Raw genomic sequence first — 57,671 nt, 5'->3', positions numbered from 1 at the left:
TTAGATGAACAAGATAAAGAGGGGATTCATAAGTTAGTACAGTTTTTAAAAGAGACAAGTGATAATCCGAATACGTGGTTATATACGGTTAAGCATTTAGATGTTGAAGTAGATAAAGAATTTATTTTATATTGTATAGAAAATTTAATGGAGAAGTTTCCAAACTCGGACTTTGTTAAATTACATGGTGCGCAGTGCTTTATTCGCCTTGAAGAGTTAGAAAAAGCTGGGCACATGCTTGTAAGTGTTGAGAAGAAAAATAATCGTGCCTTATATCATTTAATAAACGGAAGGTATGCTTTTGAGCAGGAAAGTTATATAGAAGCAATTTCAAGTTTTCGTTCCTCGTTACAATTAGACGCGGATCAGCCGATTGCTTGGAGTTTTCTCGCTTTATCGTATATGTATATCGACCAGTCTGAAAAGGCGTTGCAGTTTTCTCAAGTAGCTTTAGAGCGTAGTCCTGAAAGATTCACTTTAACGAATCACGGGTTAATATTGATAGATTTAGAAAGATATGAAGAAGCGTATGAAATCTTTAACGATCTGTTAAGAGAGTATAAAAATGAAGCACATGTATGGTATGAGCGAGCGAGATGTGCACATCATTTAGGGAAATTATATTTAGCAATAAAAGGGCTTAAAATAGCAATTCATTTGGATAGTAATGCACCTTACATTTATACAAAACTTTCGGAAATATACGAATCTGATTTGAAGGATGAAGAAAGTACGAAAGAAGTTTTATTAAAGGGTATTGAGAATTGTGATGATAAGGCACCTCTATACGTAAAACTTGGGGATTACCATTTCCAAAATGATAGTCTGGAAGAAGCGGAAACATTGTATACTCGTGCTTTAGAAGAAAATCATGATGATGTATATTCTCACTTCGGACTTACGCAAGTTTATATGGCAAGAGAACAATATAAGGAAGCAAAAGAATATATTCTCAGTATCGAAAAACAAATTGAAAAGAGCCAAGATTTCCTTATGAACGCTGGAATGGTTTTATGGGATGCTGAAGTTGAACTTGGTGGAAGTGAAGAAGGATTTAAAGTAGCATTGTCTAAGTTAGAGAGTGGTATAAAGCAGAGCGAATATAATGTAGCAAGTGCGTTAGATGAATATGTGAATCGAATGAAAGGAACGGTATTTGTACAACGAGGAATAGCATTCTTAAGAACGTTACAAAAAGAAAGAAATGACGTAAGTGAATATGGCTGTTATACAGGTATTTTATATGAGTCGATTGGACAGTACGGCCAGGCGATGAAAAGATATAATAAGGCGATAGAACAAAAAGAAACGGCATTACCGTATTACCGAATTGGTGAAACACTTATGGCATTAGGACAATTAACGGAAGCAAAACAAGCGTATGAAAGATGTTTAGAGCTTGATGGGAATTTCATTGGTGTACATTTACAGCTTGCGGAAATATATGAAAAAGAAGAAAATCGTTCTAAAGAACAAAGTCATATGGTTCAGGCGATGAAAGAAGAGCCGTTGCATATTAATATGGAATATTTGGCACAGCTTTCAGTAGAAATGAATCTTCAGGAAGAATTGCTGGCTGAACTAGAACAATTAGCGGACGAAGTACCTGAAATATGGCGATTAGATGCGATTGCATATGTGTATGGAGCAATGAATGAAATAGATAAAGAACAAGTACAGATTGAAGAGGCACTACGATTAGATGGCGAGCATACAGAAGTTTTATATCATTATGCAAAAGTATTAGTGAAAAATAGAAATGCAAAGGCAATTGAAATTGCGATGAAAGTGATACAAAAAGATGTGAATAATGAACGTATATTTGATGTATATGTAAAAGCGATAGAACAACATAAGAAATGGTCTAACATACGAGATTTTCTTCATATATTAAAAGTAAAAAAGGCAGACAGAAGTATGGCGTTTATGTATGCTGCATCTGCGGTTACAGAAAGATGGATTGAACGTCAACAAAATGAACAGCCGAAGAAATCTATAATTACAAGAGCTTTTTATCGCATGAAAAACCGTGCGAAAGAAATTTCTATTATTACTACGATCATTGATTTATATGAAATTTCGTTACAGTTAAATCCGAAAAATAGTATGGCAGCGCAGCGATTTGCGCTATTTTACGAGAATGTGACGATGAATAAAGAGGCAATAGGTGTATTGCAAACATCGTTAGAAAATAAATGGGATTATGATGTAGCGAAGCAACTTGTATATCTTTTCATAGAGTACGAGGAAGAGGATATGATAAGGGATGCTTCGGAATTAACGAAGCAAATGGTTCGAGAGTTACCAGATGATTATGATACTCTTCTTCTGCAAGCACAAGTATTGTTTAAAGCGGGGGAAGAAAGAAGGGCAGAAAAGATTACCTTACAATTAACGGAGCAAACACCATTTGTAAGTAGAGCATTTCTTGCTTTAGGAGAAATATATCAAAGTCAAGAGAGGTTTGAAGAGGCAATTCATGTATTAGAAAATGCCGCTATACATCATCCGAATGAAACAGCAATTCTTCTTTCTTTAGCATCTTCATATCATGGTGCTGGCCAAACGATAAAGGCAGAAAAAATAACAAATGAAGTATTAACAATGGATGCGAGTGATTTGTTAGCAAGATATGATCGTGCTTGTTATTTAGCACAGTTAAACAGGAATGAAGAGGCGAAGGAAGAGCTTGAAATTGTACTTCGTGAGGATGAGTCGGGATTTTTCGCTGAACTTATCGAGGATGATGAAAATTTAGCAGCATTGCGAGAATTTGAAAAGTAATTGTATAACAATCACGAAAAAGGGTATAAATAAAAATATATTTTGAATTAGTTGACAATTTATTATCCAATGGCATAAAATAGCTTTTAACAAAGTATACAAATCTGAAGACGAGAAAGAGTAAAATAGTGTACTGTTCCCCAGAGAGCCGGTATGTTGCTGAAAGCCGGTGTGCAGACCTTATTTGAAAATCATCTCCGAGGAGCCGAGGCTGAAAGTAAGTAAGCCCGGACGGATGTCTACCGTTACAAAGAACACGTATGATAGTACGTTGCTAAGTGCTATTAGCGAAGAGCTAATAGAATTAGGGTGGTAACGCGGTTAAACCCGTCCCTACTTCATAGGGACGGGTTTTTTGTGTGCTTTAAAACATAAAAAGGAGTGATTGTAGATGAAGAAAGTAGATGTAAAAGAGTCAGCTGTAGGGAGAGAAACACGTATTCGTAAGCAGTGGAACGAGCAAAGTATTTTCGAGCAATCAATTCAGAATCGAGAAGGCGCACAATCTTTTGTGTTTTATGAAGGACCACCGACGGCGAACGGACTACCGCATGTAGGTCATGCACTTGGACGAACAATTAAAGATGTAGTAGCAAGATATAAAACGATGGCTGGTTATAAAGTGTTAAGAAAAGCGGGATGGGATACACACGGTTTACCTGTAGAATTAGGTGTTGAGAAGCAACTCGGTATTTCTGGTAAACATGAAATCGAAGAGTATGGAATTGAGCCTTTTATTCAGAAGTGTAAAGAGAGTGTATTCACATATGAGAAGCAGTGGCGTGAATTCACTGAAAGCATCGGTTATTGGGTCGATATGGATGATCCATACGTTACGTTAGAGAATCCATATATCGAAAGTGTATGGCATATTTTAGGGACGATTCATGAAAAAGGCTTATTGTATAAGGGACATAGAGTTTCACCATATTGCCCAAGCTGTCAAACTTCACTAAGTTCACATGAGGTTGCGCAAGGGTATAAAACAGTAAAAGATTTAAGTGCAACAGTTAAGTTTAAAGTGACAAATAGTGAAAATGAGTATTTCCTAGGGTGGACAACGACACCTTGGACACTTCCAGCAAATGTTGCGCTCGCTGTACATCCAAATATGGAATACGTGAAAGCGAAACAAGAAGGTCATGTATACATTGTTGCGAAAGAACGTGTACAAGATGTATTAAAAGAAGACTATGAAGTACTATCTGTCCATAAAGGTGAAGAATTAGTAAGCACATCTTATATGCCGCCATTTCCAATGAACGAAGTTACAAATGGCTACCACGTTATCGCAGCAGATTTTGTTACGGCAGATAGTGGTACAGGACTCGTTCATATCGCTCCAGCATATGGGGAGGACGATTATAGAGTCGTTCAAAGTGCAGGATTGTCATTCTTGCATGTTGTAGATGAGAAAGGTGAGTATACAGAAGCAGTACCATTTTTGAAAGGGAAATTTGTAAAAGATTGTGACGTGGATATCGTTCGTTATTTAGCGAAGGAAGGCTTACTATACCATAAAGAAAAGTATGAACATAGCTACCCACATTGCTGGCGCTGTGATTCACCACTTCTTTATTATGCAGGAGAGAGTTGGTTAATCCGAACGACTGCAATTAAAGATACATTTTTACAAAATAACGATTCTGTTACTTGGTATCCAGGCCATATGAAACATGGACGCTTTGGTAAGTTTTTAGAAAACATGGTGGACTGGAATATTAGCCGAAATAGATATTGGGGAACACCATTAAACGTATGGGAATGTGAAAGTTGCGATCATCAATTCGCACCGAAAAGCATTGCTGATTTAAGAAAGCATAGTACGAAAGAAACACCTGAAGATTTAGAATTGCACAAGCCGTATGTAGATGAAGTGCAAGTTAACTGCGAAAAATGCGGAAGTGCGATGAATCGTACACCAGAAGTAATTGATGTTTGGTTTGATAGTGGTTCCATGCCATTTGCGCAATATCATTATCCATTTGAAAATAAAGAGTTATTTGAAGAACAGTTTCCAGCAGATGTAATTGCAGAAGGCATTGATCAAACACGCGGCTGGTTTTATAGTTTATTAGCAGTATCGGCACTATATACAGGAAAAGTGCCTTATAAACGAGTGTTATCACTAGGGCATGTATTAGATGAAGAAGGACAGAAAATGTCTAAAAGTAAAGGGAATGCACTAGATCCAGTTGATTTAGTAAATCAGTTTGGTGCAGATGCTTTAAGATGGGCACTTCTCGTTGACAGTGCTCCGTGGAATGCGAAGCGTTTTTCTGAAAGAACAGTATTGGAAGCGAAATCTAAGTTTGTAGATACATTAGTCAATGTGTATAGTTTCTACGTTTTATATGCAAATTTAGATGAGTATAATCCAGATGAAACATATGACGTAAAGCGAACGAAATTGGATGAATGGGTATTATCAAGATTGCATAGTACAACGAAAAAAGTGAGAACTGCACTTGATGATTATCAATTTACGAATGCAGCTCGTGAAATCGCGGCGCTTGTAGATGAAGTAAGTAACTGGTACGTAAGACGTTCACGTAATCGTTTCTGGGAGTCTGGTATGAATGCTGAAAAAGCAGCTGCGTATGAGACACTTCATGAAGTGCTTGTGACAATTAGTAAATTAATTGCACCATTTACACCGTTTGTCGCTGAAGATATTCATTTGAATTTAACTGGAAGTAGCGTTCATTTAAAGGATTATCCAGTTGTAAATGAATCGCTACTTCAGCCGAAATTAGAAGCGGAAATGGATGCAGTTTTACAAGTTGTTGAACTTGGAAGAAGTAATCGTAATCAACATTCTTTAAAAGTAAAACAGCCGTTAGCGGAACTTGTATTACTTGAGCATAATGAAAATGATATGGATTGGGAATCTTATCGTGATATCGTTATGGATGAGTTAAATGTGAAGGCGTTCCATGTTGAACTTGATGAAACGAAATACACGTCCTATCAATTAAAGCTGAATTTTAAAACGGCTGGGCCGAAGTTCGGTAAAAATGTGAATGCAGTAAATGGCTGGCTAAAACAATTATCACAAGACGAGGTACAAAACTTTGTCTCTACAGAAAGAGCAGTTTACGAAGCAGCATCAGGAGAAGAAGTAGTTGTAACGACTGAAGATGTATTAGTAGAGAAAGTTGCAAAATCTGGATTCTCTAATACAACTAACGGACAATATACAGTAATGTTAGATACGAATGTGACGGAAGAATTGCTACAAGAAGGGGTAGCACGTGAATTCATTCGCGCCGTTCAAGAATATCGTAAGCAGTTGAATTTACCTGTTAATTTACGAGTAGATGTAATTCTTGATATAGAGGAAGAACTACAGCAAACGTTAACGAATCATAAAGAGTTGTTGGAAGAAAACTTACTCGTTAAACAATTTACATTTGGTCACTTAACGAATGAAGACGATGAACTATCTTTAGGTGAGACGAAAGTTCGTATTAAATTAAGCGCGACTAAGTAAAGAAAAGGAAGTTGGAATCATTCCAACTTCCTTTTTTGTATGATAGATATTTATCCGGCTAATTTTTTCATAATCGATTCGATAGGATCTCAAGAAAATTTCTTTCTAAAGTATTGTTTTCGCTTTACACATAAATATTGAGAAAATTTCACGCCCCCTTAATGGAAAGGTAATAGAATTGCTCATAGAGAATTACTCGTAGATTCAATTTTTATTCCCCCCATTTTATGGGGAATGATTGCCTAGTGGTAATGGGATAAGGTTGAGCTACTTTATTAGGGGGAGTGGTTCTATGTTTAATAAAAAAATGGTGGCAATGGCAATGACTGTGCCGTTAGTAATGGGGACGATTACTACAGTTTCGGCATTAGAAAAACAACAGCAAGTAAAGCTAGAAGCTTATTCACCGCAGAAAAAAGCAACGGAATATTTAAAAGAAAATGCTGCGCAGTATGGATTAAAAGCAGACCTTTCAGACTTGCAATATATTTCTACAACAGAAACGTCAGTAGCTTCATATGTTAGGTTCCAACAAGTTGTGAATGGTGCGCCTGTATTTTCAAAACAAATTACAGTTACTCTTAACGGTGAGGGAAAAGGAGTACTTGCTGTTTCTGATTATCAATCTGTTAAAGGTGTGAAGGAAGCTACGACAAAAATTAGTGAAAAAGATGCAATACAAAAATCAATGGCGTATGTTGGAGAAGCAAGTGAACAAAACTTATGGGCTCCTACAGAGAAAGAATTTGGATATATTATTGAAGAGGGAATTGCTCGTCCAGTATATAAAGTTGTAGTCCATTCTAATAATCCATTTGGTGCATGGGAAACATTTGTTGATGCAGAAAATGGAAAGTTAATTAAAAAGGTTGATATAAACCGTAAAGCAGAAGGATCAGGAAAAGTATTTTTACCTAACCCAGTCGTATCTAGCGGTAGTAAAGTAGGTTTAAAAGATAATAATGATGCAGATTCAACAGAGTTAACAAACCAATTAAAGACTGTTACGTTAAAAGGTTTAGATGGGACAGGATTTTTAATTGGAGAGTATGTAACGATTTCTTCAAAAGCAAAAACGAAATCTACAAACTTACAATTTAACTATACACGTGCAAATGATAGCTTTGAAGATGTGATGTCGTATTATCATATCGATACTTTACAACGTTACATTCAAAGTCTAGGTTTTAAAAATATTAATAATCGCTCTATTAAAGTGAATGTAAATGGAACGACGGCGGACAACTCATTTTATTCTCCGACAACGAAAGCTTTAACATTTGGTACTGGCGGAGTAGATGATGCAGAAGATGCGGGTATTATCGCACATGAATATGGACATTCGATTCAAGATAATCAAGTTCCTGGTTTTGGTAGTTCGGCAGAAGGCGGAGCGATGGGAGAAGGATTTGGAGACTTCTTAGGTGCTACGTATGAAGATGCAGTATCAACTACAGGGTACGGAAAAGCATGTGTTGGAGAATGGGATGCGACTGCTTATTCTAGTTCAGATCCAACGTGCTTACGCCGATTAGATAATAATAAAGTGTATCCGAAAGATATTACGAATGAAGTACATGATGATGGAGAAATTTGGGCACAAGGCCAATATGAAATGGCACAAGCATTTGGTCGTGATGTAGCAACGAAAATTATTTTACAATCGCACTGGTCGTTAACACCAAACTCTAAATTCAGTGATGGAGCGAAAGCGATTAAGCAAGCGGATGCTCTTTTATATGGCGGACAACATGCTGCGGATATTGATCGTATTTGGGCAGCGAGAGGAATTAGTACGAATTAATGTAAAAAGTCGTGGCATGTATAAGCCACGACTTTTTAATTTGCTTAAGAACTGGTGCTAGTAAAGTAAGCTATATGAATGATAATGTGAATTTATTCGCATTTCATTTGTTTTTTTCGTCTTTAAAAACAAAATGCTCTTTAAATTTTCTAGACTCTACTTTTTGACCATTTCTCATGGAGCGGAAAGGGTGTTCTTGCCAAGTAATAATTACATCAACTTCATCCGCTTTTGTAGCAACTGGAAAATTAACATGTTCAAATCCAGTTTTTCCACTTGCTAAACGACTTTCCTTTAGAGAAAAGAGTTCATATTTCGTTTTTGTTTTTGGTTCGTTGCGGAATACTTCGACTTGTACGTTATATACTTCACTGTTTCCAACATTTTTTACTGAAAATTGATAAGTTTGGAATTCATCTTTTTTAGCTTGAAGCTTTTTTTTGTTTACTTTTTTCGGTTCAGCAATATTCACTTGCCATTGATCAGAGTTTTGAGAGATAGGTAAAGATTTTGGTGAGTATGCGTACGTTTCATTCACTACAATTAGGCATAACAAAAGAAGAAAGAAACTAATCGCTTTTTTCATATAAACACCTCACTATAAAATTTTTATTAATATGCGTAAATAAAACGGAAAATATGTAATTAAATGGAAAAAGGTGATACTTTGATTCAAATGAATTTAAAAAAACTTGAAAAGGTAGTAAATGGAGAAGGATTACAAAACTCGTTTCATCTTATCGAGATGCATGGTGTCTGCATAGATTCCAAAAATATGAAAGAAGGAAATGTATTCGTTCCAATCATTAGGGTGAAAGATGGGGATGAGTATGTGAAAGAGGCAATGGATAATGGAGCTGTTGCTTCCTTATGGAAAAAGTCTTACGGTACTCCGCCAAAAGGGATTCCAATTATATTTGTAGATGACACTTTTTTTGCTTTGCAACAATTGGCACAGCATTATCGAAGAGAGCTAAATGTAAAAGTAATAGGAATTACAGGTAGTAATGGCAAGACTACGGTAAAAGATATAATAGGAGGTATTTTAAGTTCAACTTATAGAGTGCATAAAACAAAAGGTAATTTTAATAGTCAAATCGGTTTGCCGTTAACAATTTTAGAAATGAAACGAAATACTGAGTTTTTAATACTTGAAATGGGAATGAGTGAAAAAGGACAAATTCGAAATTTATCACGAATCGCACAGCCAGATGTAGCGATCATTACAATGATTGGACAGTCACACTTAGAAACGCTTGGATCAAGAGAAGAGATTGCGAAGGCTAAATTTGAAATTGTAGACGGATTACATGACGGTGGACTGTTCTTATATAATGGTGATGAGCCATTACTTTCTCAAAATATTAATATGCTAGGTATAGAAAGTAAGTCGTTTGGTGGAAAGTATACAAATGATTTGTTTCCAACAAACGTACAATTAGATGAATATGGTGTTCACTTTAAATTAAATGATTCAACAAAAGTGAAGTATGATGTTCCTTTACATGGAAAGCATAATATTTTAAATGCGATCGTTGGAATTGCTGTAGGGCAATTTTACAATGTTCCTACAGAAAAGATACAAGAAGCATTGCAGCAAATAAATATTACACAAATGCGCTTTCAGTTTTTAACTGCTAAAACAGGTTTTACAATTATTAACGATGCATGGAATGCAAGTCCCTCCTCAATGAAGGCTGCAATTGAAACGTTACAGAAATTAAATGCCTATGAGAAAAAAATGATAGTGATTGGGGATATGTTGGAGTTAGGGAAGAAAGGTGAAACATATCATAGAGAAATTGGTAAAATGTTAAATGAGGAGAGCATTCAATATGTATTTACGTATGGAGCGTTATCTGAAATCGTAGCGGAAGAAGCAAGAAAGAACTATCATGCAGGAAAAGTACAATCATTTGATAATAAAGCCGAGATAGCAGAGGAAATATTGAAAGTTATAACGAAAAATGATGTTGTATTATTAAAAGGCTCACGTGGAATGGCTTTAGAGGAGATTGTACAAAAGTGGATTTGAAAAATCAAAATATATTTAAAAAGACTTGCGTTTTATAAAACAAAGAGATAGAATACTCTGTAAATATAAAAAGTGATGATCAGGAAAAGTACATGATGCAAAGGTCTACAGAGAGCAATCGGTTGCTGAGAAGATTGTGATACCGCATGATGGAAAGACACCTGTGAGTGTTGCTTTGAACGTGATAATTAGTAAAAGCAAACGGTACCTACCGTTATCAGGACTAAGATGGTCATTATGACAATTTGGGTGGTACCGCGGAAAAATCCGTCCCTATTTATAGGGGCGGATTTTTGTATTCTTTGAAAGGAGGTGAGTGACCGTGGATGATGACGATGACAACAACAATAACGTAAATAAATATAAAATTACTGGAGGGAAATGTAATGGATCCAATAATGAAGCGTTCACTCACAAAAGAATGTACAAAGCAAAGCGGGAAAGTTGTATTACTTCAAGGATGGGTAAAAAAGATTCGTCATCTAGGTAATGTTAGTTTTTTATTAATAAGGGATCGATCAGGGGTTATGCAATGCGTATTAGAAAACAAGCTAGCTGGATTTAAAGTAGATGTAGAAAGCGTTGTTCAAGTCGTAGGCCAAATAGTAGAGACTTCGAAAACAGAATTAGGGATTGAAGTGCTTGCTCACGAAGTGAAAATATTAAATGGGGCAGAACCACTTCCATTTGAAATAAATAAAAAGAAGTTACAAGTTGGCTTAGATCAACTACTGAATGAACGGGTATTATCATTAAGACATGAGCGAATCGCGGCTATATTTAAAGTGAAATCTACGCTCGTCCAGAGTTTTAGTGAATTCCTTATAGAGAACGATTTCACACGTATATTTACTCCAAAAATTGTTTCGCAAGGGGCAGAAGGAGGAGCAAATGTTTTTAAGTTGCCATACTTCCAAAAAGAAGCGTATTTAGCTCAATCACCACAGTTTTATAAACAGATGATGGTAGCTGGCGGGCTAGAACGTGTTTTTGAAATTGCACCTGTTTACAGAGCAGAGCATCATAATTCTTCCCGTCATTTGAATGAATATATATCGTTAGACGTAGAACTTGGATTTATTCATGATTTTCATGAAGTGATGCAATTAGAAACGGATGTTTTACGATATATGCTTCAACAAGTAGCAAGAAATTGTGAAAAAGAACTACAACTATTACAAATAGAAGTACCTGTTATTACTGAAATACCGAAAATTACATTGTTACAAGCACAAGAAATCTTGAAAAGTAAGTATCGGAAAGAATCGCCAATTGGGGATTTAGATACAGAAGGTGAAAAGCTACTAGGGAAATATGTGAAGGAAACATATAAGAGTGAGTTTGTTTTCATTACACATTACCCGAAAGAAGCGAGACCGATGTATACGATGCCGAATAACGAGAATCCAACTATTACTGATTCGTTTGACTTACTATATAAAGGTTTAGAGATAACATCAGGGGCACAGAGAATTCATAATTATGAAATGTTACTAGCTTCTTTTAAAGAAAAAGGATTACATCCCGATAAATTTCATTCGTATTTAAATACATTTCGATACGGTTGTCCCCCGCACGGTGGTTTTGGAATTGGATTAGAGAGAGTTGTATATAAATTTTTAGAATTATCGAATGTGAGAGAAGCGAGTGCTTTTCCAAGAGATTGTACGCGTCTTATACCATAACATGAGTACCCTTCTATAGTATAGAAGGGTACTTTGCATTTTAATAAAAGTGGAAGAGAATAATAATATTTTTTGTGTGAAAATATGTAAATTATATTAAGAACATTTTATAATGAATTGAGAAAAAGAAAATTCATAAGTTATAATGAAATATGAATATAAAAAAAGTTCATATAATAATGTATGGAAGGGTATGAAACATGTTATATCAAACTCAAGCAACACAACAAACACCAGCTTATATAATTTATCTTCTTGATGTAAGCGCATCAATGAACCAAATGATGGATGCAGGCGGAGAAGAAAAAAGAAGAATTGATATTGTAACGGATGCTCTTTCTTTAGCGATTCGCCAAATGGTATTTCGTTCAACAAAAGGTAGTCGTCTGCTTCCAAGGTATAAGTTATCTATTTTAGCCTATAGCGATCATGTTTTTGATTTATTGGGTGGTGTGAAAACAATAGATGAGGTAGCAAGACTGCGCCCATTAGAAAAAATTCAAACGCATCGTTTAACTGATACAGCAAAAGCTTTCTCTGTAGTGGAGAAGTTATTGCAAAAGGAATTACCAAATTTACAAGATGGACCAGCCCCTGTTGTTTGTCATATGACAGATGGGGCTTCAACTGGTGAAGATCCAGAATTAATTGTACGAAGAATTATGAATATGTCTGTACCTGATGGAAACGTACTAATTGAAAATATTTTTATTTCAGATGAAATTATGCAAGAGCAAATTTCTAATATAAAGAAGTGGGAAGGGATTATGCCAAATACAGAGATTACAGATGAATATGGTGCAAAGTTGCAAAGACTTTCATCACCTATCCCTCAAAGCTATCGTGAGATGATGACGGAACATGGGTTTCATATTGCAGATGGTGCTGTGATGATGTTTCCTGGGACAAATGCTGACTTAGTATCACTTGGATTTCAAATGTCTGCCGCAACGCCGGTTCGATAGGAGGGGGGAGTATGGTGAAATATATCCTCTCGCAAAAGAAAGAAACGGTATTGCAAGAAAAGAAAATGAAACATTTTACATATCGATATAGCTATGTAAGAGCAAAGGAAACGCAGGATTTAAATGAGGGTGGACAAGACTTCCTAGCATTTCAAGATAATGGAACTAGTTTCATATTTGCGTTATGTGATGGTGTAGGGCTGTCTTTTCATGGTGAAATTGCTGCAGAATTTCTTGGTATGAAGTTAGTAAACTTGTTTGATACATGTCAAGGAAGTGGACTGGATATTGCTACATTATTAAATGAACAGTTAAATAATTGGATAGAAGAAGCTTCAGAGGAAGTGAATGCATTTCGATTGCCAGAACAAACACCGTGGTTACTTCGCGATGTCTTGGAGGAAAAGCGAAAACAAGGTAGTGAAGCTATGTTTATTGGTGGGAAAATAGAACTTATTCCAAATCAAGATAAAGTACAAATAACGATAGTTACACATGGCGATTCCTTTGTACAATTGTTTCAAGATAAAGAGAATTGTTCGAATGTAGTGAAGTTTGAGAGAAATATAGAGAAAAGATGGTCTACACGGCGAGGCATTATTGGTGGGGAATTGGCGGTTTTTTCAAAGACATTATCTAGACAAGAAGCGAATCGGATAGTTATTCACTCAGACGGACTTACGCTGCTTAAGCAGTATAACGTTGAGGAAGTGTTAAAAGAAATTGAGAGGGCACAGAACTCTCCGACAAGCGATGATATTTCATTTTTAGATGTTTCTTGGTAATAAACACGATGGAAAAAAGGTGAATAAACGTGGAAGAGATTATTGTGACATACATAAAACAGTCAAATGAAGAAATTGATATTGCAATTCCAAATGACGTAAAAGTGGTACAAATTATTGAAGCGATTTTACATCATGAAAAAATAGATGAAGCATTGAGCGGGATCTATGAAATTAGAGTGGCAAAAGATAAAGAAGAGTGGCATTCTATTCGAAATGATGAAACGTTGCGCGATAATGATGTGTGGGATGGACAATATGTAATGCTACATAAAAAAGGAGCAATTATCCCTTCTTTTGAAATGATGCCAGCAGAAGAAGTTTATAATGAACCTGTTAAACAAGATATGTCTTCTAGTGAAGAAGATTATGTATGGAAAATCATTGAGTAATAGTTTTTGGATGGGGAAGGAGAAATGTTTTGTGCAAAAATCACCGTATTTTCAACGCTCTCCGCGTGTGAAAGTAGATATACCAACAGGGGATGTTATTATTCATGATCCACCGAATATACCGGAGGAGCCGAAGTTTTCAATTGAAACAATGTTACTACCAGCAATGATGACGGTTTTAACATTGGTATTATATTTTGTAATGATGAAATTTATGAAGATGAATTCAAGTTATATGCCATTAATGATGGTTTCAAGTATTCCAATGTTGGGATCATATGTAATTACAACAATGGGGCATTTCCGTAAAAAGAAAGAACATCGTCAAATGGTTGAACAATTACAAACAAGATACTTAGAGCAAATTCAAAAGCATCGAGTGGAATTAGATACGTTAAAGGTTGAACAAGCAAAATATTTAATTACACAAAATCCAAGCCCATTAAAAAGTGTACAAAGAATTGAAAACAGGGAAAGTAATTTGTGGGAGAGAACACCTGAAAGTCCAGACTTTTTAGATATTCGTATTGGTACAGGAGAAAGACCATTCCTTGTAGAATTGAAGGTGCCTGAACAGAAAGGTTACGAAGAAAATCCATTAGTTACAGAAGCACAAAATGTGAAAAGGGATTTCAATACGATACCGAATGGCCATATTTCAATTTCTTTGAAAAAAAATGATGTAATTGGTGTAGTCGGAAATAAAGAAGATAGACTAAACTTTATTCGAATTGTAACGACACAAATTATGACGCATCATGCACCGAATGAAGTGAAAATAGCAGCCTTTTATCATGAGAAGGAGAAAAAGCAGTGGGATTGGATGAGGTGGCTTCCTCACGTATGGGATGAACAGAGAAGTATGCGCTTTTTATCTGAAAATCAACAAGATGCACAGAAACTAGCTGAAGTACTATTTACCCCACTTAATATGCGTAGAATCTATAATTCTTCTGCGCAAGCAGATGCAAAAGTTCCCTTAATTCCGATGTATGTATTTTTCTTATCAGCGAGAGAATTTTTAGAAGATGATCCTTTAACTCCAATGTTACTTAGAGAAGGTGAAAGTGTAGGAGCTTCTACATTTATTTTTGCGGAACAAAAGGAACGCTTACCGATGGAATGTGATCTTGTAATAAGCTTAAATGGAGAAAATGGTGAGTTAGTAGAAACGTTTTCAAGCTCAGCTGAAAATAGTGGAACAACGCGTGCTAGTTTTAAAGTGGATCGACTTTCATTCGAGCGATGTGAACTAGGAGCGCGAAGCATTGCTCCAATTCGAATGAAAAGTTCTACAGCAGCCAACATTCCGAAAGTATTAACATTTTTAGACTTGTTTCAAGCTAAAAATATGGAAGATTTACAAGTGCTAGAGAGATGGAAAGAAAATCGATATCCGACTTCATTACCGGTTCCAATTGGGGTAAGAGAAGGAAGTAAACCTGTTTTTCTAAATATTCACGATAAAATAGAGAAAAAAGGGCATGGTCCACACGGTCTAATGGCTGGTACAACAGGATCAGGAAAAAGTGAAGTAATTCAGTCTATAATAGCAGCGTTAGCAGCAACCTATCACCCTCATGAGATGGCATTTATGCTTATCGATTATAAAGGTGGTGGGATGTCAAACACATTTGCGGGATTACCGCATATTATTGCATCTATTACGAACTTAGTGGACCCGAACTTAATTGAGCGTGCCAGAATTTCATTAAAGGCAGAACTAGAACGGAGACAAAAATTATTCATTCAAGCTGGAAATGTTCAGCATCTAGATGAATATTATGAAACAAGCTGGCGTGAAAAAGAACCTTTACCACATTTATTTATTGTTATTGATGAGTTTGCTCAAATGAAAAAGGAACAACCAGAATTTATGGACGAGCTAATTAGTGTCGCTGCAATAGGAAGGACATTAGGAGTTCACTTATTATTAGCAACTCAAAAACCTTCAGGGGTTGTAAATGACAAGATTTGGAGTAACTCACGTTTTCGAATTTGTTTACGTGTACAAGATGACGCGGATAGTCGTGAAATGTTAAAGATTCCAGATGCATCTAAAATCAATGTACCAGGGCGAGGATATCTTCAAGTTGGTAGCAATGAAGTATTGGAATTATTCCAATCTGCATGGAGTGGAGCACCTTATAATCCAGATGAAGAGAAAGTTCTTGATATTGTTGACTTTACAGAAGTGAAGCTTTCCGGTGAAAGAATAAAAGTGAAAAAGCGTCCAAAACCAATGACAAATAGTCCAAAGCAATTACAAGCTTTTATTCAATATGTACAGAGCGTATCAGAAAAAGAAAATATTAAAGCATTACCAGGACCTTGGCTGGATCCATTACCGGAAAAATTATTGTTAAAAGAATTTTATGCTATGGAAAATTGGACAATTGCTGAGTGGAATAAACCGAAAGAATATTTACAAGTAACAGTAGGATTAATTGATGATGTTGCAAATCAAGCACAATTTCCTCTGAAGTTAGATTTACAAGAAGGGCATTTAAATATTTATGGTATGCCAGGTACAGGGAAAACGACGATGTTGCAAACAATTATTATGTCTTTAGCTGTATCGCACACACCAGAAGAAGTGAATTTCTATGTTATTGATTTTGGTCGAATGTTCTTAGATTTTAGAGACTTACCTCATATAGGCGGGATTATACAAGAAGGCGAAAATGAGAAAATGAAACGTCTATTTGGATTTTTAAAGAAGGAAATCACGCATAGAAAAGAGAGTTTTTCTAATATCGGTGCAAAGTCATTCTCTATGTATAACCGAATGGTGGAAAAGAAAATACCAGCTATAGTAGTAATGGTAGATGGTTATATAAGATTCAAAAATGAATTCGAGAAAGAAAATGAAGTATTAGAATTATTATTGCGTGAATCAAGTACATACGGAGTTTATTTCTATTTCTCTCTGAATCAAACAATTGATATGTTCGATCGTGTTCGTAATAATATACCGATGGCACTTACATTTGAATTGCAAGATGGAACAGAATACCATAACTTAGTAGGCAGACCTAAATTCCCATTAATTGAAGTTCCTGTTGGTCGTGGATTAATGAAAGGGCAACCGCCGGAACTATTCCAAGCAGCATTGCCGTTTATTGGTGAAAGTGAACTTGAGTACTCTCAACAATTAAAAACAATTATTCAAAAAATGAATGGAGAATGGGATGGTGAAAAAGCAAAAGCTATTCCAATGGTACCTAAAGAAATATTTGTAGAGCATATGGTTGAAAAATTAGAAACAGCCCAAATTTCAGCAGGTATAGAAACAGAGGATATTCGCTTACAAAGCTTTTCTTTAGATGAAATGAGTCATATATTTATTGGGGGAAGAATAGAAGGTGGAAAAACATCGGTATTACAAACACTTCTATTCACTACTACATACCAATACTCTCCTGAAAAGGTTGAGCTATACTTAGTAGACCTTGGTGAAAGACCTACAGGCTTATTAGCTCTTGGAGATTTACCTCATGTGAAGAAGAAAGTTACAGAGGGTATGCAATTAAAAGAAATGTTAGATGAATTGTTAGAGCTAATAAATAATAGAGAACCAATAATGCCTTCTATAGATCCAAACGTAACAGTGGAGTTTCCATATAAGAGAATAATCATTGCAATTGATGATATTGATCAAATGTTAACTGTATTATCTACTGATTATGAGGCAAAAAATAAAATGGAACTAATAGTCCAAAACTGTAAAAATAAAGGGATTCACTTTATGACAGCGGCTACAACGTCTAGTTTAAATAGCTATTCTCATGAAAAATGGTTTGCGGAAATTAGAAAGAGAAGTATTGGTTATTTATTGGGAACGACACAAAATAACGATGTGTATTTCTTTAATATGAAACTGCCACATACTGAAATGGATCAAGAATTATTAAGTGGGGATGGATATTGTATACGTAGAAAGCCAATAAAAATAAAATGTGCATATACACCATTACATTTACTTCGCACAATGACAGAGAAAATTAGTGTGAAATGGTCTGAATTAAAAGTGAAATAATATTAAAATAGGGTTAAATTACTAGAAAATAGAATATTTTTGTAATTTAACTCTTTAAAAATTGTATGAATATAGTTTATAATCTAATTGTTGTATCATTTATGATTTGAAAGGGGAAATTATTACGATGGCAGAAATTAAAATCACACCAGAAGAACTTGAAAGAATCGCAGGAAACTTTAAAAACGCAGCAGGAGAAGCACAAAGTCAAATTAATAGACTTGAAGGCGATATTAATAGTTTAGAAGGACAATGGGCTGGGGCAACACAAGCGAAGTTCCGTGGAGAATTTATCCAATCTAAACAAGCAATGCAACAATACATTCCAATTTTAGAAGGTATTTCAACAGATTTAAAACGTATCGCTGATAAATTCCGTAACACAGATAACGCATACTAAGAATAGAACAATTGCAAAAGACCAGGAGCTATTGTTCCTGGTCTTTTTTTGAAAAATTGTTATACGAGAGTAAGGGGATAAAATGGGATTCCGACCAGAAGTAGGAGAAAAAATTAGTCTTAATAAAGATGTTTATCGTTTTGAGAAACACCCAGCTGTAATTGGTATTGAAATGCCCTATGGCCAAGAGGGAAGGCAAGGAACCGTTTATCAATTACAACAGGAAAATGGTGTAGAACGAATTGCATTAAAAGTTTTTAAGGAACGCTATCGTGAGGAAAAACATCAACTAGCATTTCTGAAACCACTTTCTTCCTTAGCAGGTCTGAAAGTATGTTCACGCTATATCGTTACTAAAGAAGAACATACATCTGCTATCGAAAAATCAGAAGATCTTGCTAATAGTATTGTAATGCCTTGGATTGAAGGTCCAACTTGGGCTGATATTTTACAAGAACAACGAATGTTATCAAAAGAACAATGTTTCTTTATTGCAGAAGCATTTATTACAACACTTAAAATGATGGAAGAAAATGAAGTTGCTCATAATGATTTATCGTCTAGCAACGTACTTGTACCTTTCTTAAGTGAAAATGCAATTGAAGGCCAACACAATATCGAACTTGTTGATGTTGAGCAAATGTATGGCCCAAAAACGAAAAGACCTTCATTATTGCCAGCAGGTTCAGCGGGTTACGCACCAAAGTATTTGACAAGTGGAGTATGGCAAAAAGAAGCCGATCGATTTGCAGGTGCTATTTTAATAGGAGAAATATTAAGTTGGTGTAGTGAAGAAGTTCGAAATAAAAAATGGACGGATGCAAGTTACTTTAAAACGGAAGAAATGCAGACAGAATGTGAAAGATATACGTTACTTCAGCAAGTATTACATAATCAATGGAACGGGGAAATTGCAAAATTATTTAAGCAGGCATGGAGTAGTAATTCTTTCGCAGAATGCCCAAGCTTTGCACAGTGGTACGATGTATTTAATAGCGCGAGGGAAAGAATAAAAATTGATGCGGAAAGGCAGTCAGCAGAAGAACACTCTCTTTTTGTATCAAAATGTTTGGAAATTGCAAGATTATTAGAAGAGAGAGGATTTAAACAAGCGGCATTATATGAATATAAAATAATTTTCAATTCACTCAATCCATCAACAGCTCTGCAAAAAGAACTCGCATATATCATTCAAACTATGGAGAGTCAAGAGCCTGAAATAAATAATAAAATGGTCCTACAACATTATTTGGAATTAGCTACTGAATTGGAACGAGAAAACAATGCAGCGTTTGCTTGTTTCGTCTATTCACGAATCGTACAATTTCCAAACATTGATCAGGCGTTAAAACAGGAAATTGAAAGCATTATTAAAGAGATAGAAGAAGAGCAAGGAACACAGTCGCAGCAAGAAGTAGCAGCTACAATTACAGTGCCAAATAGCATTCTACAAAGCCGAAAACAAACAAAAAAACAAGTGGAATATGATATAGATGATGAGATTTTAAATGCAAAAGCATCGAATCAACCACTTACAATAGCGCATGAACAAAGTGAACCATCGGCTTTTTCTACATGGTGGAAAAAGAATAAGAAGCGAATTTTGATTATTGGCTCAACTGCAGTTGTTGTAATAGGTGGTTCAACGTTATTTTATTTCTATACAACAAACGCGAAATATCAAAAGTTTATGGAACAAGCACGACAAGCTTATGATGATAAAAAATATACAAAAGCAGAAGAAGCTGTTGGACAGGCAATTGCTGTGAAGGGTAAGGATGAGGCTTATCTCCAATTAGCAACGATTTACGTTGCTGAAGGAAAAAATAAAATTGCAATCGATTATATTACAAAACTAATAAAAGATAGAGAAATAGATAAAGAAAATAATGAAGCTGCTTATCTATTAGCCTCAGCAAATTTCCGCATTGGAAAATATCAAGAAGCAGTGCAAAATTTTGAACAAGCGCTAGCGAATAATGCAAAAGGAATTGAACCATACAAAAAAGATGCAATGCGAGATTTAGCTGTAAGTCATATGAAAATGAAGGAATTTGAAAAGGCAGAAGATGTTATTGTCAAAATGAGTACGAAAACAAATGAGGATAAGGCAATTGTTTCGTATTTAAAAGGTCAACTATCAACCGCAACTGTACAGTTAGACAAAGCAGAATCTTTCTTTAAAGAAGCTATTATGCAAGATTCAAAGAATCCGATATATACAATTGAACTTTCAAATTTATATGTGCTTTGGAATAAAACAAATTTAATTGATAGTGCGAAGAAAGAAATGAATTATCAACAAGCATCTCACATTTTACAAGTAGCGATTCAAAAAGATATGAAAAATATTGAGTTGTTAAATCAACTTGGAATTGTGTATTACGAAGCGGGTCAATTTTATGAAACGCGAGATGGCGCAAAGAGTACTGCTGCATATCAGCAAGCGTTAGAAGCTTACAATAGAGTTGTCAGCAGTGGAACACGCGACATAAATACGCTTGTAAATATAGGGATTTTATACGATAAAGTGGGACAAGGGAATGAAGCAGAGAAGCTTTTCACAGAAGCATACGCACAAAACGATGAAAATCCGCATGTGAATTTTGCATTCGGGATGTTTAAAATTAAACAGAAAAAATACGAGGAAGCAAGTCGTTTCTTAAGAAAAACAGTGCAAGCAAATGAAAATGAATCTGAAGTAAAAGCCGCGCAAGAAAAGCTAACAGAAATGAAAACAAACGGTTGGATTCAATAAAGATAGGAAAAGGGGAAAAGGACATGGAGGAAAACAATAATAACTTAGGGAAAAAAGTCGCTATATCAGTAATGTCGGTAGCATTACTAGGAACATCAGGATACCTTGTGTATGACAAAGGCTTTAAGACAGCAGGAAAAGAACCAGTAAAACTAGCAAGTAATACAGAAGAGAAAAAAGATGATCGTATTACAGGGGGCGATTTACAGTCTATGTTCCCAAATTTAGTCGCTGATCCTGCAAAAAAAGATGAAAAACCCGGCGAAAAACCAACTATTAATTTAGCAGACTTAATTGGGAATAATAAATCACCAATTACGCCAGTAACATATAAACCAGATGAAGTATCGGTGGAAAAGAAAGATCCACAAATTAAATTATCGGATGCACCAACTCCACAAAAGTTAGATTTGCCATCTAATATGGGGGGACCTGTGGCAGAACCGGGAAAAGCGAATGATAATAAACCGCAACCAACTGTACAAGAAGGAGACGGACAAAAACCAGATACAGGTACAAAACCAGACGCAGGTATAAAACCAGATACGGGTACAAAACCAGACGCAGGTACAAAACCAGATACAGACACAAAATCAGACACAGGTACAAAACCAGATACAGACACAAAACCAGACACAGGTACAAAACCAGATACAGGTACAAAACCGGATACAGGTACAAAACCAGACACAGGTACAAAACCAGATACAGACACAAAACCAGATACAGACACAAAACCAAAGCCAGATCCAGAACCAAAACCAACACACCCAACAATTACAGTATCACCAAAAACGGGAGATATTTTAGTTGAGTGGTACGCTGGAAATGGAAAATACTACTCATCTGTTTTCTTTAATGATTTTTATACGAGTCAAAAAGAACTGGATGAAAATGCATTAAATAATTTAACGAACTACTATAGTAAAAAAGAAGACTGGACGCTCGTTAGCCAATTGAATACACCATCAAAATCAAAATCAATAGCTGAACATAAGTTAGCATTAGATAATGTAGAACAAATTCTTACAAGTGGTGAATATTCAAATGAGAGAGCGCTATTCTATTTACGTAATCAAATGAACGTACTGAATGAATCGGTTACCACTCAAGAAGAGCTACAAAGATATTTAAGTGAAAATAAGAAGAATTATATTAAATCTGTAGCAGAAAAAGTTTATCAAACAGCAACAAAAGAAAAAAGAGAGTGGCTAAATACAGGGGATGTGGCATCTTTAGAACAAGCATTAAGTAAATTTTATTTAGTTACATCAGTATTTGAAAGTGTAAATCCTGCATTAGTAGAAAAAGCGAATCAAGATGTAGAAGATATTTTCAACAAGCTATTGCAAGAAGAATTACAGAAACTTAATATCCAAACATCAGTAGTGCAGTCTACAACTGAAACGAAAAAAAATGCAAGCCAAGTAAAAGAAGATACTGAAAGTAATGAAGCAAATGCAGTTACAAAAGAAAAGGTAAGTGAAAATGAGGCAACAAGTACAACAACTGAGAAAAACCAAAAAGATGCAAAAACTGAAGGTGCCAAAAATAACGAGAAAACAAGTAATATTGATTCAAGTACTCAAAAAGCACAAGTGAAATCTGAACCATTTAGTCAAGAAATCGATCAAATAGAAACCTATTTAAATCCAGCGAATCCACAATATGAAAATGCTTTACTATTAGCAAATAAGTATATTGACGGTGCAACAGGAGAACAAAAAGAAAAATTAGAACAGCAATTTAGTGCGGCTGTAGAGGGACTTCGTGGACAAATTAAAGATTCTAATTTCAAAGTGGAAGATGCTATAAATAAAGCGAATTTATTAGCAAATACGGCAAGAGTAGAAAAATCTGTTCAAGATGAATCTCATAAATTATTAATGCCGCTAATGTTTGAAAGAAAAGCAAACGATGCTGCAAATAATGGAGAATATTATACAGCGGTATTAAATATTGCAAATGCAATTCGTACAAAGCACCCATTGGAACGTTCAAGAGAAGAAATGGTTAATTATGCGAATAAATTATGGACAGATACAGAAAATGAATGGAATAAAATGAATGGAAAGACAGGGTGGCAAAGTGAAGTAGGTAAAACATTATTACCATCATACACATTACTTGCACAGTTAAAAGATATTGATAAAACGATTGGCCAAATTAGTGGTATGAATATGATTGATAATGCATCAAAAAAAATGGAGGGAATTCAGCTTGTGCAATTAGCAGGTGATGAAGCAAATAAAGAAGGACAAACAAGCCTTTATAATGCTTTACATTATTATGGTCAAGCAGCTTCACGCGGTGTTGTTGACAAAACAGGATTTTCTAATGTTGCTGGTCTTGTAATTAAAGAAGCAAAACAGTTAGAAAAAACGCAATATAAATCAGCGTTAAACAACTATCAAATTTTATATAAAACACCAGGTATCGAAGAATTAGGAATTAAAGATGGGGTAAAAGCGGCAATTGAGTATTTGAGTACATTTGAAGCTGCAAAGGTAAGCGGTAATAAAGATACGATTGAAGATTTAGCTTCAGCAATTGAATTAACTTATCGTTCTATGGAATTAGGATATCCAGAAGCAGATGCAAAAGAATGGATGAATACGGTAGCTCTAAAAATGTTGAATAAAGGTGCAGGATATATGTCTGCAACTGACACGAATAATGCATATAAATGTTTTGAATTTTTAAGTCGTGATAAATATGCAAATGCTATTAATGGAGAAATAACGAAACAAGCAAAAGAGAATGTAGAAACAATTAAATCTATGAACGTTAAAAAATAATTAGATTTAATATTCGCCATCTTACTTTGAGTAAGATGGCGAAATTATTTCGCATAAGGAGTGAAATTCAATGAGTTTACTAGAAATTTGTCCATTAGATGAGGCGTTAGTGGAGGCTTTACAGAATGAAGAAAAAAGAGTTCGTTTTTATGAGATATTACAGAAATCAAATTTGTACGTTGTTGCTTCGGTAGAGGGCGATACAACTGTAGATGAAGAAGGAAATTTGATTTCAACTGAAAATACACAATTGCAAATTCATTATTTTGAAATGGAAGAAGGATTAATGTTACCACTGTATTCTGATTTGAAACATTTAGAAATGGTTATTCCAGAAGAATGTCCGTATGTCTCTATGAATGCAGTTGAATTATTAAAGACGATAGATTTAGAGGCAAATGTAATATTAAACCCAGGAACAAAATTTCAAAAATTATTTGTAAAGGAAGAAATTGAAGCGATTTGTGATAACAGTATCTTTGATATTTTTTCTAAAGGGAATAAGTAAAAATTGATGCAGTTCTATTTCTTTTTGGTATAAAATAGAGGAAGGTGGGAGAAGGTTTGGAAATTAAGGTCAAACCTGAACAACTCGAACAAATTGCCAAAAACATATCAGAGATGCAAACACACAGCCAGACCATACAACAAAATCTCAATCAATCTATGTTTAGTATTCAAATGCAATGGCAAGGAGCAACGAGTCAACATTTTTATGGGGAATATATGAGATCAATGAGACTCATGGAATCTTACATACGTAACTTACAAGTTACAGAAAAAGAATTACGGCGTATCGCTCAAAAGTTTCGTCAAGCTGATGAAGAATATCAAAAGAAACAAAATGAAAAATTGAAAGAAGCCCATCAAAAAGAAAAGAAAAATGAAAAATCATGGTGGGAAAAGGGAATAGAAGGAGCAGCTGAATTCATCGGAGTAAATGATGCAATTCGTGCAGTTACCGGTAAAGACCCTATTACAGGAAAAGAATTATCAACAAAAGAAAGACTCATTGCCGCAGGATGGACGCTCCTAAACTTTGTTCCTGTTGGAAAAGTGGCAAGTCTTGCTGGAAAAGGAATAAAGTATGTCGCTTCTAGCTTTGGCAAGACGATTGTAAAAGCAGGAAAAAAACTAGGCGAAGGCGTAACAATGGTAGCTGGAAAAGCTGGAAAAGCAGCTGTCGATGGCATAAAAACAGCCAGCCACAAAGTAAAAGAGGGTGTAAACTTTGTAGCCTCGACAGCAAAAGGATTTGCCGACAAAATCGGAAGCCTATGGAACAAAGGTGCCACAACCGTAAAAACAACCTTCTTGCAGGGGAATGAAAAGATCCAGCACGCAGTAAAAACATTAATGGAGTACAAATGGATCCCAGGCGAGGGAAAAGGCTTCGCCATGGCTGGAGTAGGAAATGTCTCAGGAGGAGGACAGTATTCTCTGAAAGAGGCTTATCAGTATATGGAGAGTAAGGTTGTTAAGGGTACGGGTAAGAGTAGTGAGATAACTGAAATAACAGGAGAAAATTTTGGGGAACACATCATTAAAGGGAAGAATGGAAGGAAAGAACTTGCACCAAACGTACGTTATATTACTGAGGAGAATTATAAGTATACAACAGATGAACTTGGTAGAATAGTAGATGTAAATGCGGAAGAGTTAATACTTCAAAAAGGAACGCGAAACCCGGGAATGCAAGTGGCAGCAGGTCGAGAATATAGATTGGTTGATGATGATGGTGGACACTTGATAGGAACTCAGTTTCGTGGTTCGGGAGATATTGATAATTTGCTTGCTCAGAATAGGCAAATTAATCGCTCTGGTGGAGAATGGTACAAGATGGAGACTGAGTGGGCAAACGCTCTGAAAGAGATTCCACCAAAAAAAGTATCTGTAAAAATTAAGCCAGTTTTTGTTGGGACTTCATTAAGACCAGATTCATATAAAGTAGTTTATGAAATTGAAGGTAAAGGAATATTTAAGAAAACCATTGAAAATAGAGCAGGAGGTTGAGTATGGAAAAGGAAATGAATAGATTATATAGAGAGATAGCTGAAACAGTTAATGAAATGATTCCAGAAGATTGGAATAAATTTTATTTTTATGCTCAAATATCAGAAAATGGGGGAGGAACTTACTTTTTTTATAATACACTTGAAAATAAGCAATATAAATATAGTGTAGAAATTCCTTTCAAATATCAAATTGATGAAAATGAATTTGAGAGAAAAGAAGATGTTTTATATAAATTGAGTAAGGAACTTAGAAAGGTTTTTAAAGATAATGAGCAGGAACTTTGGTATTCTTTTACAATGTCCCTAGAGAGTAGTGGGAAATTTAAGTTACATTATGATTATACAAATTGGTTTGATACGGAATATAGTTTTAGTGACCAAATGATTATTTGGAAAAATAAATACTTAGGCGAAGTACCAAATGATGAAAATTATAAAGCGTTAATCGATAAGTATTATAGTGAATTTCCGAATAATCCTATTTAACTAAATAAAAGACAGAAAAAATAATAGGCTGTTTGAAAATACATACTCCATGATGGTTGTACCATCATAGAGTACTGTGTGCAATGATAGAATAGAAAAAGAAGTACGAGCTTAGGCGAGATGACATTTTACTGTGCGATGAATATAAAACACATGGAATGTATATGAAACTAACGAACTCGTACAAACTCGTAAGTTTTAATGTAGTAGTTTTTATGATATGTAAAAGGTGTCATACTTTTACTACAGGATTTACAAATTTATCATACTTAAAAGCATATGAACTTAAAGCACTTGATTGTCTATGATAGGCAACAAGTGCTTTTTTCGTCTTAGTATAGAAATAAGATATAATAAAAAAGTTAATATTTTGTTAGATTGAGAAAATAAAAAGTATCTATTAAAAAGCAGCTGTCGATGGCATAAAAACAGCCAGCCACAAAGTAAAAGAGGGTGTAAACTTTGTAGCCTCCACAGCAAAAGGATTTGCCGACAAAATCGGAAGTCTATGGAATAAAGGTGCCACAACCGTAAAAACAACTTTCTTGCAGGGGAATGAAAAGATCCAGCACGCAGTAAAAACATTACTGGAATACAAATGGATCCCAGGCGAGGGAAAAGGCTTCGCCATGGCTGGAGTAGGAAATGTCTCAGGAGGAGGACAGTATTCTCTGAAAGAGGCTTATCAGTATATGGAGAGTAAGGTTGTTAAGGGTACGGGTAATAATTCTTCGAGTAAGGATGTTTATGGACCTTATTATGATGAGGCAAAAAAATTACACGAAACTAACCCTGATTGGTATCCTAATCCTGATGAATCTACAATAGTAAAGGGTAAAGAACTAAAGGAAGCAAGAGCAGACTATCAAGCGTTGGTTAGAAGAGGGGAACTTGAAAAAGGTCACCATGTACAAGGTTTATCTTTTGGGGGAGAGAATGTAAGTTCAAATATAAAGAATACAGGAGAATCGACTATTCGTCGAGAGCAAATTGATGATTTGAATTTGGATTTTTATCATGAAATGGGTTATGGTAAAGAAAATGCTAAGGTACTAAAAATACATGAGAATGAGAAGGGGATTATTGTATTTGGTAATAATCCACAACATACTGAGGTTACTGTTTTTCAAAATAAAGTTCTGAAATGGCAACGAGAAAATGGAAAGAGATAATTTAATGAAAGTAGGTGCATTTATGGGAGAAACGAGAAATCTTATGAATAGTATATGGTTTGGAGAAAAAACAATTTTAACTAAATCGGAAATAAAAGAAAAAATTTTAAAATCTGTAACAGAAACGGAAGTTTTATTTAACTTAATAGAATTATTTAAAACGGGGGATTTTACTCAAAAACCACTATTAGTTCAATTAATGAATCAGACTAAAGATGAAGCGGTTCTGAATTTATGTATTAGAGTATTTTTATCTGTCGCAACACATGAAGACTTAAGGGATTCAAATAATCTCCGTTTTCTTAGTGAGGTAACTGAAGAAACAGTAGACACTTTTGCATCAGCTGCCACAACCTCACTTTCTCTTGAGGTAATTCCATATTTATTGGCTTTACTTGAAGAGTGGGAGGAATTCAGTGATACAGCTACTATTATAAGAGACTCTATTGATTCCTTTATTAATTTTGAAGATCAAATTGGTGAAGATGCAACTATAGATGAAATTGGAAATTTTTATTTTAAGTATTGTCAGGAGAAGGATACAAATAGTTATTATTCTCAACAGAATTTAGCTTTTCCTGGAGACTTAGCTAAAAAATTGATTCAGCGGGTTATGATTGCTGCTAATAATGAGGAGCAATTAAAAATGGAATTAATACCATCTTTATTATCAATTTGGACTGGTAAAAGAGTACCTGCGGATTACAACACTATTATTAGTGCAAGTAATTATAAAGATTTTATTGACTATATAAACGAACTTTCAAGTGAAAACTGGGAAAAGGGACAAAAATATTTTTACGGATATAAGCTTTAACTATAATCTATGAAAAACAAAATATATGTGAAGTGGATAGGAAAAAATAATAGTGTGTTTGAAAATACATACTTCATGATGGTTGTACCATCATAGAGTACTATGTGCAATGATAGAATAAGAAAACGAGGTACGAGCTTAGGCGAGATGAAATTTTACTGGGTGATGAATATAAACACACGGAATGTATACGAAACTAACGAACTCGTACAAACTCGTAAGTTTTAACGTAGTAGTTGTCATGACATGTAAAAGGTGTCATACTGTTACTACAAAACTTACAAATTTATGCTACTTAAAAACATATGAACTTAAAGCACTTGATTGTCTCTGAAAGGCAACAAGTGCTTTTTTCGTCTTAGTATAGAAATAAGATATAATAAAAAAGTTAATATTATATTAAATTGAGATTATATAAAGTGAAAAATAGGCACTAAAAAGTAACTGTCGATGGCATGAAAACAGCGAGCCACAAAGTAAAAGAGGGTGTAAACTTTGTAGCCTCCACAGCAAAAGGATTTGCCGACAAAATCGGAAGTCTATGGAACAAAGGTGCCACAACCGTAAAAACAAGCTTCTTGCAGGGGAATGAAAAGAGCCAGCACGCAGTAAAAACATTACTGGAATACAAATGGATCCCAGGCGAGGGAAAAGGCTTTGCCATGGCTGGAGTAGGAAATGCCTCAGGGGGAGGACAGTATTCTCTGAAAGAGGCTTATCAGTATATGGAGAGTAAGGTTGTTAAGGGTACGGGTGATGTTGGTGATATAGCCAGTGGAGCTAATATAAAGAAATTAGATGATTTTTCAGGACCTTTAGAAAATGGTCTATATATTAAAAACGGAAAACCTAGGGGTAGACCACAATTATCTGGGGAAAAGAAACTTGGATTTGAAAAAGATGTTTTCAATAAACAGATAGACCCAGATGGGATTTTACGAGATCACTAACACTAGTGAGACAATTGACTGGAAACCTGGACGACCACGAAAAGATAAAGTGGATTTTGGTCATATAGAAGGAAAGTCTTATAAGAAAATGTTCGAGAAGTATAAACATGGTGAGATTAGCCTTGAAGAATTAAAGGAATTTCAGTTTAATCCAGATAATTTCAGATTAGAAACGCCTTTTGCAAATAGGAGTCATAAATATGAGTAGTTAGGAAGATGATGGAATGAAAATATTAAATGTTTTTGATGCGGTTAGAGAAGGAACCTTTGAAGATTTCAAACAATTTTATGATGGTGATATTAATCAAATTGATAGTGATTTAGATATCAATTTATTGTGTATGGCAATGATTAATGATAAAAATTCTAGTGAAAAACTTAAGATTATAAAATTCTTGCTAGAAGAGGGTATTGATATTAATTACACTACAGCTAAAAATAAAAGGAATGCATTGCATATGTTTTATTTTTGTGTTTTACGTCCAACAATAGAATATGAATTAGAGATAACAAGGTTACTTATTGATAATGAGATTAATATCAATGCTTTAGATAAATATAATGCTATCCCCTTGAAGTATGCTATTACGATAAATAAATTGTCTACAGAAGATAATAAAGAGATGTATAAACTACTTATTAGTAGTGGCTCAAAGTATAATTTGAAAGATGAATTTGGAAAATCATGTGTGGATTATGCCAAAGAGTATTCTTGGAGAAATGATTTATTAACTATTATTGAGGATTGTGAATATGAAAGTTAATAATTCTGACTTTGGAGGTTTTATTGTTTCTAAGAATGTTGTAGCCGGAAAACCAATACGTTATACATTTAGAGAAAAATCAGAAGTTCCTCAATTAAATGGGTGGAGACACAAGCAGCTCTTCATAAGCCTGATCAAGTAGCTGATGGGAATTATTTGAAAATTGGTGGCATGGCGGAAGGTATAGTAAAAATGCACCTGGTAAACCTGTTAATCCAAACTATTTAGAAGAATTTTAATGGAAAGGAGAATAATAGATGAGTAAAATGGCAATTAAAATAAGCTCTAATGGTTTATTTAGTAAATGTGTAGTACCATTAAGAAAGTACACTGGTTTAGGAATTACAGAGATAAAAAATAAAATTGAAAACAAAGATTTTTTTGCCGAAACAGATGCAAATGATATTGATGATATGGAAAATTTAAAGGAATTAGTTGATAACTTGTTGAAGTTAGGTGCGGAAGTGAAAATGTTTGATAGCGATGAATACGGTGAGGGAATTTTCGATTACCAAGAAATTTCTTACGGCGAATTTATAAATAATATTGACCGGTTAAAAGAAAGTATGGAAGAATTACAGGATTACGATGATGCTCTGTCTGACGAAGGATAATAAAAAGGTTTCTCATCAAATTTTAATATAACCCTTGACAGTTACAAATATAACAGATATACTTCATATTAATTTCAAAAGAAAATATATTCTAAATATTAAAATGTGTTGAATAGGAGTAGTAAGGTCGTATATTTGTACAGAGAGCTATGGGTTGGTGTGACATAGTCAAATGACATCCTGAACTCGCCTAGGAGCAGTAAGGTGGAACGGAATCACATTCTTAGTAAATCTTAACGGTTAACCTTCGATATTAGGTTTGTAATCGAACGATTACTACTAAGGTGGATTCATAATGGAATCAATAAGGGTGGTACCGCGTTAAGCAAATGGCTTAGCGTCTCTTTATATAGAGACGTTGAGCCATTTTTTTATTTTATAGAAATAGAAATGGAGGGTTTATTTGAATTGGTCTATATAATTTTATTATTTATATAAATAAATTTAATTAGGAGGAAAATAAGATGAAACAGACGGAGCAATGGACTTCTAAATTAGGGTTTATAATGGCAGCAGCAGGATCGGCAATTGGACTTGGCGCAATATGGAAGTTTCCTTATATCGCTGGGAAAAGCGGGGGAGGAGCATTCTTTTTAATCTTTATATTATTCACTGTATTAATTGGGTTACCGCTACTTATAGCTGAATTTATGATTGGACGCAGTACGCAGAAACAAGCAGTTGGCGCATTTAAAAGTATTGCACCAAATACAGGATGGCACTGGATTGGACGCCTTGGTGTTGGAACGTGTTTTATATTACTTTCGTTTTATAGTGTTGTAGGTGGATGGGTTTTAATTTATTTATTCAGAGGAGTAACGGGACAACTTATTACTCCAGGACAAAATTACGGTGCATTATTTACTGAAACAATTGGAAATCCGGCTTGGGCAATTATGGGACATTTCGCTTTTATGTTCATTACGATTTGGGTCGTATCAAAAGGTGTACAAAACGGAATTGAAAAAGCAAGTAAATATATGTTGCCAGCGTTGTTCGTTTTATTTGTCGCTCTTATTATTCGTTCATTAACACTTGATAATGCAATGAAAGGTGTGAAGTTTTTCTTACAACCAGATTTTTCAAAGATTACTTCAGAAAGTATTTTGTTCGCAATGGGTCAATCATTCTTTGCGATTAGTATCGGGATTTCGATAATGGTCACATATAGTTCCTATTTGAATAAAAAAGAAAGTTTACCAAAATCAGCAATAACAATCGTTGGGTTGAATTTATTTGTTTCATTATTTGCGGGTCTTGCTATTTTTCCAGCTGTATTTTCATTAGGAATGGAACCAACAGAAGGGCCTGGATTACTATTTATCGTATTACCATCTGTATTTAGTCAAATTCCGTTCGGTGGGTTTTTCTTAACAGTATTCCTTGCACTATTTACATTTGCGACATTAACATCGGCATTTTCTTTACTAGAGACAGTTGTTTCAGCATTAGCAAATGGGGAACGAGAAAGAAGAACAAAATTATCATGGATGATCGGCTTCTGCATTTTCTTAGTAGGTATACCATCTGCGTTATCATTTGGCTTATGGAGTGATATTACGATTTTCGGAAAGAATATTTTTGATGCGGTAGACTTCTTATCTAGTAATATATTAATGCCGCTTGGAGCACTATTTATTAGTATTTTCGTTTCATTCAAAATGGAGAAGAAGGTGCTAGAAGCAGAGTTTTTTGTAGGTGGTAATTATGGAAAGAAAGTATTTACTTGTTGGGCGTTTTTACTTCGATTTGTAGCACCACTCGCAATCATCATCGTCTTTTTAAATGTAATAGGGATTATTTAACAATAAATGTTATAATATTCAGTAAAAAAAGAAGGTGATGATCATAAAGGCGAATTTGATAGAAGCAGGGAAATACATGCATATTAGAGGGAAAAAGCTATACGTTGAAATGCATGGAGATCCTAAAAATAAACCAGTTCTATACTTGCATGGTGGATCAGGAGAAAGTTGTTATGATTTTTCATTTCATCAAGCGGAACGTTTAAAAAATTCTTTATATGTAATTATGATAGATCAAAGGGGTGTTTGTCGCTCAGAAGAAATTAATGAGGACGAAGCTTTTGGATTACATGATTTAATTGAAGACTGTGAGGAACTAAAAAAAGTATTGCAAATTGAGAAGTAGTCTGTAATTGGACATTCTTTCGGTGGATATGTAGCATTGTTATATGCATCGATATATCCAAGTTCAATAGAGAAAATAATATTTGAAGGACCAACTTTCGATTTCGCGTTAACAAGTAAGGCCTTGTTACAAAAGACAGGGCATTTATTGAAAAAGTATGAAAAAGAAGAAGTAGCAGAAGAGTCTCTTGCTTATTCATCTAGCAATGCTAGTTCAGAAGAGTTGTTAGATGCTTATATAAGACTAAGTGACGAACTAGAAGAAAATAGAATGGAGATTTACAATAATAAGGAAGATGTGACAGACGAGAGTTTGTATAGTGATGAAGAGTGGGAAGTATTTTCAAATCGCTCCAAAATTCATTTTGATAGATTAAAATTAGAAGGAGCATTTCATACTTCATTATTACGAAAAATAAAAGATGTACAAAGTCCAATGTTATTAATAGTAGGAAAACATGATGTGGTAACGTGTGAAAAACAAATTAAAACATTTAATAAAGATGCTCGAAACGGCAAGTATATTGCATTTGAAGAAAGTGGTCATTCACCTCATTATGAGGAAGCAGATAGGTTTGCAGAAACAGTCATACATTTTTTGAAATGAAGAAAAGGGTGCTTCTATAAATGAGAAGCATCCTTTCTAAATTTCTGGATATGTAATTGTGACGTTAGGCCACTTACTTTGCCAATTCTTTTTTATAACTCTGTTTTTGTACATATGTAATCGTTCTTTTGATTCAAGAAAATGAGCTGTTGGTCTCACTTGTAAGGAAAGAACATCTTCAATACCACATGGTGCTGTTAATATGACGTTGTTTCTTTCATCAAGTGTAACTCCTAAAGCCGTTGCTGTTTCAGGAAATTTAGAAATAGCATTAACAGAAGAAGAGTACGGTGGCATATTATTCACTACATGCATACGAGCTTGATTTTTTACAGACCAAGGGATAGAGGCATCCAAATTTATCAGTTTCTTTTCTAATAATTGTTCGTATATCTCATCTTTACGAAAAGGATCAAAATAAATGACATCAACGTCTGGTGTAGTTGTTCTTATTTCGTAGTTATGTAAAGTATCCCAAATTTTAGAACGAACAAAGCCGGCGCAAATCCACCAATCAGGTAGTTCTAGTGATTTTACTAATTGTAATACGTTTATCATCCATTCGTCGTTTTCTATTAAGCGGACTATATCTTGCTCTGTTTGTATTTTCATTTGTTATCTCACCTTCTTTTTTAGAGAGTGCATTAATTCATAAGCTTTATAATCCATGTAATCCAGTAAGCACCTGGTATGAATAATAGTTGAGCTAGTAATGTACCAAAAAGTCTAGAAATCATTAGCCAAGCATACATTTTACTCATTGCTTCAGCACCTTCTTCTGATTGAAGAGCGCGCTCTGTTAAAAGAGCAATACGTGGATCTAATAGTACTGTTAATAAAATAGTAGCAAAACCATTAATAAGACCAGAAGCTGTAGTGGCTTTTGTTGCGAAAGCTGGAATTAAAAAAGAAGCATATAATGCGGAAAGAACCCCCGCTGTATAAATAGCAGTAGCAAACATGTTAATAAGCATAATACGTTTTGGAATACCACCGATACGTAGCCTATGAATCATTTCGAACTTTGGAAAACGTACATATTTTTTTGTGTACTTTAATTTTTGAATGTTATTTGTTTTCATCATTCGAATGAAAGAACCGTCTGTTTCAAAGTTTTGAATGACGTATCCAAATAGTTTTGTCAAAGTTGGATATAGTATAATCGCAAGCAACGTACCAACAGAGGCCGATAATAGAACGAGTCGCATAATATTCTCTAAATCAATAGAAGAATCTAGTTTTGCTTCATCGACAATCCCGCCCAGTAAAAAGGCTTGTAGTAAGTTTGACGTTCTTGAAATGAGTAATACGATTCCTACGACAGATAATGCAACAGCAATCTTCTTTAAACGAACGCCTGCTAATCGAATACTATAAGAGCTTGTTTCAACTGCGTGGATTACAATCGTGAAAGTCATTATAAAAATTAATGTAATTGCCATTTGTTTCACCAGTTTCTATTAAAATAATTGTAACTTTTTTACTTTATCATATCTATTACATTTTGTAACTGAAAGTATGTGACATAGGAAAAGTAATTTTTCAGAAAAAAAGATAGTGATAGTATTATAATAGAAGGGAAAGAGGGGGAATCTGTTATAGGTTACTTATAAAGTAAAACGAGTGGGGGATTGAAACATGTACACAACATTTCTATTTGATTTAGATGGAACATTGACGGATCCGAAAGAAGGTATTGTAAATTCAGTATTGTATGCATTAAAAAAGGTTGGCATTGAAGAATTACATATAAGCGAGTTAGATTCATTTATTGGTCCACCCATACAGCAATCATTCGTAGAGAGATATAATATGAATGAAGGAGAAGTTGAACGGGCTGTTTTTTATTTCAGAGAGTATGTAAAGCAGCGAGGATTGCTGGAGAATAATGTTTACGAGGGTATTCCAAGTCTTTTAAAACAATTAAAAGATACAGGCAATCGTTTGTTTATAGCTACTTCAAAACCTACTGTATTTGCAAAACAAGTACTAGATCATTTTCAACTAACGGATTATTTTGAAGATATCGTTGGAAGTAATTTAGATGGTACAAGAATAAAGAAAGAAGAGATCATTGCTCATATTTTACAAACAAATGAAGAACTTAATAAAGAAGGAATTGTCATGATTGGAGATAGAAAGCATGATATAATCGGTGCGAATTATAATGAGATTGCTTCAATTGGTGTTTTATATGGCTATGGTAGTGAAATGGAATTGACTGAAGTTGGTGCGACTCATATAGTAAATGATGTAAAAGAATTACATCATTTTTGTTTAGAAAATAGTTTGATAAAGAAGTAAATATAGAGACTAATAATCCCTTTATAACGTATGATGATGAAATCGTTTTTGTTTAAAGGGATTTTTTATATGTAATCGAATATGTATAATTAGACATTTTTAGCATGAAAAATTTGTATGAATAAGAGGAGTGATGTCAGAATCAAAGGATTAATAGAAATTTATCAATAAAAGTTTGAATTTTCAGTTTAAAGGAGGGGTATAATTGGAGCTAGTTATTATATTATTAGCACTTAGTTTACTTATGTTTGTAGCGTATAAAGGATTTTCTGTTATTTTATTTGCACCGATATTTGCATTATTTGCGGTATTTTTGACAGAGCCTAGTTTTGTATTACCTTTCTTTTCGAATATTTTTATGGAGAAAATGGTAGGTTTTATTAAACTATATTTTCCTGTATTTTTACTCGGGGCAATATTTGGGAAAGTAGTAGAAATGTCAGGGATTGCGGACTCAATTGCAAAGACAATTATAGAGTTAGTTGGTGAAAAGCGTACAATATTAGCGATTGTATTAATGGGTGCTATTTTAACGTATAGTGGTGTTAGTGTGTATGTAGTAGTGTTTGCTGTATATCCGTTCGCAGCTAAGTTGTTTCGACAAGCGAATATTCCAAAACGTTTAATTCCTGGAACAATCGTTCTTGGAGCGGTCACGTTTACGATGGATGCGCTACCTGGATCACCACAAATTCAAAACGTAATACCTACAACGTTTTTTAAAACAGACATTTATGCTGCGCCGATACTTGGTATTGTAGGGGCAATTTTTGTACTTACGTTAGGTTTACTATATTTAGAGAGTAGACGTAAGAAGGCAAAAGCAGCTGGAGAAGGATATTTTGGTTTTAACGATGGGAATACGGAAATGGCAGCTTCTTTACAAGCAGAACAAAAAGATATGCAGCTGGTTAAAAATATTGAAATTACAAGAGCGCAGCAAGTAATTGCTTTTATACCACTTATTTTAGTAGGTGTAATGAATAAAGTTTTTACTATTATGATACCGAAGTGGTATCCGAATGGTTTTGATTTTTCTGCAATTGGTATGAAAGCATTTGGAAAAGTAGAATTAAGTGCAGTAGTTGGAATCTGGTCAGTAGAATTAGCACTTATCATAGGTATAGTAACAACGTTATTATTATATTGGAAACGAGTAGTAACAGGATTCCAAGCTGGATTGAATACAAGTATTGGTGGAGCGCTACTTGCAACAATGAATACAGGAGCTGAGTTTGGATTCGGTGGTGTTATCGCAGCATTGCCAGGTTTTGCGATTATGAGAGATGGCATTTCTGCCACGTTTACAAATCCGCTAGTGAATGGAGCAGTCACGACGAATATTTTAGCAGGCATTACAGGTTCTGCATCAGGAGGAATGGGAATCGTTTTAAGTGCAATGGGAGATAAGTTTATTGCAGCAGCTAATCAATTTGATATTCCGTTAGAAGTAATGCATCGTATCGTATCAATGGCATCAGGAGGAATGGATACATTACCACATAACGGAGCTATTATTACTATTCTTACAGTAACTGGGTTAACACATAAACAATCTTATAAAGATATATTTGCTATTACAGTTTTGAAAACGCTTGCTGTATTTTTAGTTATCGCGTTCTATACTTTAACAGGAATTTATTAAATAGATATTTTATAGACGAAAATATTAATTAGGGAAAGAAGAGGTGGAGTACTTGCAAGAAGTTGCTGAATTTCGTATGCCGAAGTCTGTATTATATGGAAGAAATTCGCTTGAGAAACTGGGGGAACAATCCAAAAAGTTTGGAAAAAGAGCTTTTATAGTAACTGATACAATTATGGAGAATTTAGGATATGTTGAGAATTGTATACAACAATTAAATACAAAAGGTATTACCGTTATTACATATAATAAAGTAAATGCTGAGCCTACAAATATACACGTGTTAGAGGCGTTAACTATTTGTAAAGAAGAAAAGTGTGATTTTATTATCGGTCTTGGTGGTGGAAGTTGTATTGATGCAGCAAAAGCAGTTGCGGTGTTATATACAAATGGCGGAGAAGTAGAAGATTATGTCCAAAAGGATATGGAAATAGACAATGATCCGCTACCGCTCATTGCAATTCCAACAACTTCGGGTACTGGGTCAGAAGTAACAAGTGTAGCAGTAATTACGAATAAACGAACAGATGTAAAAATGATGATGAAGCATCCGAGTTTTACCCCGCAAGTAGCGATTATTGATCCGATTTTAACACGTTCCGTACCACCTCATATTACAGCAGCAACAGGGATAGATGCATTATGTCATGCAGTCGAAGCATATATTTCTAAAGTTTCACAATCACTTACAGATGTACTCGCTCTTTCCGCTATTGAAAGTATTATGAAATATTTACGTATTGCATATGAAGATGGAGAGAATATGGAGGCAAGAGAAGCGATGATGATTGCTTCCTTACAAGCTGGAATTGCATTTTCAAACGCATCTGTTACATTAGTTCATGGAATGTCAAGACCAGTAGGAGCGTTATTTCATGTACCACATGGTATATCAAATGCAATACTATTACCTACAGTTTTAGATTATACAAAAGTGAGTGCAGTAAAAAGACTAGCAGAAATTGGACGCTGTTTAAATAAAGATATGTATTCCTATTGTGATGAAGAAGTAGCCGATTACACGCTCGGGGAAATAAAAAAACTTTGCTTTGATCTTCGTATTCCAAATTTAAAAGAATACGGAATTGGTGAGGCGGAATTTGAAACAGCTATTTCTAAAATGGCATCAGATGCAATTGAAAGTGGTAGCCCAGAAAATAATCCACGAGTACCATCCTATGATGAAATTAAACAGTTGTATCGAGAATGTTTTCATTATCGATATGAAGATTCTATAAAAACATTAGAAAATTAATTTCAGAATATTCTTATAAAATTTCCTTGGAAATAGTTAAAACAAGACTTTATATTTTGAACGTAAAGTCTTGTTTTATTGTGTATAATATACACAATAAAATGTTTGAATCAGGTTGTAAAAATAGTGTGAGGCAGGTGTGGTTTTATGAAAACAATAGGATTAATTGGTGGTATGAGTTGGGAATCAACTACTGAATATTATCGAATCATAAATGAAGAAATAAAAAAGAGATTAGGAGGGTTACATTCAGCAAAATGTATAATCAATAGTGTGGACTTTGAAGAGATTGAACGATTCCAGTCTAACGGAGATTGAAATGGAGCAGGAGAGGTATTAGGGAATGCAGCATATTCGTTACAGAGTGCAGGGGCAGATTTTATAATTATTTGTACAAATACAATGCATAAAGTAGTTGAGAAAATAAAGGAGAATATTCATATTCCAGTCTTACATATTGCAGATGCAACTGCGAAAGAAATGAAAAGAAAAGGTATTCAAACTGTTGGTTTACTTGGAACAAAATATACAATGGAGCAAGATTTCTATAAGTCACGTATTGAAGAGAATCATATAAAAGTAACAGTTCCATCGAAAACGGATAGGGATAAGATAAATGAAGTAATATATACGGAATTGTGTTTAGGAAAAATAGTATCACAATCTAGAGAGTATTATAAGAGAGTTATAGAAGAGTTAGTACAAGAAGGGGCACAAGGAATCATATTAGGTTGTACAGAAATAGGTTTATTAGTTAAGCAGGAAGACGTATCCATTCCGATATTCGATACAACTCATATACATGCAGTTGAGGCAGTTAATTTCACTTTACAAAATAGAGTATAATTATATTATGTAACCTAGTTCGCGTGTGTGGAAAACATTCAGAAAATATTCTATAATGTAAGTGGTTACATTTAAGGGGGAATGCGTATGTTTTCAGTTCAACCAATCGCATTTGTACATAATGAAAGAAAGGAAATAAAAGATGATGAGTGGGGAGAAGTAAAATCCTATATTACTTTAACTGAAATGTATACAGAAGAAAGTATTCAAGGGATTGAAGATTTTTCTCATATTGAAGTTGTTTTTTATTTTCATAAAGTAACTGATGAACAAATTCAATATTTTGCTAGATATCCTAGAAATAATTATGATTATCCTAAAGTAGGTATTTTTGCACAGCGTGGAAAAAATCGTCCGAATCGTATAGGAGCAACCATTGTAAAGGTAATCCAAAGAGAAGGTAAATCAATTATTGTTGAGGGGCTAGATGCTATTGATGGCACCCCTGTATTGGATATAAAGCCAATAATGAAAGAGTTTATGCCGAAAGAAGAAATTGTACAGCCTAAATGGGCAACGGATATAATGAAACAGTATTGGAAGGGGAATGGAGTAAAATGAGAATATATGAGGCAACAATTGCAGATTTAGATGGACTAGCATCAGTTTTTAATAACTATCGTATGTTTTATAGACAAGATTCCGATCTAGAAGGAGCAAAAGTATTTTTACGAAATCGAATGGAGAGAAAAGAATCTGTTATCTTCGTAGCAGTTGAAGATGGTGAATATATTGGATTTACACAATTATATCCATCATTTTCTTCTATTTCGATGAAAGAATTATGGATTTTAAATGATTTATTTGTGCAAGCTGCTAAGCGCGGGGCAGGAACAGGGAAAAAATTATTAGAAGCTGCGAAAGGATTCGCCTTAGAAAATGGTGCAAAAGGTGTAAAATTACAAACAGAGATTGATAATTTATCAGCACAGCGATTATACGCTGAAAATGGATATTTGAGAGATAATCGTTATTTCCATTATGAATTAACGTTTTAAATAATATTAGATTAAAAGAGGCGCTTTCATTTTGAAGGCGTCTCTTTTAATTTGCATTATAGTTGACTTAAAATCCAATTTGTCGCATCTTCAAAGTTTTCTGCAATGTAGTTTGGTTCAATATGTGCCCACTTGTCTCGGTACGTATGTAAAGCGTCGTATCCAGCGCCTGTTCGTACTAAAATCGTTGTCGCATTCACTTTTGCTCCTGCAACGATATCAGTCCAGCGATCACCAATTACAGCACATTGTGTTAAATCAAGCCCGTGTTTTTCGGCTGCTTGTAGTAGCATGCCTGTATTTGGTTTACGACATTCGCAACCATCACCGTGTTTATGAGGACATACGTAAATATCATCAAAACCGAAGCCTTTTAATTCTTGTGAGAAATCGGCTATGGTCGCTATCCCATCCGCGATACCTGGTTGATTTGTAAAAGAGAAAATTTTTATATGATTAGCTTTTAATTTTTTCAGTGATGCTTTTGTAAAAGGAAATAATGTAAATGATCCTGGGTAATGTATTGTAGTGTCGCCGCCAATTGTACCGTCACGATCAATGAAAATTGCTTGAATGTTTGTCATAGTTATAGTCCTTTCTATTAACAAGTAGTTTAAAAATGTTTTACAAATCGATATCCATTCACTTCATATCCTAATTTTTTGTAAAAAGGATGAGCTTCTACTCTTTTTGTTCCACTAACTAGCCATGTGCCAATGCAATTATGCTTCTTTGCTAATTGCTCTGCATAATCCATTAATGCTTGCCCAATGCCTTTCCGTCGTATTGTAGAATCAACGCTAATAATTGAAATTTCTCCATACCGAGTTACATCTTCTAAATTTTCACGTATACGAAACCCAAGTAATCCAAATATAGTTTTTTCTTCCTCATAAACATATAAAAAATCAAAAGGACTCATTTGTACGAATTGCAATCGGTTGTTCATATCTTCATACGAAATAGAGGAACCTTTTAATTCTTTCGTTAAAGAACAAAGTGCATCTATATCGTCTATCGTAGCTTCACGAATGTGAAAAGACATATTATCCACTCCAATTAAATGTAATCAAACATTAAGTATTCTGTTAAAAAATATTTATTCCTGCTATGAAAATAAATATTTTATAATGATATATAGATAGTTATATGTTATTCTTTTCCTAGTTTGTATTGGAAATGGAAAGAAGGGGAATGTATGTTAGAAGTAAATATCCGTTCTGCTGGATATGAAATAGGTGAAAAAACAATTCATGATATTGCCTTTTCGATTGAGCAAGGCGAATTAGTTGCTCTTATTGGCGCAAATGGTGCCGGGAAAAGTACAACGATTAAAACGATGCTCGGGTTACTTGTAAATGTGGATGGTGAAATATCATTTGGCGAGAAGAAAAATCCGTATGCATATGTGCCAGAACACCCGACATATTATGATTATTTGACGCTTTGGGAACATATTGAATTATTAATGGCTGCTCGCGAGAACGAAGCCGGAAGCTGGGAACGGAAAGCTGAAGAGTTATTACATATGTTTCGAATGGATAAGCATAAACATGAGTATTTATCAAAGTTTTCAAAAGGGATGAAACAAAAATCGATGCTTATATTAGCATTTTTAACTGAACCAGATTTTTATATCATTGACGAACCTTTTATCGGTTTAGATCCGGTAGCTACGAAAGAGTTTTTAAGTTATTTATATAAAGAAAAAGAACGCGGGGCAGGAATTTTACTTTGTACGCACGTATTAGATACAGCTGAAAGAATTTGCGAAAGATTTTTACTCATCTCTCAAGGTACATTAGTCGCAGATGGCCATTTAGAGGCAATTCAAACGTTAGCAGAAATGCCAGGGAATTCACTGTTAGATTGTTTTGATGTAATCGTAAGGCGTGAACAGAATGATTAAAAAACAATTTTATAAAAGATTACGCCATGAACTAGGGCGGAAATGGAAGTCCATACGTTCTATAACTGATTGGACGGTTGCGCTATATATTATTATTCCGGCACTTATATTTATGGGAATTTATTATCGCTCACTATGGATGGAGGAACTATCGATAGGAGAGACGGTTTATTTTGGATTAGGCCTACTTGTATTTTATGTGATTACATATGCAAGAGGAGTTCGTTCATTTTTTGAACAAGCGGATAGTTTATTTTTAATTTCGTACCCCGTTCACATGAAAAAGTTAATCCAGTATGGCATGACATATACGTTTATTCGAATAGCGATAGCGAATGCAGTGGTAGTAGTTGCTATGTTACCAGTTTTGCTGAAAAGTATTGGAGTGACGAAGGTACAAGTCGTATTATTTTGGCTATTCTTTACTATATTTCGATTTATGTTGTCGTTATTAACGAGATTTATTCATGTACGTGTGGGGAAACAATGGTTACTATGGGTTATCAAAAATGTAATATTTTCTATAAGTCTATCCTTTTTTGGAATGAGCCTATTTTTTATTTATAAAGATTCATTTTACTCTATACTATGTATCAGTCTAACAGTTTTTCTAATTATCGTATTGATAAAAGAAAAACTGAATTATAAAAATTCCTTTTTTAAAGAAGTTGAGAAAGAAAAAGAAGAAAGTATGCGCTGGACGAGCGGGATTATGAAAGTTGGTGGTCATGCAGTTAAACCGAGTAGTTCGAATAAAAAGCCGTGGATGTTTCCTCGTTCTAAAAAGTTTTTAGGGAAGAAAACTGATTATCGTATTGTTGAATCCTTTTTGAAAGAATTTTTTCGTACAAGTAGTGCACGAATATTTTATATTCAAATTGTATGTATAAGTACTGTTAGTATTATTATGAGTCCGAAGTGGATCGCCGCTATTATTCTTGCATTTGCTTTATTTGCAATTTCCCGCTATGCGCGCGATTATTGGGCTGAATTTACGAAAAAAATGTTTCTTCATTTATATTGTGATGAAGGCAAATTACTCTTGTTAAGATGGAAGACAGATCGCTATTTATTGTTTCCAGTAATACTTTTGTATGGAATAGTTATACTTTCTCATTTTTATTTATTGCCAGCTGTAATTGCCGGGATTATTTTTATAGTATTAATTGGTTGGATAGTATTCTTACCATAGAAAAAAGAGCCGAAAAATGGCTCTTTTTTCTAATCCGTAACACATTGATAAATAAAATATACTAAAACGAGTATGCTTGCGGCGGAATACATGACATCTAAAGTCATCGGATCTCCTCCTCATTATTGTTGTATTTTTATTGTATGAAATCTTACAATTTCATATTCAAGTGAAAAATATGTGAACGTTAACAAAATTGTAAAGTGCAAAAATTACAATCATTTTGTATAATAGAGAAAACAACCGTTATATAAAATATAATGAGTGAAAGGGGAGGAAACATACATGCCAAATTGGTTTAGAAAAACCTTAGTCGCATTAATTACCGTATTTACATTTGGTTTAGTGACGCCTCCTTCCATATTGCTTGATAATGCCAAAGCTGCGGACAAGCCTACGAGCACAGCTGGGCAACAAAATTTGGAGAGTACGTCCTATACATATGAAGAAACGAATGACAGGTTAACCACCGATACTTTTATTACGTATGCAATGCAAGAAGCAGAGAAGCAGTCGATGCAAAAGTTTGGAACTAAAATTGGTCCAGTAATTGAAGATGAATTTAAAGATGTAATATTACCGAAAATTGAAGAGGCAATTGCTGAGCTTGCCAATGATGTACCAGAAGATTCACTACAATCATTAGCGATTTCCCAAAAACCAGCTGGTGGGAATAATGAAAAAATCTTTCACGTTTATGACACGAAATCAGGAAATGACTTATTGCGATTTCATGTAAGGAGAGATCATCCACCGCAAGATGGTTACTATTTTAATTTTCACTATCACCGTTTTGATGATGGGTACTCTGGACACCATGAGTTAGGGAATATTTATTGGAATACGAATGTACCACCAAAGTGGCTTTCTTAAAAAGAACAAGAGAAAATCTTGTTCTTTTTTTATGTGTATAGAAGGGTAAGACAACGGCGGTGTTGAATAAGATAGGTTTAGCAAAAAGAAGAAAAGGGAGTATGGGAATGCAAAAATATATTGTTTTTGACTTTGATGGCACATTAGTAGATTCACAAAATATATTTGTACCAATTTATAATCAAATTGCTAAAAAGCACGGATATAAAACGGTAAAGGAAGAAGAAATTGAGTATTTACGTAAATTAACGATGCCAGAGAGATGTAAACAACTCGATGTACCATTGTATAAACTACCGATATTAGCACTAGAGTTTTATAAATTGTATCAACCTGCCATAAAAGATCTTATTTTGTTCCATGGGATGAAGGAAGTATTAGATGAACTACATAAAAAAGGCTACGGAATTGCAGTCATATCATCGAACTCAGAAGAGCATATTCGGGCATTTTTACACAATAATGATATAGAAAATATACAAGAAGTGTATTGTTCTAAAAATTTGTTCGGTAAAGATAAAATGATAAAAAGATTTTTAAAATCGAAAAAAATAACTGAGCAAGATATGTTATACGTCGGTGACGAACAGCGAGACGTAGCAGCGTGTAAAAAGGCTGGGGTGAACGTAATATGGGTATCTTGGGGATATGATGTCATTGAAACAGTGAAAAAAGATGCACCAGATTATATGGTCAATACACCTATGGAAATTGTGCAAGTAGTACAAGGAGCGTATTCTTAATATGAATACAATGCGAGCAGGCATTCATCATATGGAATTCTGGGTAAAGGATTTAGAGGAATCCATTTCTTTTTATGATGAACTGTTTTCAATAATTGGGTGGAGAAAGTTAAATGAAGTAGCATATAGCACAGGAGAAAGTGAAATATATTTTAAAGAAGTAGATGAAGAAATCGTAAGGACTTTAGGACCAAGACATATTTGTTACCAAGCTATTAAAAGAGAAGTTGTTGATGAGGTAGCAAATTTTCTTTCTAGTACGCAAGTTAACGTAATACGTGGTCCGATTGAAATGAATCATTATTCGGAAGGGTACTATACGATTGATTTTTATGATCCGAATGGGTTTATTATAGAAGTAGCTTACACACTAAATGTAGAAATGTAAGGGGAATAAACATGAAGACAATTACAGCATGGCGAAAAAATATACAAATAGTAAAAGATGCAACGAATATTGTAGAAATTTCTAAAGGTTTTTCACCGGATAAGAAATATATAGTTACGACAATTGATGATGAAAAATATTTGTTACGGATTGGAGATATACAAGAGTATGAAAGAAGGAAAATAGAGTTTCGAATTTTAAATGAAATGGTAAAACGTAACGTACAGGCACAAAGGCCAATTGAAATAGGTATATTGGAAGAAGAAGGTGTATGCTATAGTATTTTTTCATATTTAGAAGGGGAAGATGCGAAGAAGCTATTGCCTACGTATACACCAAAAAAACAATATGAAATTGGCATAGAGGCAGGAAAAGATTTAGCAAAAATGCATACATATGAAGCTCCTAATGATACACTTCCATGGTATGAAAGAGCCATGAAAAAACATCAAAAATATGTAGAGGCATACAAAACGTGCGGAATAAAAATAAAAAATGATGATAAAATCATTAAGTTTATCGATGAAAATGAAATGTATTTACAAAATCGCCCCAATCAATTTCAACACGATGATTTTCATTTAGAAAATATAATTGTACGGGATGGGAAATATGTAGGTGTTGTTGATTTTAATGGTTATGATTGGGGCGACCCACTTCATGATTTTGTAAAAATAGCACTATTTGCAAGAGACATTAGTATTCCGTATTCAATCGGACAAATAGAAGGATACTTTAATGGTCGAATACCAGAGGAGTTCTGGAAATTATATGCAGTGTACGTTGGCATGACAGTTTTCTCTTCAGTTGTCTGGACATTACGAGCAGCACCACATATGTTAGATGATACGCTAGAGCGTCTTACTGTAGTTTTAGGGGATCATAAAGACTTTGAGCGATTAAAGCCAATTTGGTTTCAACCAGAAAAAATTGATATAAAAAAATAAAAGGCAGGTGTGAATCACATCTGCCTTTTATTTTTTACCATTCTTCGTTTTGAAGTAGTTGCAATGCTAATTTTAAATCCACATCTTCTTGTATATGTTCCGGAGTCCACGGGATATGTATATGTGGTTGTATACCAATTCCGGACATTCCTTCACCTTTATCTATAATTGAAAGCCTTGAAGTAGGATAGTAAAGTGCGAATGTATCAGCCCATTCCATTACTGCTAAATTAGAATAATCATTTACACCAGCAGTAGGACGACCTATTACTTTTACTTTCAATGATTTTTTTGCAACTTTTACAAAAGAATCGCCAGAACTCCCACATGTAACATCTGTTAATATAACTACTCTACTAGGTGATTTTCGTCCGTGTATTTTTAATGATTGAAGTTCTTTTGGTAAACTAGAAGTATTAAATGTAACGAATCCTTTTTTATAATTCTTTTTTAAATCTTGAATAAACATATTAGTGAATAATTTGGAAAGTTCGTCTAAAGAATTATAATCTTCCATTTCCATTTTCATGTCTTTCATACGTAAATGAAAGTTTCGTTCTGTATGATTTAATTGCATTGTTTCTGAAGAATCGAAAAGAGAAATTTCTTTGTCTTCAAATAAGTAAGGAAGTAGGTTGAAAAATGCATCATCACTCCCGCCACGATTTAATCGCACATCTATGATTAAATTCGGAAAAGCATTAAGCTCATCTTTGTGTGAGTCTAATAATGTATTGATAGCTTCAGCATTTGCGAAGTCCGTCAAAGTAATTAAGAGTGTATTTTTATTACATTTTTCTATTGAATATATAGGTGTATATTTGCTCTGTTTATACTTTTGTAAAGTAATTGTGTGGGTCAATCCATTTTCATCTATAAGTGTACAATTTGAAAACTTTGATAAAACATATCCCCATTTTTCACGTTCATATGAATTCTCATTTAAATACTTCTTATATTTTATTAATAAATCAGGGATTTTCATATTGTCTAATGCAAGGATAGCTTGTCCTTTTTTTACTCTTTTTTCAGCTGAAGTAGATGTAATATATAAGCGATCTTCGTATCTTTTCACTTGGAAGCCCACATTGTTAAGAGGTTGATCGCTAGTGCTAATTTTGAAAAACATATGATTGTCTTTATAGTCTAGTAAGTAGTCATTTACAATTTCAGTAAAGCGTACTGGTGTTAGTTCTCCTTGTTCCTCTAGTTTCTCGATGGAATGTAAATAAGTAGTGGGATCGTCCCATCCTTTCTTATCTATACAGCCTGAATAATCGTGATGAGTAATTGAAACAACTTCTTTGAAAATTTCTGTGTACATAGCTTTTCCTCCAGATAATTTAATTAGATAAATAATAGAATTCGGTATCCTTTATGTATTATCCTTTTTGCATAGAGAAAAGGGGAATAGAGGGAAGAGTTATCGTCCCTCTATTAAAATATTTATTTTGTTTTCTTAAATGCAAGTGGCTGAGTACTAAGTGTAGCTGGCACATGTAACTGAAGTGATGGAAATTCACCACTCACATTCATTTCATAAGCGAATAATAAACTCATTTTCATTTGGAATAAATCAACTTTTGCAGAAAAGATGTCGTAATGATGATGCGTTAATTGAATGTCCATCTCCATAAATTGTACAAATAACGAATTCTCTCGTTTGTATACTTGTAATGTTCCGTATGCAGGATGTTCAAAAGTACCAGTATAATCCTCTAACTTGTGCGAAGGTGTAGTCCCTTTCATTTGTTCTGGGAGGGATTCAGTTGCTTCTTTCATCATTTCCTTCATTTTTTCACTATCTTCTACAGCACGTTTATGCCAATCAATAGATTCTAATTCAAGTAGTTCGTCATAAATTTGATTAGCGAGATAAGTAGGAAGTAATGTTCCTCCAGCATTCGTTAAAATGACAAGGCCTATGTTTTCTGTAGGTATGAATGAAACAAGCGCTGAAAATCCATCGATATTACCGCCATGATGAATTACTTTTTTACCACGATAAGCGCTAATAAACCAACCAAGACCGTAACTATTTAATGGAGATTCAGGAAGTGATAAAACTGGTTGATCTGGAATGGAATTATGTGGTGTATACATTTGTTGTAATAATTCTGAGGAGATTAATTCATGGTCTCCAAATTTCCCTTTGTTTAAGTGAAGAAGTACCCAATTTGCCATATCTTCAATTGTAGAATTAATACACCCAGCAGCGCCGACTGTATCAATGTTATGGAATGGAACTTCTTTTATTTCACCTTCATTTTCAACGTAAGGTAAAGCATAATCATCTGTAGTTTGTGAATCTGTAACAGAGAAATTTGTATGTCTCATATTTAAAGGATCTAAAATATGTTCTGTAGCGTATTGCTCCCACGTTTGATTTGTAATGTTTTCAACAATGTAGCTAATTGTTGCATACATTAAGTTGTTATAAAGAAATGCTGTGCGGAACGGTGCATCAAGTGGTAAATGTTTTATTTTTTCAACGAGATCTTTTCGAGATAAGGAAGAGCTATACCAAAGAGCATCATGACGACTTACCCCAGTGCGATGAGAAGCTAAATCTCGTCCTGTAACTTGTGAGCTAGCAAGTAGTTCAGATAAAGAGAAGTTAGGTATATAAGACTGGACAGGAGTATCCCAATTAAACTTTTTTTGCTGTGCTAACAAACTTAATGAAAGTGTGCCAAAAGCTTTCGTTGAGGAACCGATTGCGAACAAAGTACGCGGTGTAACAGGGTCTTTTGTGTCTAAATTACGATAGCCAAAGCCTTCTGAAATAATGACTTCACCGTCTTTTATAACAGCTACAGCAGCGCCAGGAACCTTTAAATCCTTCATCATTTTTTCAACCGTTGTTTGTAAAGAAGTCATAACAGGCGTTTCAATTTTAGACATACTTCTAACCTCCAAATATAATTTTTGTTCTACCGCACTATACTTTCGGTAATAGAAAATAAAAACCTTTATAAATATGGAAAGTTAATAATTTTGTAAGGATGAATGAAATTATTATTTATTTAGAATTTTGTTTTTATTATAATTAATTTAAATTAATATTTAGAAAAGATGGTGAAGAAGTGTGCTAATAATAAAGAAATTGCGCTGTGATAATAAAAATAATCCGATAGGTATAGATTCGAAAGTTGTTAAAATTAGTTGGCAACTCGAGTCGAGTAACCGAAATGTAAAACAACTTGCGTATCAATTGCAGGTTGCGAAGGATAAAGAGTTTCAAACTATAGTATTCGATTCGCAGAAGGTAGAGACAGATCAAAGTTTATATATACCAATCAATTCGTTTTCATATAGTAGGGAAACACGCTATTTTTACCGAGTGAAGGCATGGGATAATCATGAAGAAGAGTCAGCTTGGTCAGAAGTAGCATTTTGGGAGACTGGATTACAAGGGCAAGATAATTGGATCGGGAACTGGATTGCTGCGAAAAAAGAGCGCACGAAGGTAATGTCTTTTAATAAAAGCTTTTCTATTAAAAAATTAGTTGAAAAAGCACGTTTATATATCACTAGTTTAGGATTATACGAGGCTTCTATAAATGGAGAGCGTATTGGAGATTGTTATTTTACCCCAGGATGGACAAGTTATGATAAGAGAGTGTTGTATCAAACGTATGATATAACGCATGTATTAAAGATTGGTCAAAATGATATTTCCGCAATGGTAGGAAATGGGTGGTATAAAGGGCCGATTACTATGCATCATGTACGTAATTATTACGGGAGAAGGAGAGCGATAATTGCTCAAGTACATATCACGTATAAAGATGGAACGAAAGAAAAAATTGTAACGGATGAAACATGGAAAGTAACTCCAAGCCCTATTTTGTATTCGGAAATTTATGAAGGAGAAGTTTATGACGCTAGGCTAGAAGAAAGTGATCAAGAGCTAGAAGATGTTGAAGTAATTGAGCATGCCAAACAAATAATTGTTGCACAGAAAAATGAAGCGATTCGTAAAATGAAAAATATAAAACCAATCGCTATTTCAAAACTACCAAATCATGAATGGCTTATTGATATGGGGCAAAATATGGTAGGTTGGGTTCGGTTTAAAGTCCGTCATGTTTATACTGGACAAAAGATAGAATTGCATCATGCTGAAATATTAAATAAAGACGGTAGTTTTTATAATGGAAATCTCCGCAAGGCAAAACAAAAAATAGTGTATATAGCAAAAGGAGAGGAAGAGGAAACGTTTGAACCTCATTTTACCTACCAAGGCTTTAGGTATGTGAAAATAAGTGGATTAACCCAGCCACCTCAAATAGGAGATTTTGAAGGGATTGTATTACATACAGATATGGAAAAAGCGACTAAATTTGAAACGTCTAATCCATTAATCAATCAACTTCATCATAATGTGGAGTGGTCTCAAAGAGGGAACTTTTTTGATGTGCCAACAGATTGTCCGCAGCGAGACGATCGACTCGGATGGACAGGAGATGCACAAATGTTCATTGGGACGGCTACACAAATTATGAATGTCCAATTGTTCTTTAAAAAATGGCTCCAAGATTTATCATTAGATCAAAATGTTAATGGGGCTGTGCCGTTAGTTATTCCAGATGCGTTTGGGAAAAGAGCTGATTTTGATCTGGATACTTCTGGCGGTTGGGGCGATGCAGCAATTATTTGTCCATGGGTTCATTATTTACATTACGGAGATGTATCGATTTTAAAAGAACAATATGACAGTATGAAGAAGTATATAGATTACATACGTTCACAAGGTGAAAATGAGTATTTATGGGATACAGGCTATCATTTAGGGGATTGGCTCGCATTAGATACGAAACCTGATGTATATGAAGGCGGAACAGACAAGCATTTTATTGCGACAGCTTATTATGCGTATTCTACATCGCTTTTACGAAAGGTTGCTGAGATTTTAGGTGAAAATACAGATGCTAAGTTTTATGCAGAGCTACATGGAAATATTGTTCAAGCGTTTCAAAATGAATTCGTTACACCGAATGGTAGGTTAATTTCAAATACACAAACAGCCCACATATTAGTACTTCTTTTTGAACTAGTGAAAGATAATGTGAAGGAGAAAGTATTTAATCGATTAATTGAGCTTTTAAAAGCAAATAAAAATCATTTAACAACAGGTTTTATAGGAACACCGTATTTAAATTTAATATTAAGCAAGTTTCACCGTCATGACCTTGCTTGTAAGCTTCTATTTCATGAAGATTATCCATCATGGTTATACCAAGTGAAACAAGGTGCCACAACGATTTGGGAACATTGGGATGGCGTGAAAGAGGATGGAACACTTTGGAATGATAGTATGAATTCGTACAATCATTACGCATATGGCTCTATCGTTGAATGGATATACCGATATATTATTGGATTAGAAGTGGATGAAACAAAACCAGCATATAAACATTTTTATATTCAGCCTCATTTTAATTCTAATCTAGATTGGGTTTGTATTAAGCGTGAAACAGCATATGGGGAAATTAAAATTGATTGGCGTGTAGAACATGGACAAGCAGTATTAAACGTTGATGTGCCGACAAATACATCTGCTACATTACGAATAGTGGAAGATGATTGGAGGTCAAGTGATATGCCTGAAATGAAATTAGGTTCAGGCGCATATGAATTTAGATTTTGTAAGAACATACAGAAGTAGAATTTTGTTAAGTATAGAAATGTTTTTTTATAAATTTAGTTTGTTCAATCTGTTAGCATTAAATTTATGATAAAATCCATATAGACTAGAGATTTGAAAGAAGGTTTTTCTACATATGAAACATGCTGAAAATGAATACTTAAATTTATGCCGCCATGTAATGGAGCATGGTACGAAGAAAGAAGATCGTACAGGGACAGGCACTGTATCTGTATTTGGATATCAAATGCGTTTTGATCTAAGTAAAGGTTTTCCTTTATTAACAACAAAGAGAGTGCCGTTTCGACTTGTAGCAAGTGAGCTACTTTGGTTTATGAAAGGTGATACAAATATTCGTTATTTATTGCAGCATAATAACAACATTTGGAATGAATGGGCATTTAAGAGTTGGGTAGAAAGTGACGAGTATACGGGTCCTGACATGACTGATTTCGGTCTTCGCTCACAACAAGATGAGGAATTTAAAGTTCAGTACGATGAGCAAATGGAATTGTTTAAAAAGAACGTTTTAGAAGATGATGATTTCTCAAATAAATATGGTTATTTAGGAGACGTATACGGTAAGCAGTGGCGTGCTTGGAAAACGACAGCTGGTGAGACGCTTGATCAATTAAAAGATGTAATTGAAATGATTAAAAAAACGCCAGATTCACGTCGCCTAATTGTATCTGCTTGGAATCCTGAAGATGTACCAAGTATGGCATTACCACCTTGTCATACGTTATTTCAGTTTTATGTAGCAGACGGTAAACTTTCTTGTCAGCTATATCAAAGAAGTGGTGATATATTCCTTGGAATTCCATTTAACATTGCAAGTTACTCGTTACTAACACATTTAATTGCACATGAATGCGGACTTGAAGTGGGAGAATTTGTTCATACAATTGGAGATGCACACATTTATACGAATCATTTTGAGCAAGTAGAAAAGCAATTGGCGCGTGAACCACGTCCGTTCCCGAAACTTACATTAAATCCAGATGTGAAATCTGTGTTTGATTTTGAAATGGAAGATTTAACGATTGAAGGATATGATCCACACCCAGCAATTAAAGCACCGGTTGCAGTGTAATTGTAGAGGAGATGAAAAGATGATAGTTTCATTTATGGTCGCAATGGACGAGAATAGAGTAATTGGTAAAGATAATAATTTACCTTGGCGTTTACCGAGTGAATTACAATATGTAAAGAAAACAACGATGGGTCATTCGCTTATTATGGGAAGAAAAAACTATGAAGCGATTGGTAGACCACTGCCTGGAAGACGTAATATTATTGTAACTCGTAATGAAGGATATCATGTTGAAGGCTGTGAAGTAGCACATTCTGTAGAAGAAGTGTTTGAGCTATGCAAAAATGAAGAAGAGATCTTTATTTTTGGCGGAGCGCAAATTTATGATCTCTTTTTACCTTACGTAGACAAGTTATATATAACAAAAATTCATCATGCATTTGAAGGAGATACATTCTTCCCAGAAATGGATATGACAAATTGGAAAGAAATTTTTGTTGAAAAAGGTTTAACGGATGAAAAAAATCCGTATACGTACTATTATCATGTATATGAGAAGCAACAATAGTAAAAAAGATTGATGTGAAAATTCACATCAATCTTTTTATTTGTATCCATCAATATAGGTTTATAGATGAGATTCGATAGTGCTATAATGAATGGTAGCATGTAAAAATGCTAAATTTTTCAAGAGTATTAAGATAGAAAGAGGAGGAGAATCGATTGAGAAAGATATGGGGGATTCTTTTTCTTTGCTTAACATTCATGTTAGTCGGATGTGGTAAAGAAGAAAAACCACAAGAAGCATTTGATACATATGCAAAAGCATGGAATAAACAAAAATTTGCAGAAATGTATGATCAATTATCAGAAAAGGCAAAAAAAGATATTTCAAAGAAAGAATTCACTGAGAAATATGAAAAAATTTATTCTGGCATTGAAGTGAAAGACTTAAAAGTAGAAGCAGGAGAAGTAAAAGAAGATAAAAAAGATGAAGGTCCTGTTCCTTTTAAAGTAAGCATGGATACAGTGGGTGGTAAAATCAATTTTGCCCATGAAGCAAAAATGGTGAAAGAAAAGGATGGAGATAAAGAATCTTGGAAAATAGATTGGACTCCTGATTTTATATTCCCAGGTATGACGAAAGATAGTAAAGTGCGTATGCAAACGACAGAGCCGAAGCGCGGAGAAATATATGACCGTAACGGTAAATATCTTGCGGTAAATGGTAAAGCTTCTGAAATCGGATTGATTCCTGAAAAATTAGGGGATGCAGCTCCGCAAACGAAAGAAACGGTAGCGAAGTTACTAAATATGTCTGTCGAAGAAATTGATCAAAAACTAGCAGCTAAATGGGTAAAACCAAATTACCTTGTACCAATTGGAATATTGCCTGAAGGAGCAACACAAAATACGTACATAGATTTACCTGGTGTTGCAACAAAGCCAGTAAATGTTCGCTCATATCCATTAGGAGAAGAAGCCGCACATCTTACTGGCTATATTGGAAAAGTGAATGCTGAAGATTTAAAAACGTTACAAAAGAAAGGTTATCAAGCAGATGATCCAGTAGGTAAAGCTGGTTTAGAGCAAGTACTGGAAGAAAAGCTACGCGGTAAAAAAGGTGGTCGTGTCTTCGTAGAAGATGCACAAGGAAAAGAAATTAAAAATTTAGCAAAAACAGATGCTGTTGATGGAGAAAATGTAACTTTAACGATTGACAGTGCAGTTCAAAGCGAAATTTATAATGAAATGAAAAATGAGGTAGGATCAAGTGCAGCAATTAATCCAAAGACTGGAGAAACACTTGCACTTGTGAGCACACCAGCTTATAACCCAAATACCCTTACAAGAGGGGCGTCAAAAGCGCAACGTGATGCGGTAAATAATGATCCGAAAAAACCGATGACGAATCGATTTACACAATTATCAGTTCCAGGATCTGTATTTAAGCCGATTACAGCTGCAATCGGTCTTGAAACGAAAACAATTGATCCAAAAGAAGAGTTAAAAATTGAAGGATTAAAATGGACAAAAGATTCTTCTTGGGGTAATTATTATGTAACACGTGTAAAAGATGCAAATCCGATTGATTTTGATAAGGCGATGAAATACTCGGATAATATTTATTTCGCACAAGAAGCTTTGAAGATCGGGAAAGATAAATTTATGAGAGAAGCGAAAAAATTCGGATTCGATGAGAAATTACCAATTGAATATGGATTCCCAGCTTCTAAAATCGCAAATGATGGTATTAAAAATGATATTCAAATGGCAGACACAGGTTATGGACAAGGACAAGTATTAATGACGCCACTCCATCTAGCATTAACGTACGCACCAATTGTTAATGAAGGAAACATACCTTCTCCATATATAATTAAAACAGATAAGCAGCCAAAAGCTTGGAAAGAGAATGTAATTTCAAAAGGCAATCAGGATATATTAAAAACTGCTATGACGAAAGTAATTAATGATCCAGATGGTACTGGGAAAATTGCTAAAATTGATGGCATGACTCTTGCTGGAAAAACAGGTACAGCGGAATTAAAAGTATCAAAAGAGGCTGAAGGAAAAGAACTAGGCTGGTTTGCTGCATTTGATTTAAATTCACCAGATATGGTTATTACTATGATGATTGAAGATGTAAAAGGTAGAGGCGGAAGTAATATTCCGGCTGAAAAAGTAAAACATGTATTTCAAAAATAATATGTAATAAAAGGTTAGCTCTATAATTTGTAGAGCTAACCTTTTTCTATGAAGGAATTCTTAATATCTGTATACTGAATTTTAAGGAAACAAAACAAATCATTAACTTACGAAAAAAAAGTAGCTATTTTTTATTGACATCGAACGAAACTTTTTGTATTATACTTACATAAGGTAAGTTATTTACTTTCGAATTATAAATCTCAAATTAAAGATAAAATGTATAAAAGGGAGAGAATACAATGACAAAAGTACTATTTATTACAGCAAATCCAAATTCAGCAGAAGGTTCTTTCGGAATGGCAGTAGGGGAGGCTTTCATCGAAGCTTATAAAAACGAACATCCACAAGATGAAGTTGTAACAATTGATTTATTCAATACTACAGTACCAGCAATCGATGCAGATGTATTCGCTGCTTGGGGTAAATTTGCAGCAGGTGAAGGATTTGAAGCTTTAACTGAAGCTCAACAACAAAAAGTTGCAGCAATGAACACAAACTTAGAAACATTTATGCATGCAGATCGTTATGTATTTGTAACTCCAATGTGGAACTTTAGCTATCCACCAGTAGTAAAAGCATACTTAGATAACTTAGCAATTGCAGGTAAAACATTCAAGTATACTGAAAATGGTCCAGTTGGCTTATTAGAAGGTAAAAAAGCACTTCACATTCAAGCGACAGGTGGCGTTTATTCTGAAGGAGCATACGCAGCTGTAGACTTCGGCCGCAATCACTTAAAAACAGTATTAGGATTCATTGGTGTAAATGAAACTGAATATATTGCAGTTGAAGGTATGAATGCAAACCCTGAAAAAGCACAAGAAATTAAAGAAGCAGCAATTGCTAATGCTCGTGAATTAGCAAAACGTTTTTAATATAGAATGGTTAAAAAGTCCAAACACTTGTTGTTTGGACTTTTTTTCTTCTTTTTCCTTCGTTTGTCTAGTATAATGAAGGTCGGAATGATAATAGGTGGGGGTTCTGTATGATTCAAACGTTTTTTAAAATCTTTTATTTAATTTTAATCGTAATTGCGATTACACCAAGAATGTGGCGTCTTAAAAGACAAGTAAATACGATGTCGCCACAAGAAAAAGATAACGCTGTGTACAAAACGACAAATTGGTTTGGTAAGAAAATGGTACGTGTAGCTGGGGGAACAGTAGAAGTTAAAGGACTTGAAAATGTTCCGAAAGATAAGCCGGTACTAGTTGTAAGTAATCACCAGAGTAATATGGATATCCCTGTTTTACTAGGTTATTTAAATAAACCAATTGGCTTCGTTTCAAAAGCGGAGATTAAAAAGTTCCCAGTTGTACCAACTTGGATGGAACTTATGAATTGTGTATTTATGGATCGTAGTGATCGTCGCCAATCACTTCAAGCGATTAAAGATGGAATTGAACTATTGAAGAATGGACATTCTATCGTAATTTTCCCTGAAGGAACGAGAAGTAAGGGTGGCGAAATTGGAGAGTTTAAGGCTGGGAGTTTTCATCTTGCTGTAAAATCTGGTGTAGCAATCTTACCTGTAACATTAGATGGGACATATAAAATGTTTGAAGCGAATGGAAATCGTATGAAGCGAGCTCGTGCAACAGTAACAATTTCTAAGCCGATTACACCTGAAGAGTATGCGACTATGGATATTAAAGAGTTAACG

The 57,671-nt window shown here is 34.4% G+C and carries 44 protein-coding genes, 5 pseudogenes and 3 other annotated features (1 of these 52 running past the window's edge); of the genes and pseudogenes, 42 read left to right on the top strand and 7 right to left on the bottom strand.

Annotated features, from left to right (window positions below; genetic code table 11):
- The 3 genes from MR079_RS09000 to MR079_RS08990 all read left to right on the top strand — a co-directional run.
- Nucleotides 1-2,784, top strand: partial view of a bacteriocin-processing peptidase family protein gene (locus tag MR079_RS09000; RefSeq protein ID WP_242293904.1) — the 3' portion only. Its footprint begins 1,419 nt before the window's first position; 2,784 of the gene's 4,203 nt are visible here — the last part of the coding sequence; the start codon falls outside the window, past its left edge; its stop codon occupies nucleotides 2,782-2,784.
- A gap of 98 nt (nucleotides 2,785-2,882) precedes the next feature.
- Nucleotides 2,883-3,122 (top strand) — a binding site (T-box leader).
- Nucleotides 3,123-3,175: 53 nt separating this feature from the next.
- Nucleotides 3,176-6,277 (top strand): isoleucine--tRNA ligase, encoded by a 3,102-nt coding sequence (gene ileS, locus MR079_RS08995; RefSeq protein ID WP_242293903.1) that lies wholly within the window; start codon nucleotides 3,176-3,178, stop codon nucleotides 6,275-6,277.
- Nucleotides 6,278-6,569: 292 nt separating this feature from the next.
- Nucleotides 6,570-8,081: a M36 family metallopeptidase gene (locus MR079_RS08990; RefSeq protein ID WP_016717355.1), complete on the top strand. Its 1,512-nt coding sequence runs from the start codon at nucleotides 6,570-6,572 to the stop codon at nucleotides 8,079-8,081.
- Between the two features lie 103 nt (nucleotides 8,082-8,184).
- Here MR079_RS08990 and MR079_RS08985 read toward each other — a convergent pair whose 3' ends face one another.
- Complete coding sequence (locus MR079_RS08985; RefSeq protein ID WP_000709327.1) at nucleotides 8,185-8,667, bottom strand: hypothetical protein; 483 nt, start codon at nucleotides 8,665-8,667, stop codon at nucleotides 8,185-8,187.
- A gap of 63 nt (nucleotides 8,668-8,730) precedes the next feature.
- On the opposite strand from MR079_RS08985, the gene MR079_RS08980 reads away from it, so the two are divergent.
- The 21 genes and pseudogenes from MR079_RS08980 (at nucleotide 8,731) to MR079_RS08880 (ending at nucleotide 33,513) form a co-directional block, all read left to right on the top strand.
- Entirely contained in the window at nucleotides 8,731-10,116 is a 1,386-nt protein-coding gene (locus tag MR079_RS08980) for a UDP-N-acetylmuramoyl-tripeptide--D-alanyl-D-alanine ligase (protein WP_242293902.1), read from the top strand.
- A gap of 66 nt (nucleotides 10,117-10,182) precedes the next feature.
- Nucleotides 10,183-10,394, top strand: a binding site (T-box leader).
- Nucleotides 10,395-10,502: 108 nt separating this feature from the next.
- Nucleotides 10,503-11,801: an aspartate--tRNA(Asn) ligase gene (gene aspS, locus MR079_RS08975; protein ID WP_139867388.1), complete on the top strand. Its 1,299-nt coding sequence runs from the start codon at nucleotides 10,503-10,505 to the stop codon at nucleotides 11,799-11,801.
- A gap of 200 nt (nucleotides 11,802-12,001) precedes the next feature.
- Complete coding sequence (locus MR079_RS08970) at nucleotides 12,002-12,766, top strand: vWA domain-containing protein (RefSeq protein ID WP_044792564.1); 765 nt, start codon at nucleotides 12,002-12,004, stop codon at nucleotides 12,764-12,766.
- 11 nt (nucleotides 12,767-12,777) lie between these two features.
- Nucleotides 12,778-13,551, top strand: coding sequence for a PP2C family serine/threonine-protein phosphatase (locus MR079_RS08965; RefSeq protein ID WP_242293901.1), 774 nt, complete (start codon nucleotides 12,778-12,780; stop codon nucleotides 13,549-13,551).
- A 29-nt stretch (nucleotides 13,552-13,580) separates the two neighbouring features.
- Entirely contained in the window at nucleotides 13,581-13,943 is a 363-nt protein-coding gene (locus MR079_RS08960; RefSeq protein ID WP_000391141.1) for an EsaB/YukD family protein, read from the top strand.
- Nucleotides 13,944-13,974: 31 nt separating this feature from the next.
- Entirely contained in the window at nucleotides 13,975-17,982 is a 4,008-nt protein-coding gene (essC, locus tag MR079_RS08955; RefSeq protein ID WP_242293900.1) for a type VII secretion protein EssC, read from the top strand.
- Nucleotides 17,983-18,109: 127 nt separating this feature from the next.
- Nucleotides 18,110-18,382 carry a WXG100 family type VII secretion target gene (locus MR079_RS08950; protein WP_000807831.1) on the top strand — a complete coding sequence of 91 codons (273 nt, stop codon included), beginning with the start codon at nucleotides 18,110-18,112 and terminating at the stop codon, nucleotides 18,380-18,382.
- Between the two features lie 82 nt (nucleotides 18,383-18,464).
- Nucleotides 18,465-21,140 carry a tetratricopeptide repeat protein gene (locus MR079_RS08945; protein ID WP_242293899.1) on the top strand — a complete coding sequence of 892 codons (2,676 nt, stop codon included), beginning with the start codon at nucleotides 18,465-18,467 and terminating at the stop codon, nucleotides 21,138-21,140.
- A gap of 23 nt (nucleotides 21,141-21,163) precedes the next feature.
- Nucleotides 21,164-23,938 (top strand): hypothetical protein, encoded by a 2,775-nt coding sequence (locus MR079_RS08940; protein WP_242293898.1) that lies wholly within the window; start codon nucleotides 21,164-21,166, stop codon nucleotides 23,936-23,938.
- A gap of 70 nt (nucleotides 23,939-24,008) precedes the next feature.
- The gene (locus MR079_RS08935) at nucleotides 24,009-24,446 is read left to right on the top strand and encodes an SseB family protein (RefSeq protein WP_061402737.1); all 438 of its coding nucleotides are present in this window, start codon (nucleotides 24,009-24,011) and stop codon (nucleotides 24,444-24,446) included.
- Between the two features lie 56 nt (nucleotides 24,447-24,502).
- Nucleotides 24,503-25,951 (top strand): WXG100 family type VII secretion target, encoded by a 1,449-nt coding sequence (locus MR079_RS08930; RefSeq protein ID WP_242293897.1) that lies wholly within the window; start codon nucleotides 24,503-24,505, stop codon nucleotides 25,949-25,951.
- Nucleotides 25,952-25,953: 2 nt separating this feature from the next.
- Nucleotides 25,954-26,439, top strand: a complete 486-nt coding sequence (locus tag MR079_RS08925; RefSeq protein WP_242293896.1) for an antitoxin YezG family protein — start codon at nucleotides 25,954-25,956, stop codon at nucleotides 26,437-26,439.
- A 404-nt stretch (nucleotides 26,440-26,843) separates the two neighbouring features.
- Nucleotides 26,844-27,611 (top strand): annotated as a pseudogene (locus MR079_RS08920) (hypothetical protein); the annotation flags it as partial.
- A 4-nt stretch (nucleotides 27,612-27,615) separates the two neighbouring features.
- A complete protein-coding gene (gene imm47, locus MR079_RS08915) occupies nucleotides 27,616-28,428 on the top strand; it encodes an Imm47 family immunity protein (protein WP_242293895.1) in 813 nt (270 codons plus the stop codon).
- A gap of 437 nt (nucleotides 28,429-28,865) precedes the next feature.
- Nucleotides 28,866-29,189 (top strand): annotated as a pseudogene (locus MR079_RS08910) (WXG100 family type VII secretion target); the annotation flags it as partial.
- Nucleotides 29,190-29,355: 166 nt separating this feature from the next.
- The gene (locus MR079_RS08905) at nucleotides 29,356-29,586 is read left to right on the top strand and encodes a GH-E family nuclease (protein WP_242293894.1); all 231 of its coding nucleotides are present in this window, start codon (nucleotides 29,356-29,358) and stop codon (nucleotides 29,584-29,586) included.
- Between the two features lie 16 nt (nucleotides 29,587-29,602).
- Nucleotides 29,603-30,142, top strand: coding sequence for an ankyrin repeat domain-containing protein (locus MR079_RS08900; protein WP_242293893.1), 540 nt, complete (start codon nucleotides 29,603-29,605; stop codon nucleotides 30,140-30,142).
- Nucleotides 30,132-30,248, top strand: a pseudogene (locus tag MR079_RS08895) (DUF2185 domain-containing protein); the annotation flags it as partial. The gene MR079_RS08900 and the pseudogene MR079_RS08895, both read left to right, overlap by 11 nt.
- A 151-nt stretch (nucleotides 30,249-30,399) precedes the next feature.
- The gene (locus MR079_RS08890) at nucleotides 30,400-30,756 is read left to right on the top strand and encodes a hypothetical protein (RefSeq protein ID WP_242293892.1); all 357 of its coding nucleotides are present in this window, start codon (nucleotides 30,400-30,402) and stop codon (nucleotides 30,754-30,756) included.
- Between the two features lie 99 nt (nucleotides 30,757-30,855).
- Nucleotides 30,856-31,104, top strand: a binding site (T-box leader).
- A 116-nt stretch (nucleotides 31,105-31,220) separates the two neighbouring features.
- Nucleotides 31,221-32,561: a sodium-dependent transporter gene (locus tag MR079_RS08885; RefSeq protein ID WP_242293891.1), complete on the top strand. Its 1,341-nt coding sequence runs from the start codon at nucleotides 31,221-31,223 to the stop codon at nucleotides 32,559-32,561.
- 76 nt (nucleotides 32,562-32,637) lie between these two features.
- Nucleotides 32,638-33,513 (top strand): annotated as a pseudogene (locus tag MR079_RS08880) (alpha/beta fold hydrolase).
- A gap of 36 nt (nucleotides 33,514-33,549) precedes the next feature.
- On the opposite strand, the gene MR079_RS08875 reads toward MR079_RS08880, so the two are convergent.
- On the bottom strand, nucleotides 33,550-34,125 hold the full coding sequence (locus MR079_RS08875) for a nucleotidyltransferase family protein (RefSeq protein WP_139867358.1): 576 nt from the start codon (nucleotides 34,123-34,125) through the stop codon (nucleotides 33,550-33,552).
- A gap of 32 nt (nucleotides 34,126-34,157) precedes the next feature.
- Nucleotides 34,158-34,955 (bottom strand): lipid II flippase Amj family protein, encoded by a 798-nt coding sequence (locus MR079_RS08870; protein WP_139867356.1) that lies wholly within the window; start codon nucleotides 34,953-34,955, stop codon nucleotides 34,158-34,160.
- Nucleotides 34,956-35,151: 196 nt separating this feature from the next.
- On the opposite strand from MR079_RS08870, the gene MR079_RS08865 reads away from it, so the two are divergent.
- The 6 genes and pseudogenes from MR079_RS08865 to MR079_RS08840 all read left to right on the top strand — a co-directional run bounded on the left by MR079_RS08865 (nucleotide 35,152) and on the right by MR079_RS08840 (nucleotide 40,561).
- On the top strand, nucleotides 35,152-35,817 hold the full coding sequence (locus tag MR079_RS08865; protein ID WP_242293890.1) for an HAD family hydrolase: 666 nt from the start codon (nucleotides 35,152-35,154) through the stop codon (nucleotides 35,815-35,817).
- A 205-nt stretch (nucleotides 35,818-36,022) separates the two neighbouring features.
- Nucleotides 36,023-37,462, top strand: a complete 1,440-nt coding sequence (locus MR079_RS08860) for a GntP family permease (RefSeq protein WP_070805909.1) — start codon at nucleotides 36,023-36,025, stop codon at nucleotides 37,460-37,462.
- A 52-nt stretch (nucleotides 37,463-37,514) separates the two neighbouring features.
- Entirely contained in the window at nucleotides 37,515-38,717 is a 1,203-nt protein-coding gene (eutG, locus tag MR079_RS08855) for an alcohol dehydrogenase EutG (protein ID WP_139868116.1), read from the top strand.
- A gap of 147 nt (nucleotides 38,718-38,864) precedes the next feature.
- Nucleotides 38,865-39,563 (top strand): annotated as a pseudogene (locus MR079_RS08850) (aspartate/glutamate racemase family protein).
- 87 nt (nucleotides 39,564-39,650) lie between these two features.
- Nucleotides 39,651-40,124: an SAM-dependent methyltransferase gene (locus MR079_RS08845; protein WP_001980273.1), complete on the top strand. Its 474-nt coding sequence runs from the start codon at nucleotides 39,651-39,653 to the stop codon at nucleotides 40,122-40,124.
- The gene (locus tag MR079_RS08840) at nucleotides 40,121-40,561 is read left to right on the top strand and encodes a GNAT family N-acetyltransferase (protein WP_001223874.1); all 441 of its coding nucleotides are present in this window, start codon (nucleotides 40,121-40,123) and stop codon (nucleotides 40,559-40,561) included. The genes MR079_RS08845 and MR079_RS08840 overlap by 4 nt, the downstream gene beginning before the upstream one ends.
- Before the next feature lie 56 nt (nucleotides 40,562-40,617).
- Here the strand turns inward: MR079_RS08840 and MR079_RS08835 are convergent, their stop codons facing one another.
- The gene (locus MR079_RS08835; RefSeq protein WP_097852379.1) at nucleotides 40,618-41,145 is read right to left on the bottom strand and encodes an HAD-IIIA family hydrolase; all 528 of its coding nucleotides are present in this window, start codon (nucleotides 41,143-41,145) and stop codon (nucleotides 40,618-40,620) included.
- Nucleotides 41,146-41,174: 29 nt separating this feature from the next.
- The gene (locus MR079_RS08830; protein ID WP_242293889.1) at nucleotides 41,175-41,606 is read right to left on the bottom strand and encodes a GNAT family N-acetyltransferase; all 432 of its coding nucleotides are present in this window, start codon (nucleotides 41,604-41,606) and stop codon (nucleotides 41,175-41,177) included.
- A gap of 153 nt (nucleotides 41,607-41,759) precedes the next feature.
- Between MR079_RS08830 and MR079_RS08825 the strand changes: the two genes are divergently transcribed.
- The 6 genes from MR079_RS08825 (at nucleotide 41,760) to MR079_RS08800 (ending at nucleotide 46,613) form a co-directional block, all read left to right on the top strand.
- Nucleotides 41,760-42,470 carry an ABC transporter ATP-binding protein gene (locus tag MR079_RS08825; protein ID WP_242293888.1) on the top strand — a complete coding sequence of 237 codons (711 nt, stop codon included), beginning with the start codon at nucleotides 41,760-41,762 and terminating at the stop codon, nucleotides 42,468-42,470.
- Complete coding sequence (locus tag MR079_RS08820) at nucleotides 42,463-43,662, top strand: ABC transporter permease (RefSeq protein ID WP_242293887.1); 1,200 nt, start codon at nucleotides 42,463-42,465, stop codon at nucleotides 43,660-43,662. Before MR079_RS08825 ends, MR079_RS08820 begins: the two co-directional genes overlap by 8 nt.
- A gap of 285 nt (nucleotides 43,663-43,947) precedes the next feature.
- A complete protein-coding gene (locus MR079_RS08815; RefSeq protein WP_001134412.1) occupies nucleotides 43,948-44,535 on the top strand; it encodes a YpjP family protein in 588 nt (195 codons plus the stop codon).
- 107 nt (nucleotides 44,536-44,642) lie between these two features.
- Complete coding sequence (locus tag MR079_RS08810; RefSeq protein WP_242293886.1) at nucleotides 44,643-45,278, top strand: HAD family hydrolase; 636 nt, start codon at nucleotides 44,643-44,645, stop codon at nucleotides 45,276-45,278.
- A 1-nt stretch (nucleotide 45,279) separates the two neighbouring features.
- Nucleotides 45,280-45,666: a VOC family protein gene (locus MR079_RS08805; protein ID WP_242293885.1), complete on the top strand. Its 387-nt coding sequence runs from the start codon at nucleotides 45,280-45,282 to the stop codon at nucleotides 45,664-45,666.
- A gap of 11 nt (nucleotides 45,667-45,677) precedes the next feature.
- Complete coding sequence (locus MR079_RS08800; RefSeq protein WP_242293884.1) at nucleotides 45,678-46,613, top strand: aminoglycoside phosphotransferase family protein; 936 nt, start codon at nucleotides 45,678-45,680, stop codon at nucleotides 46,611-46,613.
- A gap of 34 nt (nucleotides 46,614-46,647) precedes the next feature.
- Here the strand turns inward: MR079_RS08800 and MR079_RS08795 are convergent, their stop codons facing one another.
- Entirely contained in the window at nucleotides 46,648-47,937 is a 1,290-nt protein-coding gene (locus MR079_RS08795) for a S41 family peptidase (protein WP_242293883.1), read from the bottom strand.
- Between the two features lie 122 nt (nucleotides 47,938-48,059).
- Complete coding sequence (locus tag MR079_RS08790) at nucleotides 48,060-49,517, bottom strand: serine hydrolase (protein ID WP_242293882.1); 1,458 nt, start codon at nucleotides 49,515-49,517, stop codon at nucleotides 48,060-48,062.
- Nucleotides 49,518-49,701: 184 nt separating this feature from the next.
- Here MR079_RS08790 and MR079_RS08785 point away from each other — a divergent pair, with 184 nt between their 5' ends.
- The 6 genes from MR079_RS08785 to MR079_RS08760 form a co-directional block, all read left to right on the top strand.
- Entirely contained in the window at nucleotides 49,702-52,284 is a 2,583-nt protein-coding gene (locus tag MR079_RS08785; RefSeq protein ID WP_242293881.1) for an alpha-L-rhamnosidase, read from the top strand.
- Nucleotides 52,285-52,399: 115 nt separating this feature from the next.
- A complete protein-coding gene (locus MR079_RS08780; protein WP_000679600.1) occupies nucleotides 52,400-53,356 on the top strand; it encodes a thymidylate synthase in 957 nt (318 codons plus the stop codon).
- Between the two features lie 19 nt (nucleotides 53,357-53,375).
- Complete coding sequence (locus MR079_RS08775; protein WP_014893782.1) at nucleotides 53,376-53,864, top strand: dihydrofolate reductase; 489 nt, start codon at nucleotides 53,376-53,378, stop codon at nucleotides 53,862-53,864.
- A 155-nt stretch (nucleotides 53,865-54,019) separates the two neighbouring features.
- Nucleotides 54,020-56,005 (top strand): penicillin-binding protein 3, encoded by a 1,986-nt coding sequence (gene pbpC, locus MR079_RS08770; protein ID WP_242293880.1) that lies wholly within the window; start codon nucleotides 54,020-54,022, stop codon nucleotides 56,003-56,005.
- Between the two features lie 242 nt (nucleotides 56,006-56,247).
- Complete coding sequence (locus MR079_RS08765; protein ID WP_000170016.1) at nucleotides 56,248-56,883, top strand: FMN-dependent NADH-azoreductase; 636 nt, start codon at nucleotides 56,248-56,250, stop codon at nucleotides 56,881-56,883.
- A gap of 110 nt (nucleotides 56,884-56,993) precedes the next feature.
- On the top strand, nucleotides 56,994-57,671 hold a 678-nt coding region (locus MR079_RS08760), incomplete at its 3' end, for a lysophospholipid acyltransferase family protein (protein WP_242293879.1).

Origin of the sequence: Bacillus cereus group sp. BfR-BA-01381 (assembly GCF_022663555.1) — a bacterium.
GTDB classification, from domain to species: Bacteria; Bacillota; Bacilli; order Bacillales; family Bacillaceae_G; genus Bacillus_A; species Bacillus_A pacificus.
The sequence above is the reverse complement of the archived record's forward strand: the minus strand, read 5'-3'. Positions and strand labels throughout refer to the sequence as shown.

Coding starts and splice junctions, on each gene's coding strand:
- ileS (WP_242293903.1), top strand. CDS start 3,176: ATGAAGAAAGTAGATGTAAAAGAGTCAGCTGTAGGGAGAGAAACACGT.
- MR079_RS08990 (WP_016717355.1), top strand. CDS start 6,570: ATGTTTAATAAAAAAATGGTGGCAATGGCAATGACTGTGCCGTTAGTA.
- MR079_RS08985 (WP_000709327.1), bottom strand. CDS start 8,667: ATGAAAAAAGCGATTAGTTTCTTTCTTCTTTTGTTATGCCTAATTGTA.
- MR079_RS08980 (WP_242293902.1), top strand. CDS start 8,731: ATGGAAAAAGGTGATACTTTGATTCAAATGAATTTAAAAAAACTTGAA.
- aspS (WP_139867388.1), top strand. CDS start 10,503: ATGGATCCAATAATGAAGCGTTCACTCACAAAAGAATGTACAAAGCAA.
- MR079_RS08970 (WP_044792564.1), top strand. CDS start 12,002: ATGTTATATCAAACTCAAGCAACACAACAAACACCAGCTTATATAATT.
- MR079_RS08965 (WP_242293901.1), top strand. CDS start 12,778: ATGGTGAAATATATCCTCTCGCAAAAGAAAGAAACGGTATTGCAAGAA.
- MR079_RS08950 (WP_000807831.1), top strand. CDS start 18,110: ATGGCAGAAATTAAAATCACACCAGAAGAACTTGAAAGAATCGCAGGA.
- MR079_RS08945 (WP_242293899.1), top strand. CDS start 18,465: ATGGGATTCCGACCAGAAGTAGGAGAAAAAATTAGTCTTAATAAAGAT.
- MR079_RS08940 (WP_242293898.1), top strand. CDS start 21,164: ATGGAGGAAAACAATAATAACTTAGGGAAAAAAGTCGCTATATCAGTA.
- MR079_RS08935 (WP_061402737.1), top strand. CDS start 24,009: ATGAGTTTACTAGAAATTTGTCCATTAGATGAGGCGTTAGTGGAGGCT.
- MR079_RS08925 (WP_242293896.1), top strand. CDS start 25,954: ATGGAAAAGGAAATGAATAGATTATATAGAGAGATAGCTGAAACAGTT.
- imm47 (WP_242293895.1), top strand. CDS start 27,616: ATGAAAGTAGGTGCATTTATGGGAGAAACGAGAAATCTTATGAATAGT.
- MR079_RS08905 (WP_242293894.1), top strand. CDS start 29,356: ATGGGATTTTACGAGATCACTAACACTAGTGAGACAATTGACTGGAAA.
- MR079_RS08900 (WP_242293893.1), top strand. CDS start 29,603: ATGAAAATATTAAATGTTTTTGATGCGGTTAGAGAAGGAACCTTTGAA.
- MR079_RS08890 (WP_242293892.1), top strand. CDS start 30,400: ATGAGTAAAATGGCAATTAAAATAAGCTCTAATGGTTTATTTAGTAAA.
- MR079_RS08885 (WP_242293891.1), top strand. CDS start 31,221: ATGAAACAGACGGAGCAATGGACTTCTAAATTAGGGTTTATAATGGCA.
- MR079_RS08875 (WP_139867358.1), bottom strand. CDS start 34,125: ATGAAAATACAAACAGAGCAAGATATAGTCCGCTTAATAGAAAACGAC.
- MR079_RS08870 (WP_139867356.1), bottom strand. CDS start 34,955: ATGGCAATTACATTAATTTTTATAATGACTTTCACGATTGTAATCCAC.
- MR079_RS08865 (WP_242293890.1), top strand. CDS start 35,152: ATGTACACAACATTTCTATTTGATTTAGATGGAACATTGACGGATCCG.
- MR079_RS08845 (WP_001980273.1), top strand. CDS start 39,651: ATGTTTTCAGTTCAACCAATCGCATTTGTACATAATGAAAGAAAGGAA.
- MR079_RS08840 (WP_001223874.1), top strand. CDS start 40,121: ATGAGAATATATGAGGCAACAATTGCAGATTTAGATGGACTAGCATCA.
- MR079_RS08835 (WP_097852379.1), bottom strand. CDS start 41,145: ATGACAAACATTCAAGCAATTTTCATTGATCGTGACGGTACAATTGGC.
- MR079_RS08830 (WP_242293889.1), bottom strand. CDS start 41,606: ATGTCTTTTCACATTCGTGAAGCTACGATAGACGATATAGATGCACTT.
- MR079_RS08825 (WP_242293888.1), top strand. CDS start 41,760: ATGTTAGAAGTAAATATCCGTTCTGCTGGATATGAAATAGGTGAAAAA.
- MR079_RS08820 (WP_242293887.1), top strand. CDS start 42,463: ATGATTAAAAAACAATTTTATAAAAGATTACGCCATGAACTAGGGCGG.
- MR079_RS08815 (WP_001134412.1), top strand. CDS start 43,948: ATGCCAAATTGGTTTAGAAAAACCTTAGTCGCATTAATTACCGTATTT.
- MR079_RS08810 (WP_242293886.1), top strand. CDS start 44,643: ATGCAAAAATATATTGTTTTTGACTTTGATGGCACATTAGTAGATTCA.
- MR079_RS08805 (WP_242293885.1), top strand. CDS start 45,280: ATGAATACAATGCGAGCAGGCATTCATCATATGGAATTCTGGGTAAAG.
- MR079_RS08800 (WP_242293884.1), top strand. CDS start 45,678: ATGAAGACAATTACAGCATGGCGAAAAAATATACAAATAGTAAAAGAT.
- MR079_RS08795 (WP_242293883.1), bottom strand. CDS start 47,937: ATGTACACAGAAATTTTCAAAGAAGTTGTTTCAATTACTCATCACGAT.
- MR079_RS08790 (WP_242293882.1), bottom strand. CDS start 49,517: ATGTCTAAAATTGAAACGCCTGTTATGACTTCTTTACAAACAACGGTT.
- MR079_RS08780 (WP_000679600.1), top strand. CDS start 52,400: ATGAAACATGCTGAAAATGAATACTTAAATTTATGCCGCCATGTAATG.
- MR079_RS08775 (WP_014893782.1), top strand. CDS start 53,376: ATGATAGTTTCATTTATGGTCGCAATGGACGAGAATAGAGTAATTGGT.
- MR079_RS08765 (WP_000170016.1), top strand. CDS start 56,248: ATGACAAAAGTACTATTTATTACAGCAAATCCAAATTCAGCAGAAGGT.